Origin of the sequence: Qipengyuania xiamenensis, from assembly GCF_019711495.1 — a bacterium.
GTDB classification, from domain to species: Bacteria; Pseudomonadota; Alphaproteobacteria; order Sphingomonadales; family Sphingomonadaceae; genus Qipengyuania; species Qipengyuania xiamenensis.
The window spans coordinates 281,301-338,971 of record NZ_JAIGNM010000003.1 but is presented as its reverse complement, the minus strand read 5'-3'; the positions used below and the strand labels follow the sequence as shown (position 1 = coordinate 338,971).

The window sequence follows — 57,671 nt, the reverse complement described above, 5'->3', positions numbered from 1 at the left end:
CCTTCACGCCCCAGTCCGCACCTTTGCGCGCAATGAGCTTCGGCGCGAGAATGCTCACGAGGAACAGGCCGAGGCCGATGACCGCGAGCATCATGAGCGTTCGGGTCAGCCCGTGATTGAGCTTATAGTGCCCGAGTTCGTGGCCCATGACGGCAACGATTTCCTCTTCGCTTGTCCGTTCGAGCAAATTGTCGTTGAGCGAGATGCGGATCGTGGGTCCGAAGCCGGAGACATTGGCCGAAATGCGCTTGTGCTGCTTCGACTGGTCGAACACGTAGATGTTGTCGGCAGGCACATCGTGCGCCTGCGCCATCGCCACGATCCGGTCGCGCAGCGGGCCTTCTTCCATCTCGGTATATTCGTTGAACAGCGGGGACAGGAAGACCGGGGCCAGCATTCCGAGCACGAAGAGGAACACGCCGGTTACGCCCGTTCCCCATACCCACCAGCTGCGCGGCGCGCGGGCAATCACGGCATAGATGATCGCCACGATAATCGGTCCAATGACGAGGCTGATCGCAAACCCGATCATTTGTTCGCCCAGCCATGCGCCGAAGCCGAGGTCGAGCAGGTCGTACTGCTTCTCGCGCCAGTAGCCGGTGTAGATCGACCACGGCAGCGCAAGCACGGCGCCGACCACCAGGTAGAGGAGTGCGGTCAGCCAGGTTACGCCGAAACGGCGCTTGAACCAGCGCTCGCCCAGATCGCGGAACGCCTTGGCCATGCGGAAGCGCAGGATCAGCCAGTCGATCAGGACGCCGACAACGGTCCCGAACAGGATCAGCCAGTAGCCGCCTTCGAAATAGGCGTCGGACTTCGCCCTCGCCGGACCCTGCAATGTGTCCAGATAGGCGCGCGTTGCCGCCTCCACATCGAAGCTTGCCGCGCTGGCCGCGAGCAGATCGAACATAACCCTTCCTCCCTTTGAAAAGCTGGCTGCTCTGCCGCGGCCATGCTGTCAATCGGTCTGCACCAGCGTTCCGCCGAATGAACGCAAACACTCGACGGGCGTTGGTCCAGATGACAGAGCAATTGCCAAACAGACATTCGAGGCAGGACAGACATGGATATCGCGCGCACCCCCACGACCCCCGACGGGAACATCGAAATGGCCGACGCCGCCGTCGAGCCGAAGGATCCGCCCGAGATCCGGCGCGAGGATTACACCCCGTTCGCCTGGCTCGTACCCGAAACGCATCTCGAGTTCGAACTCGGCCTGGAATCGACCCGCGTGCGCAGCAAGCTGACCGTGGTGCATAACGATAAGGTCAGCCGTTCGCCCACCATCCGCCTCAATGGCGACGGGCTGGTGCCGACCAGCGTGACGGTCGACGGCACGCCGACGCAGGCCTTCGCGATGGATGGCGACGATCTCATCCTGACGCTGGACGACAATGCGCATGAAATCGGGATCGAGACTGAAATCGATCCGAGCGCGAATTCGCAGCTCATGGGCCTCTATGCGTCGAACGGCATGCTGTGCACGCAATGCGAATCCGAAGGTTTCCGGCGCATCACCTTCTTCCCCGACCGCCCCGATGTCCTCTCGACCTACACCGTGAAGATGAGCGGGCCGAAGGCGCAATTCCCGATCCTGCTGTGCAACGGCAACAAGGTGGCCGAGGGCGAGGATGGCGCCGACCACTGGGCCGAATGGCACGATCCCTGGCCCAAGCCGTCCTATCTCTTCGCACTGGTCGCCGGCGATCTGGTTGCCCGCAATGACAGCTTCACCACGATGAACGGGCGCGAGGTGGAGCTGAACGTCTGGGTGCGCGACGGCGACCTCGACCGGACAGAGCACGCCATGGAGAGCCTCAAGCGCTCGATGAAATGGGACGAGGAGGTGTTCGGCCGCGAATACGATCTCGATCTCTACAACATCGTCGCCGTGTCCGATTTCAACATGGGCGCGATGGAGAACAAGGGCCTCAACGTCTTCAATACGAAATACGTCCTCGCCGATCCGGAAACCGCCACCGACGGCGATTTCGACGGCGTGGAAGGCGTGATCGGCCACGAATATTTCCATAACTGGTCGGGCAACCGCATTACCTGCCGCGACTGGTTCCAGCTCAGCCTCAAGGAAGGGTTCACCGTCCTGCGCGACCAGCTGTTCAGCCAGGACATGGGCAGCGAGCCGGTCAAGCGGATCGAGGATGTGCGCGTGCTGCGCGGGGCGCAATTCCCCGAGGATTCGGGACCGCTCGCGCATCCGATCCGGCCCGACAGTTACCGCGAGATCAGCAACTTCTACACCGCCACGGTCTACAACAAGGGCGCCGAAGTCATCCGCATGATGCGCACGATGGCGGGGGAAGAGGCTTTCCGCAAAGGCACCGATCTCTACTTCGACCGCCACGACGGCGAGGCGGCGACCTGCGAGGATTTCGTTAAGTCGATCGAGGATGGCGCAGGGCTGGACCTGACCCAGTTCCGCCTCTGGTATTCGCAGGCAGGGACACCCAAGGTCAGCGTCGAGCTTGCGCACGAAGGCGACGATGCGGTCCTGACCCTCTCGCAAGTAGTGCCCGACACTCCTGGGCAGACCGGCAAGAAGCCCATGCCGATCCCGCTCAAGATCGCGCTGTTCGACCGTGAGAGTGCCAAGCATTCGGGCGAACAGCTGGTCGTGCTCGACAAGGCGAGCGACACGTTCCGCTTCCCCGGTTTTGCGCAACTGCCGGTCCTGTCGATCAACCGGACCTTCTCGGCGCCGGTCACGATCAGCAGGAATATCGAGCGCAGCGATCTCGTGTTCCTGGCGCGTCATGATGACGATCCGTTCGCTCGCTACGAGGCGATGCAGGACCTCATGGTCGGGCACCTCGTCGCGGCCAGCAAGGGCGAGCTTGGCGATGACGACCGAGCGGCCGGGACGACGGATATCGTCAGTGCGCTTCGCAGCGTCATCGCGGACGAGGCGCTCGACGATCTCATGCGTGGCGAGCTGCTTTCCATGCCCAGCCAGACCTACATCATGGAGCAGATCGAGGCGGCCGATCCGGGCCGGATCTTCGAAGAGCGCGAAGCCCTGAAGGCCACGATCGGCACCGAATTGAAGGACGAGCTGCACCGCCTTTACGAGCGGGTGGAAGCGGTACCCTATTCGCAGAGCGCGGAGGCCAAGGGCGCGCGCAAATTGAAGACCCTCGTTCTCGTCTACGCTTCGGCCAGCGACCCGCAGAAGGCTGCCGAACTCGCTGCTCACCAGTACGATCGCGCCGACAACATGACCGACCGGCAGGGCGCGCTGATGGTGCTGACCGGCATCGACAGCGCCGAGCGCACAGGCCGCCTGCTCCATTTCTACAATCGCTATCGGGACAATGCGCTGGTCGTCGACAAGTGGTTCTCGCTCCAGGCGATGTCGCTGCATCCCAATGTCATCGAGCATGTGAAGGCGCTGGCCCAGCACGAGGACTTCACCATGAAGAACCCGAACCGCGTGCGATCGCTCTACATGGCGTTCGCGGCCAATCCGCATGGCTTCCACGCTGCCTCGGGCGAGGGTTACAAGCTGATTGCCGACCTCATTCTCGAGCTCGATCCGGTCAACGCCCAGACCGCGGCGCGTTTCGTCCCTTCGCTTGGGCGCTGGCGCAAGATGGAGCCGGCCCGTTCAGCCATGATGCGCGAGCAGCTGGAGCGGATTGCCGCTGCACCCAAGCTGTCGCGCGATACGTTCGAACAGGTCACGCGATCCCTTGGCTGAGGTGCTGACCAGCGAGGCGCTCGAAGGCGTGCCGCACGGCTTTTCGACCCGCGAAGGGCTGGAGTGCGGCGACGTGCTGCCGGGTGCGCCGCTGGTCATGCTGGAACAGGTCCATTCCCCCGATGTGCTGGTAATGCGCGAGGCGGGCGGCGAGAAACGCAAGGGTGACGGCATCGTCACCGACCGTCGCGGCCTCCTTATCGGCATCGTCACGGCGGATTGCGCGCCGGTCCTGATGGCGGACCGCGAAGCAGGTGTCGTCGGGGCTGCGCATGCCGGCTGGCGCGGTGCCCGCTCGGGTGTCCTCGAAAATACGCTCGACGCCATGGAGCAGCTCGGAGCGAACCGGGCGAATATCGCGGCGGTCATCGGCCCGACCATCGCGCAGGCGAGCTACGAAGTGGACGAGGGCTTCCGCGAGCAATTCGACAGCGGGGACGAGCGCTTCTTCGCTCCCGGGCGCCCGGGGCATTTCCAGTTCGACCTGCCTGCTTATGTGGCGCACCGGCTCACGCAGGCAGGGGCGGGGCGAATCGCGGATCTCGCGCTCGATACCTATGCCGACGAAACGCGCTTCCATTCGTTTCGCCGGGCCACCCATCGCTCCGAACCCACCCAAGGGCGGCAAACCAGCGTAATCGCACTGCCCTGAACGCGGCCCGCAGATTGCATGCAAGCTTACGTCAGTTGCCAAAATGGCGGTTGGCAAGGTGCCCCTTAGCGGCTAGAGGCGCGACCAAACCGGTATTGCCGGGGGCATCCGCGCAAGATTTTTCGGCGCAGACAGCTTCACTGCAACCGGCCCTTTTGGAACGCAACTTCAAGGCCGCTCCACCCGGTGCGGCAGCTAAAGCAGGCAAGGCAAGGCGCTGATGGCAGACACAACTGCAACCGCTAATCCCGAAGACGGCGTACGGCGCCGCGACTTTCTCGACATTGCTGCGGTAAGCGCGGCCGGTATCGGCGGCCTCGCTGTCGTATATCCGCTTGTCACCCAGATGGCTCCGTCGAAGGACGTCCTGGCTGCCAGCTCGACCGAGGTCGATGTCTCGGGCATCGAGCCGGGCCAGGCGATCAAGGCGGTCTTCCGCAAGCAGCCGCTCTTCGTGAAGCGCCTCACGCCGGAAGAAATCGCCGCCGCCCAGCGCGACGACAACGCCGGCCTGCGCGATCCGCAGACCCTGGCCGAACGCACCAAGGAAGGCCACGGCGACATCCTCGTCACCATGGGCGTCTGCACCCACCTCGGCTGTGTGCCGCTGGGCGCTGCCGAAGGTGAGGTAAAGGGTGAGTATGGTGGCTATTTCTGCCCCTGCCACGGTTCGCATTACGATACTGCCGGTCGCATCCGCAAAGGTCCGGCCCCGACCAACCTCGAAGTTCCGGAGTACGAGTTCACCTCGGAAACGGTCATCCAGGTCGGCTGAGTTAGAAGACGAGAGAGACAGACATGAGCTTTCCCTGGGCACGCCAGTACGAACCGAAGAATGCGGTCACCAAGTTTCTCGACGAGAAACTGCCGCTTCCGCGCCTCGTCTATAATGCCGTCGGCGCCGGTTATCCGGTTCCGCGCAACCTGAGCTACTTCTGGAACTTCGGCGTTCTCGCCGGCTTCTTCCTGGTCGTTCAGATCGTCACCGGCGTGGTGCTCGCCATGCACTATGCAGCGAATGCGCAGGTCGCCTTCGCCACGACCGAGCACATCATGCGCGACGTCAACTGGGGCTGGCTGATGCGCTATGCGCACGCCAACGGCGCCAGCTTCTTCTTCATCGTCGTCTACCTCCACATCTTCCGCGGCCTCTTCTACTCCTCGTACAAGGCTCCGCGCGAAATGATCTGGCTGCTGGGCGTCGTGATCTTCCTGCTCATGATGGCCACCGCCTTCATGGGTTACGTGCTTCCCTGGGGCCAGATGAGCTTCTGGGGTGCCAAGGTCATCACCGGCCTGTTCGGCGCAATCCCGCTGGTCGGCGAGCCGATCCAGATCTGGCTGCTCGGCGGTTTCGCCCCCGACAACGCCGCGCTGAACCGCTTCTTCAGCTTGCACTTCCTGCTGCCCTTCGTGATCGCGGGCGTCGTGATCCTGCACATCTGGGCGCTGCACATCCCGGGTTCGTCGAACCCGACCGGTGTCGAAGTGAAGAGCGAAAGCGATACCGTTCCCTTCCACCCGTATTACACGGCGAAGGACGGCTTCGGCCTCGGCATCGCGCTGCTGGCCTACTTCGCGCTGGTCTTCTTCCTGCCCAACGCGCTCGGACATCCGGACAACTACATCGAGGCAAACCCGCTCTCGACCCCGGCGCACATCGTTCCCGAATGGTACTTCTGGCCGTTCTACGCGATCCTGCGCGCCTTCACCGTGGACTTCATCCTGCCGGCGAAGCTGTGGGGCGTGATCGCGATGTTCGCATCGATCCTGCTGTGGTTCTTCCTGCCCTGGCTCGACAAGTCGCCGGTGCGCAGCGGCCACTACCGTCCGCTGTTCCGCAAGTTCTTCTGGTTCGGCCTGATCCCGGCGATGATCGTCCTGTTCATCTGCGGCGGCGCGCCGGCTGAAGAACCCTATGTGATGCTCAGCCAGATCGCCACGGCATACTACTTCATCCACTTCCTGGTGATCCTGCCGATCATCAGCAGCGTGGAGAAGCCCGAAGAACTGCCTTACTCCATCACCGAAGCCGTCCTCGGCTCGGACAAGAAGATGGTGAAGGGCGAAAACGCCGAGCCGGCTGTCTAAGCGATACGAGAAAGATACAAGGTCATGCTCAAACTTCTCAGCGTCCGCCTCGTTGCGATTCTCGTGGGTCTCGGCTTCGCGCTCGTCGCGCTCTATGCCTTTGTGATCGGCGCCTATAACGCCGCGACCGAAGAGCCGGCCGGTCACCTGCCCTACGAAAAGCCGATGGACCTCTCGTGGTCCTTCGACGGGCCTTTCGGCAAGTGGGACCAGACCCAGCTGCAGCGCGGCCTCAAGGTCTATGACGAGGTCTGCTCGGCTTGCCACAGCCTCAAGTTCGTCGCCTTCCGCGATCTCGAACAGCTCGGTTATTCCGAAGCGCAGGTGAAGGCCTATGCCGCCGCCAAGCAGGTTCCTGGTATCGACCCGAACACCGGCGAAGCCACCATGCGCGCAGGCCTGCCGACCGACTACTTCCCGTCGCCCTATCCGAACAATGTTGCGGCTGCCGCGGCGAACAACAACGCCATCCCGCCCGATCTTTCGCTCATGACGAAGGCACGCGGCGACGGCACGAACTACGTCGCATCGCTGCTGATGGGCTACGGCCCGCCGAGCGAAGAACTGCTCGCGGAGCACCCCGAAGCCGCACCTGGCCCGGGTCTGCACCACAACCCGTATTTCCCGAACCTCAACCTCGCCATGGCGGCACCGCTTACCACGGCTGGCCAGGTGACCTATGACGACGGGACCGAAGCTACGATCGAGCAGATGAGCAAGGACGTCGCCGCCTTCCTGACCTGGACTGCGGAACCGACCCTCGTGAAGCGCAAGCAGACCGGCTGGCCGGTCCTGATCTTCCTGCTCTTCGCAACCGTTCTCGCATACATGTCGAAGCGCCAGATCTGGGCGGCAGTGAAACCCAAGAAGTAATCCGCGCCGACAAGCGACTTGAAACGCCCCTTTCATCCACGCGATGCGAGGGGCGTTTTCGTTTCAGGAGAGAAGCCATCACGCCGCAGGAACTGAAATCGCTGGTCCGCACCATTCCGGACTTCCCCGTGAAGGGTATCCAGTTTCGCGACATCACGACGCTGATCGGTAACGGCCCCGGTTTTGCAGCGACGGTCGACTGGCTCGCGGCCCGCGTGAAGGACAGCGGCGCGGAGGCGATCGCGGGCATGGAAGCGCGCGGTTTCATCTTCGGGGCCGCTGTCGCCGCCCAGTCCGCCCTCCCGTTCCTGCCGGTGCGTAAGTCGGGCAAGCTGCCCTGCGATACCATCGGGGTCGACTATGCCCTCGAATATGGCAGCGACCGGCTGGAGATGGATCCCACTTCGGTAACCGCGGGCCAGAGGGTCGCGATGGTGGACGACCTCCTAGCGACGGGCGGCACGGCCTGTGCGACCGCACAACTCCTGCGCCAGGCCGGGGCAGTGGTCAGCCATGCCTTCTTTGTCATCGACCTGCCCGATCTCGGCGGTGCTGCGAAGCTTCGCGAGTGCGATGTCGAAGTCGCCGCCCTGATGGAATTCGAGGGCGACTGAGAAAATCCCGCCGCGTTTGGAAATATCGGCGCACTAAGGCATTGAAGCACCGAGCGGCCCTTTGGGGGCCGAAACGATCGCGAGGGGCATGGAACAGACACTCGTAATAGCCTTGGTGGGCATACTCGGCATCGGCGCGCAATGGCTTGCGTGGCGGACAGGCTGGCCGGCCATCGTTCTCATGCTTGCAGCAGGCTTCCTTGCCGGCCCTGTCGGGCTTGGCGTCTTCGATCCCGAACATGCTTTCGGCGAACTGCTCGAACCCATCGTGGCGGTGGGCGTTGCGCTCATCCTCTTCGAAGGCGGCTTGAGCCTCGACTTCCGCGAACTCAGGCATACTGGCGGCGCAGTCGCGCGACTTGCTACCGTCGGCGTCGCGCTGGGCTGGCTGTTCGGCGCGCTGGCAGGCATCTATATCGCCGGATTGCAGCCCGAAGTGGCGATCCTGTTCGGCGGTATCCTCGTCGTCACCGGCCCGACCGTCGTTATCCCGCTCTTGCGGCAGAGCTCGATCAAGTCGCGTCCCGCCTCGATCCTCAAGTGGGAAGCCATCGTCAACGATCCCACCGGCGCTCTGTGCGCGGTGATCGCTTATGAGTATTTCCGCAAGGTCGCGGAGAGCCCCGGTGCCTCGCTGTTCGAAGTGGTGCCACCGCTGATCATCGCCGCGATCATTGCTGGCCTCATCGGCTATGCCGCCGCCCTTGCGATTGCGTGGTCGTTTCCCCGCGGCGCGGTCCCCGAATATCTCAAGGTTCCGGTGCTCCTCACCGCGGTCATCGGCGTTTTCGTGGTTTCGAACCTAATCGAGCACGAGGCCGGCCTTGTTGCCGTCACCGTGATGGGCGTGGCGCTCGCGAACATGAATGTCTCCAGTTTGCGATCCATTCACCCGTTCAAGGAGAATGTCGCGATCCTGCTGGTGTCGGGCATCTTCATCCTGCTCTCGGCCTCGCTCGGCAGGGACGAGCTGGCCTACCTGAATCCGCTCACGACGGCAGGGTTCAAGATGATGCTCTTCCTGCTCGCGCTGCTCTTCCTCGTGCGGCCGGCGACGATCCTGATCAGCCTTCTCGGCAGCAGCATCCCCTGGAACGAGCGATTGCTGTTGGCCTGGATCGCACCGCGGGGCATCGTCCTCGTGGCAATCTCGGGCCTGTTCGCGCTGCGCCTTGCCGACCTCAACTTCAACGACGGCGGCCTTCTCATCGGGCTGAGCTTTGCGGTGGTGGTGGTCACGATCGTGGCGCACGGCTTCACCATCGATTTCGTCGCCAAGCTGCTCAAGGTGAAGGGGGTGACCCGGCCCGGCATACTGATCGTCGGCAGCACGCCCTGGACGATCGCGCTGGCCGAACAGATGCGCGACCTCAAGGCGCCCGTGATCGTGGTCGACGCCAGCTGGCAGCGCCTCGGCCTCGCGCGACAGAAGGGCATAGATTTCTACCACGGCGAAATCCTCAACGAAGCGACAGAGCACAATCTCGAACTGGCGCCGTACCAGAACCTCGTCGCGGCAACCGAGAACGAGGCCTACAACGCGCTCGTCTGCAACGAATTCGCCCATGAAATCGGTCGTGACAGCGTGTTCCAGCTGGGTGAAAGCGCCGATGGCGAAGATCGTCACTCGCTCCCGGAAGGCCTGCGCGGAAGGGCCCTGTTCGAAAGCGGCTTCGGCGTGGAGGATGTCAGCGAACGCCAGCGGCAGGGCTGGGTGTTCCGCAAGACCAAGCTGTCCGAAGAATTCGATTTCGAGAAGATGCAGGAAAAGCTGCCCGATGCGGCGAACATGCTGCTGCTGATGCGTGACAACGGTACGATCCGCTTCTTCACCCATGCCGCCAAGCCGGAGCCGAGAGCAGGGGATACGATCCTCAGCTTCTCTCCGCCGCAAACGCGCAGCGCAGAAGAAAAGGCCGCGAAGAAGGCTGCAAAGAACAAGGGGGTGCAACCGACATGATCCGCACAGCGACACAAGGCAGGAACTGGCTCGCGGGCATTGCCGCCTGCGCGATGCTTGGCGCGTGCTCGAGCGGGGATGCACCGGAACCGGAAGCCACGCCCACAGATGGGCCGCGTTCGATCTTCCAGGACGACGAAGGCGAGGGTGCCGGAAACGGTATTGCGCCGGAATCGCTGCGTCCGCTGGAGACCACGATTTCCTTCGCCGATGGTACGCCCGAACTGACCGAAGCAGCGCGCGCCGAGCTGGCGACGATCGTCGATTCGCCGCAAATGGGTGCAGGCGGCGCGATCGTGCTTCGCGGCCATTCGGATTCGGAAGGCAGCGACGAAGCCAATCTGGAGGCCTCGCGCCTCAAGGCCGAGGCGGTGCGCGACTTCCTCGTCGAAAACGGCGTTGCCGAAGAACGGATTGAAGTGATCGCATTCGGGGAGCAAAATCCCGTTGCGCCCAATGCCTTGCCCGACGGTTCGCCCAATGAAGAAGGGCGCGCGACCAATCGCCGTGTCGAGGTGACGGTCGAAACCGGCCGCACGACCGAGCGGCGCCCATCGCTGATCGAGACGATTACCGAAACCGATGCGGCTGATGCCGCTCCGGCCAATGCCGCGCAGAGTGCAAGTCCGGCACAATGATGTGTTGACGAAACCCTGTTAGCGGTGGCATCTGCGCCTCCGCTCAAGCGGCCCTGCACAGGGCCGCCGGGATGCGGGTATAGCATAGTGGTAATGCTCCAGCCTTCCAAGCTGGCTAGAGGGGTTCGATTCCCCTTACCCGCTCCATTCCTTACCGATCAGCGCGATTGAAAACGGCACGCCTGCAACGGGCAGCAAAAAGGCCGGAGGCGCGCTTTTTTGCGTGCTCATCCGGCCTTGCAACCCGAAAGGCTGTACTCGGAGCCCATTCGTTGGCGAAGGGCATATAAGCACTTTCGAATAAAGGCTAGTCCCCCATTGGGAGGACATGCAACCGCCGGTTAACTTTACTTGCGTGCAACCCCTTGTGCGAAAGCGACATTTGACCATCCGGCCCTTTCTATCACATACGTATGCGTAGGCGGGGAGTCCGCCTGCATAAACAGCAATCGAGGGAGTCTCGATCAATGGCATACGAAGCCGATTATGGCGTCTTTATCGGACGCTTCCAGCCGCTCCACCTTGGTCACGAACACATCATCCGCGACGCGCTCGACCGTGTTGCGAAACTGGTCGTTCTGGTGGGTTCGGCAAATGTGGCGCGCGATCCGCGCAATCCCTTCACCTTCGCAGAGCGCGAGCAGATGCTGCGCGGTTCCTTCGCCTATGAAATGGCGCAGGGGCGGCTGGTCGTCGAGCCGCTCGACGATCATCTCTATTCCGACACGGCATGGGTCGCCGAAGCGCAGCGCCGCGTGCGCGACATCATCCTCGCCGATGCCAATCCGGACGGCCTGGGGCTGCATGGCACCAGCGACTATTCGGTCGTGCTCGCCGGATACGGGAAGGACAATACGAGCTATTACCTGAAGCTCTTCCCCGAATGGGGCTCGATCCAGATCGAGGCCGAGAACGCGACCTTCGGGGCGAGCGACGTGCGCCAGCGCTTCTTCCAGCGCATCCCCGAAGTCCCGCAGGCAGCCTTGTCGAAGGGCGTGGCGGAACAGCTGGAGGAGTTCGCCCGTGGTGACGAGTTCAAGCGCCTGCTTGCAGAACGCGAATATCTCGAAGCCTACCCCAAGGAGTGGGGGGAAGGACCTTTCGTGACGGCCGATGCGGTGGTCGTGCAGGCTGGGCATATCCTGCTCGTCGAACGCGGCCAGTTGCCCGGCAAGGGCCTGCTCGCATTGCCCGGCGGCTTCGTCGGCAAGGGCGAACGCATTCGCGATGCGGCGATCCGCGAGCTGCGCGAGGAAACGGCGATCTCGGACGGCAAGGGCCAGATCCCTCCCGCCATGCTCGCCAGCTTCATCGAGGACAGCGAAACGCGCGTGTTCGATGCGCCTGCCCGCAGCCTGCGCGGCCGTATCATCACGCACGCCTTCCTGTTCCGCATGCCCGAACGGCGTGAACTGGCAGAAGTAAAGGGCGGTGACGATGCCGCGCACGCCCGCTGGTACCGCCTCGGCGAACTGCGGCCCGAACAGATGTTCGAGGACCACTGGTCGATCATCGAGCAGATGGCGAATTTGTAAGCGATTTTAACCGGTTCGGAGGAGTTCCGAACCATACGACCCGCCAAACGTGAGGAGTTCACACCATGGCAAACAACATCATCCTTTCGACGGACAGCTACAAGCACAGCCACTTCCTCCAGTACCCGCCAGAAGCGCGCGCGATCAGCGCCTATGGCGAAAGCCGGATCAATGGCTTTGCGGACGAAGTGCTGTTCCTCGGCCTCCAGCCTTTCCTGATCGACTATCTCGGCAAGCCCGTCAGTCGCGAGGATATCGAGGAGGCCGCCGAGCTCTGCGCAGCACACGGCGTGCCCTTCAATCGCGAGGGCTGGGAAGCCATCGTCGAGGACCACGGAGGCTACCTGCCGATCGAGATCAGCGCGCTCGATGAAGGCAGCATGGTGCCGACATCGGTGCCGCTTTTCCAGGTGGTCAATACGGACCCGCGTATGCCGTGGCTGACGACCTTCGTCGAAACGGCGCTGCTTCGCGCGGTCTGGTATCCGACGACGGTCGCCACGCTTAGCCGCAAGTGCAAGAGCGTGATCGCCGCCGGCCTCGAGCGCACGAGCGACGATCTGGCAGGCCAGCTGCCCTTCAAGCTGCATGATTTCGGCGCGCGGGGCGTGTCGAGCGGCGAGAGCGCGGCACTGGGCGGGATGGCGCACCTCGTAAACTTCAGCGGCACCGATACGCTGGAAGGTATTCTTGCCGCGCGGCGCTATTACGGGGCCGACATGCCGGGCTTTTCGATCCCCGCAGCCGAACACAGCACGATGACGAGCTGGGGCCGCGAGCGGGAAGAGGCCGCTTACGAGAACATGCTCGACAGCTTCGAAGGCGAGGGCGCGCTCGTTGCAGTCGTCTCGGACAGCTACGATCTCGATCAAGCGGTCGAGAAAATCTGGGGCGAGAACTTGCGCGCCAAGGTGCTGAGCCGGAAGGGCACGCTGGTGGTTCGCCCTGACAGCGGCGATCCGGTCGAAACGCCGCTGCGTACGCTGGAAAAGCTGTGGGACCTCTTCGGCGGTTCGGTGAACGGCAAGGGCTTCAAGGTGCTCGACCCGCATATCCGCGTGATCCAGGGCGACGGCATGAATGTCGACAGCATAGCGCGCCTTGTGAAAGCGGTCGGCGATGCGGGTTTTGCCATCGACAACATCGCCTTCGGCATGGGCGGCGGGCTCTTGCAGCTGGTCAATCGCGACACGCTTCGCTTCGCCATGAAAGCCAATGCGATGCAGGTCGAGGACGGCAGCTGGCACGATGTGTCGAAGAAGCCCGCCACCGATCCGAGCAAGGCCAGCAAAGCGGGCCGCCAGGCTGTGGTCGAGGAAGGTGGCAAGCTCGTCGCCAAGCGTCTCGACGAAATCGATCCGGCGGACGACCAGCTCAAGCCGGTCTGGCGCAATGGCGAACTGCTCGTGCGCCACAGCTTCGACGCGGTGCGCGAGCGTAGCTGGAAATAGGGCTCAGCGGTTGATCGGCATATTGTCGATCAGCCGCGTCCCGCCGATCCTCGCGGCAACGAAAAGGCGGGCATTCCCATTGTCCGCCTCGAGCCGTTCGAGGCTGTCGGCGTCGCGCACTTCCGCATAATCGACGCTGTCGAAGCCGGAGACCTGCAGCACTTCGCGCAAATTGCCGAGTGGGCGATCTGCCGACCCACCTCCCGCAATGACGGCAATCGCATCGCGCATTGCCTTGGGCAGAGAAGCAGCCTGTGCGCGCTGCTCGGCCGAGAGATACGCATTGCGGCTGCTCATCGCGAGCCCGTCATCCTCGCGCACGATGGGCACGCCGTGCACCGCATCGACATGCGGGCGGGTCAGGTCGAGGTCGCGGGTCATGCGGCGGATGACGGCAAGCTGCTGCCAGTCCTTCTCGCCGAAGAAGGCCATGTCGGGCGTGACCTGGTTGAACAGCTTGCACACCACCGTCGCCACACCGTCGAAGTGGCCGGGCCGGTCCCCGCCGCACAGCCCTTCGGAAACGCCTGCGACCGAGATGTTCGTGGCGTAGCCCTGCGGGTAGACCTCGTCGGGCATCGGCGCCCAGAGCAGCGCCACGCCTTCGGCCTCGAGCAGTTCGCTGTCGCGTTGCAGCTGGCGCGGATAGGCGTCGAGATCCTCGCCCGCGCCGAACTGGCGCGGGTTCACAAAGATAGAGGCGACGACATGCTCGGCCGCCTCCTTTGCGCGCCTCATCAGCGTGAGATGGCCTTCGTGCAGCGCGCCCATTGTGGGAACGAGCGCAATCGACCCCCCGCTTTCACGCAGGGCAGCGATCGAATTCCTCAACACTTCAAGTTCGCGGACTGTTTGCACGCATGCATCCCCTTGGATAAGAACGATAGCACCTGCTGCCCTAGCGCCGCGCGAGGGCGGGCATCAACTTCTCAATTGCTGGAAACCACTTGCCGCACGCTGTCCCCCACTGGATTACCTTCGCCAACGAGAAGGGCGGGACGGGCAAGTCGACCACTGCGGTGCATGTGGCAGTTGCACTCGCATACCGGGGCGCGAAGGTCGTGGCGTTCGATCTCGACCACCGCCAGCGCACCATGAACCGCTATTTCGACAATCGCGCGGACACCGCTGCAAGGCGCGGCATCGACCTGCCTTCCGTCGAGTGCCACACGGTCCCGCTGATCCCGGCAGAGGAATTCGGCGAGATGGTGCAGCGCCACGGGCGCGATGCCGATTTCATCCTGATCGATACGCCGGGGCGCGATGATCCGCTGGCGCGCTTCGCCGCGACGCATGCCGATACGCTGGTCACGCCGATGAACGATAGCTTCGTCGATTTCGATCTCATCGGGCAGGTTGAGGGCGAGAGTTTCAAGGTCAAGAAACTGTCCTTCTACGCCGAGCTGATCTGGGAAGCGCGGATCCAGCGCAGTCGCAAGGCGATCGAGGAAAACCGCCCACCGATGGACTGGGTCGTCGTGCGCAATCGCACCGGCCATACCGAGGCACGCAATGTCGCGCGTATCGAGCAGGCGCTGACCGAGATGTCCAAGCGCGTGGGCTTCCGCGTGGCCAAGGGCCTGTCGGAGCGCGTCATCTATCGCGAGCTCTTCCCCTCGGGCCTTACCCTGCTCGACAAGGGGCACCTCGGCGATCTCGGCACCAGCCATCTTGTCGCGCGGCAGGAATTGCGCGGGCTGCTCGCCTCCCTCCGCCTGCCAGCGGTCGAACGAACCAAGGAAACGGAAACCGCATGATCAAGATCGTCATGTTCCTCGTCGCGGCGAGCTTCTTCTGCCGCTGGGCGCTGGGGAAGTGGCCGTGGGACTATCTCCGCCCCGCGCCCACCCGGTCGCAGGCGATCTTCCGCGCGCGTCAGCTGCTCAACGTTTCGGCCAAGGCCAACCACGCGGAAATCCGCGAGGCGCATCGTCGCATGTCTGCAATGTCCCACCCCGACAAGGGCGGCAGCAAGGCGCAGATGCAGGAACTCAACGCTGCGCGCGACCTTCTCTTGGACGACCTACCCCACGAACCGCTGGAGCCCCCGCAATGAGCCACACCTTCGACGCAACCGTCCTGCGCGAATACGACATTCGCGGCATTATCGGGCAGACCCTGGGTGCGGACGACGCCCGCGCGATCGGGCGGACCTTCGGTTCGATGCTGCGCGATGCAGGCGGCAGCCGCGTTGCGGTCGGCTATGACGGGCGGGTCAGCTCGCCCATGCTCGAACATGCGCTGGTCGAAGGGCTGACGGCGGCGGGCTGTGATGTCGTGCGGATCGGCATGGGCGCGACCCCGATGCTATATTATGCCGAGGCCAGCGACGATGAAATCGACGGCGGCATCCAGATAACCGGCAGCCACAATCCCCCCAATTACAACGGCTTCAAGATGGTGTTCCAGGGCCGTCCGTTCTTCGGCGCGGACATCCAGGAACTGGGCCGGCTCTCGGCGGCAGGCGAGTGGGCTGACGGTGCGGGCGAGGTCGAAGACCGCGATGTCATGGACGAGTACATCGACCGCATGGTCGCGGCGCTGGACGGTGTCGACACCTCCGCGCTCGACGGCATGCGGGTCGGCTGGGATGCGGGCAACGGCGCTGCCGGTCCCGCGCTCGAAAAGCTCGTCGCCAAGCTGCCGGGCGAGCATCATGTTCTCTTCACCGAGGTTGACGGCAATTTTCCCAATCATCATCCCGATCCTACTGTCGAGGAAAACCTTGCAGACCTGCGAAAGCTCGTCTCCGCAAAGTCCCTCGATTTCGGAGTGGCTTTCGATGGCGATGGCGACCGGATCGGCGCGATCGACGGCGAGGGCAGGGTGATCTGGGGCGACCAGCTGCTGATGATCTATGCCGAGGACCTGCTGGCGAGCCGCAAGGGCGCAACGATCATCGCCGACGTGAAGGCAAGCCGCGCGCTGTATGATCATGTCGCCGCATGTGGCGGAGAGCCGCTGATGTGGAAGACCGGCCATTCGCTGATCAAGTCGAAGATGAAGGAAACCGGCTCCCCGCTGGCGGGCGAGATGAGCGGCCACGTCTTCTTCGCCGACGAATATTACGGCTTCGACGATGCGCTTTATGCGGGTGTACGCCTGCTTGCCGCCTCGGCGCGGCTGGGCAAGTCGGTGACACAACTGCGCAGCGACATGCCGCAGATGATCAACACACCCGAAATGCGCTTCCAGGTCGACGAGAGCCGCAAGTTTGCCGCCATCGAAGAGGTGAAGGAGCGTCTCTCGGGCACCGATGCGGATGTGAACGGCACCGACGGCGTGCGCGTGAATACCTCGGACGGCTGGTGGCTGCTGCGCGCCTCGAACACGCAGGACGTGCTCGTCGCTCGCGCTGAAAGCGATAGCGAGGAAGGCCTCGAACGTCTCGTCGGCCAGATCGACGAACAGCTGGCAATGTCGGGCCTCGAGCGCGGAGAAAGCGTGGGGCACTAAGGCTTGTCATCGGGGTCGCAGCTCGAATGGCCATGGTCCGAACTCGGGATTGGCGAAACATCCGATAAGGATGCAATTCGCGCCGCCTATGACGCGCGCAAGGCCGAACTCGACATCTCGATGCGCATTTCGGCCTTCGCCCGCCTGACCGAGGCACGCGAAAAGGCCCTGTTCATTGCCTCGGAGAAGTTGCGCGCTGCAGAGCGGGGCGAACCGGTTGTCGACGACACGATTTCACCGGTCGCGCCGCCGCCGATCCCCGACCTTCCTCCTGCGCCCGAAGCGCCGCGTATCGATGTTCCCGTCTATGAGGATACCGACCCGGAAGATCTCCGGGCGCAGCCGGTTGACGTCTCGGAGCTGGAGGAAGAGCTCCCCGAACCCGAACCCGAACCCGAACCCGAACCCGAACCCGAACCCGAACCCGAACCCGAACCCGAACCCGAACCGGAGCCGGAGCCGGAGCCGGAGCCGGAGCCGGAGCCGGAGCCGGAGCAGATAGTTTCGGTGCCGCGCGTCTACACCGATCCCTCGCATGACGAGGGTTGGACGGAGCCCGAGCCTTACCAACCCTCGCGCTACCAGGCCGAGGTTGAGGACTACGGCCTCCAGAATTCGAGCGTCTTCGAGCGCTATGGCCTCGACAAATACGGTATCTGGTGGCTCTTCGGGCTGTTCTTCCTCGTCGCCATGTGCAGCGATACGGACGATGATGATCGCAGGCCCGATCCCGCCCCTGCGCCGACCAGCGCGCCTGCGCCGGTCAGCACGACTGTCGTGCCGGCTCCGATCTCGACCGAGGCCTTCGACATCGCGAGGCTCGATGCGATCGCCATGGCAATCTTCGGGGACGGCGTGGACATGGCCGCCATCGCCGACCGCGACCGCGAATTCGCGGACATGTTCGCATTCAACGTCGCGGCAGACGGCTACGACGTGGACGAGGCGCGTTCATATGTCAGGCACCAGATCCTGCGGGTGCGACCGGAGGTCACGAGGTTCGAACTGATCGAGGCGAGCCGCCTATACCTCGCGTGGCTCCAGGCCGCCCGCCAGCAGGGTGAAGAGCACTGCCGCGATGTCTATTCGCGAAGCTTCCTGCGCAAGGACCTGCAGCTCGGCCCTGAGGTCATCCTCCAGGAACAGGAGCTCGCCATCAAGTTCCTCGACAACCGCAACTTCATCCTGCCGACCGCGGGCGGATCGAGCATTGCCTTGCCCGACTGGGCGATCCGCGAGGCGCGGGTGCGCGGCGGACTCGAGCGCGCGGAAATCGGACAGGCGCTCGCAGATACAGGCCATCCGGAACGCTGCCGCGTGACGATCACCCTGCTCGAAGTCCTTCTCGAAAGCCCCCGTGGCGATGCCTTGCCGGCACTCGCTGCGTTGTAAAAATCACGCGCTTGTCTGGGCGATCGAAATTACGCTGCGTGAATACTTGAGCCTTACTCAGTGCTGCGGCAGTAAGGGCCCAATATTGGGAGGGACGCGTACATGAAAAAATGGATTCTCGCGCTTGGCGCGCCGCTGGCGTTGTCGGCACAGCCGGTCATCGCTCAGGAAGAAGAGCAGAGCCAGGAAGAAGTCTTCGCCACCATGGCGGAGATGTTCAAGCCTGAGCCGCTGACCGCAGAACAGCAGGCCAATCTGCCGCTCGCGCGCGAGGTGATCACGATGATCATGCCCGAAGGCGCGATGGCGGAAATGATGGGCGGAACTTTCGACGACATGATCAAGCCGATGCTGGAATTGGCTTCAAAGATGGATGCGCCCTCCTTGGCGAGGGAGCTTGGTGTCGACATGGTTGCGCGCGAGATGACCGATGCCGAAATCGAGGAGGCTTCGCTGCTCGTCGACCCGGTTCGCCAGGAACGCAATGACCGCATCACAGAGATGATGCCCGAACTGATGACGGGCATGATGCAGGCGATGGAGCCGATCATGCGCGAAGCGATGATCGAGGTTTACGCCGCCAACTTTTCGACGCGCGAGCTCACTGATGTCGCGACTTTCTTCAAGACCGAGAGTGGCCAGTCCTACGCTCGCAAGTCATTGGCGCTGCAGCAGGATCCGCGCCTTGTCGGCGCCGTGTTCAAGGCTCTCCCGGTCATGATGGGCTCGCTTCGGGAAATGATGCTCGAGATGGAAAAACGCATGGCTGATCTCCCTGCCGAGCGCACCTGGTCCGACCTCGATGCGGCAGAGCGCACGCGCTTGCAGGCACTGACCGGCCTCGACGCGCAAACGCTCGAAGATGGCCTCGCCTATGCTGCCAAACGCCGCGAAGACTCGAAGAAACCGCTCGGGGACATGTAAGCACAGACATGATCATCGGTATCGACCTTGGCACCACCAACAGTGCGGTGGCGATCTGGCGCGACGGGGAGAGCGAGCTCGTCCCCAATGCGCTGGGCGAATTCCTGACGCCTTCGGCCGTCTCGATCGATTCGAGCGGGCAGAGCTGGGTCGGGCGCGCCGCGCTCGACCGGATGGCGACGCATCCGTCCGAAACGGTGACCAGCTTCAAGCGGCGCATGGGGACGGAAAGCGAGGCGACGCTCGGCAAGCGCTCCTATACGCCCGAAGAACTCTCGGCGATGGTGCTGCGCAGCCTCGTCGATGATGTCGAGGCGGCCACGGGCGAACGACCCGAAGGCGCCGTGATCACCGTCCCTGCCTATTTCAACGAACGGCAGCGCCGCGCCACGCGGCGGGCGGGCGAGATTGCTGGCCTCAAGGTCGAACGCCTGATCAACGAGCCGACCGCAGCCGCGCTCGCATTCGGGCTGATCGACAAGGAAGAGCGCGAGCCTTTCCTCGTCTTCGACCTTGGAGGCGGTACGTTCGACGTCTCGATCGTGGAGATGTTCGAAGGCATCGTCGAAGTACGCGCCTCCGCCGGTGACAACCGCCTTGGCGGCGACGATTTCGACGAGGTCATGGTCAAGCTGGCAGAGCCGAAACTGGGTGCCTCCGACGTGCTCGACCGCATCCCCTCCGACCGCCGCGAGGCCTTGTTGCAGCTGGCAGCGGAGAAGACCCGCTGCGACCTTTCGAGCGCGAACCTCGCCACCTTCCGCGTCACCGTTGGCGACGAGGAGTTCACTGCCGACATCGACACGCAGGAATTCGAGGAGGCTGCCGAAGCGCTGGTAAAGCGCCTCCGCGATCCGGTGATCCGCTCGCTGCGCGACAGCGGCATCGATGTCGAAAGCCTGTCCGACGTCGTGCTGGTTGGCGGTGCAACCCGCATGCCGGTGGTGCGCAAGGCGCTCACCCGCATGTTCAAGCGCTTCCCCAATTCCACTGTCCACCCCGATCATGCCGTGGCGCTGGGGGCCGCGATCCAGGCGGGCCTGCTCTCCAACGGTGACGGGCTGGAAGAAATCCGCATCACCGATGTCGCGCCCTTCACGCTGGGTATCGAGATCGGGATGGACGATGCCTATGGCGGCCGCATCGGCGGTATCTTCTCGCCGATTATCGAGCGCAACACGCCGGTGCCGGTCAGCCGGATGCAGAGCTACACCACGTCCGAGGACGGCCAGCGCCAGATCCACTCGGGCATCTACCAGGGTGAAGCGCGGCAGGTGAAGAACAACGTGAAGCTCGGCGAACTGGTCGTGCCCGTGCCTGCAAAGCCGCGCGGCGAGATCGAGGTCGAGGTGCGCTTCACCTACGACACCAACGGATTGCTCGAAATCGACGTGTCGGTCCCGGCCAGCGGCTACCAGAAGAACGTCGTGATCGTCGACGAGGACGACAAGCGCAGCAAGAAGGAAATCGAGAAGAGCCGCGCTGCGCTGGAAAAGCTCAAGGTCCATCCGCGCGACGAGCAGGTGAACATTGCCGCCATGCAGCGTGCCGAGCGGTGCTACGAAGGCTTCACGGGGCCGGTGCGCGAATTCGTCGGCCGCTCGCTCGACAACTTCAAGGCCGCGCTGGAAAAGCAGGACCCGCGCATCATCGCCGATGCACGTGAAAGCCTCATGCAGCTGGTCGACGAGATCGAGGCAAACCCGCCGGTATGAGCGGCTTTCCCTGGAGTGTCCTCGGGATAGAGGAAACGCGCGAGAAATCGGCTATTCGCAAGGCCTATTCGGTCAAGCTGAAGGCGATGAACCTCGACGAGCAAGTTCAGGATTATGCCCAGCTGCGCGAAGCGCGCGACCTCGCGCTCAGGCTTGCCGCACAGCCGCCTTTCCAAAGCACAAGCTTCGAAGACGATGACGACGACTGGTACGATGACGAGTGGGACATCGGTGCACCTGCGGGTATCGAGCAGCCCCGCTTCGATCCGGAGGACGAATTCGGCTGGGAAATCCGGCCCGACGAACTGTCGCGCGAGGCGCTGGTGGGCGACATGGGCGATCCGGGCGTTTCCGGCAGCGAGCTCGGCTTTCCGGCCCCGTCGGCACCGCCCGTGCGGCCCGACGGCTGGGATGAGTTGCGCGCCGTCCTCTATCCCGATGGCGAGTACAGCCCGGAAGGAATGGCTTTAGAGGAATACCAGCAGGCGGAAGCCGCGCTGGACCGTCTCATCGCGGCGGCGGTGGACGGCGACATCGCCTTCCACGACCGGATCGATCACGCCCTTTCCGAATTGCTCGCCTCGGCCTGGCCGCGCAGTGCCCCGCTGGTAGAGCGCGCCAACCGGAGCTTCAGCTGGCTGGGGGCCGCAGGCGATCTCGATGAGCGCTACGCCCTGCAATTCCTGAATGCGCGTATTGAGGGGATGCGCTTCCACGAGGAGGTGATGGACGCGGGCCACCCGCTGCACAAGGCGTGGGTCGAGCTTTCGCAGCCCGGCAAATCGAACATCCTCGACCGCCTGCGCATCAAGCGCGGCGATATCGATCGCCTGCTCTTCACCGTGCGGACCCAATTCCCCGAACTGGAAGCGCTGCTCGATGAAGAGCGTGTGGCGAGCTGGGAAAAGCCAGCAAACGAAACGGTCTCTTGGATCGTCCAGCGCCTCTTCATCGTGTTCGTGATCGCGCAGGCGCTGCGCTTCTGCGTCTTCGACGACGATCGCCGTCCGGACTTTGGCGCCCAGTCCGAAGCGAGCATCGAGGAACTGCGCAAGGAAGGCCTCGACACCGCGTCGGCAACCGCATTCGGCGCGGGCACGAGCTTTGCCGACGTGGAAGCTGGCGATCCCGAATTCGCGGCCAGTTTCGAACGGTTCCTCGGGCCGGTTCAGGGCGCTGCGCTCTATGGCGATCCCCGGCAGTTCGTCCGCCAGAAAATCCTCTTCGCCCGGCAGTCTGCCGAATTCGACATGCTTGTCGCCATCCAGGCCCAGCAGCTCGACTGGCTGCAGGCAGCGCGCAAGGAAGGCGGAGAAAGCTGCGCGGCGGTGCTCGATGCAAGCTTCAGGAGTGGCGGGCCGCGAATGACGCAGGAACAGCTCGATGCGGAACAGGAACTGGCGCGCCGACTGCTCGATGCGAAACTGCTCAACGTCGAGCCGAAGACGGGGGAGTTCTCCTATTCGGTGCCCGGCTGGCTGATCGACCAGGCAAGGGGCAGCGTGGGGCTCTCGCGCGAGGACTTCGTAAAGGTCATGCAGAACCCGTCGCATTCGGATCGCTGCAGGGTCCAGACGGCGCTGATCTCCTACATGCTCACCGCTCCGGCGCGGGTCCCGCTCGAAACCTTGCGCGGCCTGTGACCACGGATCAGGAACGCCCCTGCGCCAGCAGCGCTTTCCTTCCGTGAGCACAGTCTCGATCCCGCCCGAAATCACCGACTGGTTTTCCGGTCGCGGCTGGCGCGTGCGCCGCCACCAGGCTGAAATGCTCGAGCAGTCGGACGCCGGGCGCCACGCGCTGCTGGTGGCCGATACCGGCGCGGGCAAGACGCTGGGCGGGTTCCTGCCCACGCTCGCTGCATTCTGTCCTTCGCGCGCGGGCGAGACCATGCCCGAGGGGCTTCACACGCTCTATGTGTCTCCGCTCAAGGCGCTGGCCCATGACGTGCAGCGCAACCTCCTCGCCCCGATCGAGGAAATGGGGCTTCCGATCACGGTCGAAACGCGCAGCGGCGATACGCCGTCGGATCGCAAGAGGCGCCAGCGCACGCGACCGCCCAATGTCCTGCTGACTACGCCCGAAAGCCTTTCGCTGCTGCTGTCCTATCCCGACAGCTTCGAAATGTTCGCAGGCCTCAAGCGCATCGTCATCGACGAGGTCCATGCCTTCGCCACGGGTAAGCGAGGGGACCTGTTGGCGCTGGCGCTCTCGCGGCTGCAGGCGATCGCGCCCGATCTGCAGCGGACCGCCCTGTCGGCGACCGTCGCTCGTCCCGAGGCGTTTCGCGAATGGCTCGCGCCGTGGGGAGAGATCGACGAGGTTGCTCTGGTGCAGGGCGAAGAGGGCGCACCTGCCGAGGTGGAAATCCTCCTGCCCGACGAAGAGCGGGTACCGTGGGGCGGGCATGCCGCGACTTGGGCGATCCCGCAGCTCTATGAGGAGATCCGGCGCAACAACACGACGCTGGTTTTCACCAACACGCGCTTCCTTGCCGAATACATCTTCCAGCACCTGTGGGATGTGAACGAGGACAACCTGCCCATCGGCATCCACCACGGGTCGCTTTCGAAAGAGGCGCGGCGCAAGGTGGAGGGCGCGATGGCGCGCGGCGAACTGCGCGCGCTGGTGGCGACGGCGAGCCTCGATCTCGGTGTCGACTGGGGCGACATCGACCTCGTCGTGCAGATGGGTGCGCCCAAGGGTTCCTCGCGCCTGCTCCAGAGGATCGGCCGCGCCAATCACCGGCTCGACCAGCCCAGTCGCGCGCTGCTGGTTCCGGGCAACCGGTTTGAATTCCTTGAGGCGACAGCTGCGAAGGAAGCCGTCGACGAGGGCAAGCGCGACGGCGAGGAGTTCCGCCCCGGCGGGCTCGATGTGCTCGCACAGCATGTCATGGCCTGCGCCTGTGCCGCGCCCTTCGAGGAACAGGCGCTGCTGCGCGAGGTCCGCTCGAGCCTTGCCTATGCATGGGTCGACGAAGCGGTGTGGGAGCGCGTCCTCACCTTCGTCGCCACCGGCGGCTATTCGCTCAAGGCCTATGACAAGTTCAAGCGCATCATGCGCGACAAGGATGGCATCTGGCGACTGACCCATCCCGAACAGGCCGCGCGGCACCGGCTCAATGCGGGCATCATCATCGACAGCGAAATGCTGGAGGTCCGGATCAATTCGGGCCGCGGGCGGGGCGGGCGCAGCCTCGGCAAGATCGAGGAGCGGTTTGCAGCCCAGCTAAGCCCGGGCGACACTTTCGCCTTTGCCGGCATGAGCCTCGAGGTCGTGAAGCTGCAGGATATGGAGGTGCTGGTGAAGGCCGCGACTTCCAACGCCATGATCCCCAGCTATGGCGGTGCACGCATGCCGCTCACCACCCATCTTGCCGAACGGGTGCGCACCATGCTGGTCGACCGCGCGGGCTGGGCGCGCTTCCCCGACGATGTGCGCGAATGGCTTGAGGTGCAGGACTGGCGTTCGCAGATGCCCGGTCCGGGCCAGCTGCTGGTCGAGAGCTTCCCGCATGCGAAGCGACATTACTCGGTCTACTATACGTTCGAAGGCTGGAACGCGAACCAGAGCCTCGGCATGCTGATCACGCGCCGGATGGAGGATCGCGGCCTCCTGCCGGGCGGCTTCGTCGCCAACGACTATTCGCTGGCGGTCTGGGGGCTGAAACCCGTGACCGATCCTGCGCCTCTCCTGTCGCCCGACATATTGCAGGACGAGTTTATCGAGTGGGTGCAGAACTCACACCTGCTGCGGCGCGCCTTTCGCGAAGTGGCGGTGATCGGCGGGCTGGTCGAACGCCAGCATCCCGGAAAGCGGAAGACCGGCAAGCAGGTCACCTTCTCGACCGACCTGATCTACGACGTGCTGCGCAAGTACGAGCCGGACCATGTGCTGCTCGAGGCCGCATGGGCTGATGCGCGAGAGCGGATGACCGATGTCGGCAGGCTGGCCGACCTTCTCGACCGATCGGCGGAGCAACTGGTCCATGTCGAACTCGATCGGGTCAGTCCGCTCGCCGTGCCGGTCATGGTGATGATCGGCCGCGAGGCGACCCCGCAGGGTTCGGTCGATGACGAATTGCTGCTCGAGGCGGAAAGCCTCGCGGGTGCAGCCATGCGCGTGGACGAACAGCCGGAATAGGGTCCGGTCAGGATTCAGGCAGAAATCTCTCGCTGCAGCTATACGCAAGCGCGGAACTGATTGGCTCCGGTGGGCGAGGCAATTCGTTTCGCGGGGCACTATCGCCTTTGCCGAACCTATAATCCCGTTCGATCCCGCCGAAACAGAAGTAGGGAAACCTCGTCAACCCCCGTTCTGCCAGCGCCGCGAGTACTTGCAGTGACGGACCATAAGGGGCGTCGGCGGCTGGCTCGAACACGACCTGATCCGTGACGGATTGACCCGCTATCCATTCCAGATGTCTGGCGAACTGGACTGGATCTGCCACCATGCCATTCACTATCGGTTCGCCTGACGACGACACGGATATGCGCTGCACTCCCCCTTCGTAGACTGGCGACATTTCGGGAAAGGGCGCTGGCAAATCGATCATCAGAGCGTGTGTGGGCGTCCGATAGCTCGCCATTGCCAGCACGGCAGGGATCAGGAGTACGCCGGCAATTGGCGCTAGGTTAGGCCGTCTGATGGGCTCACCATGGTCGAATTTTGCGTGCGTCTTCCTGCGCCTCCTCATCTGCCTCACTCTCCCGTGCGACCGAACTGCCGGTATTTGTGATTGCCGACGAAGGCGAAGTTCTTGACGCCCGAATCCTTGATCAGGGCGATCGTGCGGGCGGAAGCCTGGTAACTTGCTAGCGCATCGGGTTCGAACTTGACCACCGGCTGCTTGTCGAGCGCAGCGGTCGAGGCGAGCTGGTTGAGCATTTCCTGCCGGCTGAGCTCGGCGCCATTCCAGAAGAGCCGGTCGGCGCTGTCGATGTGCACGACATTCTCGGGAAGGATTTCCTCCGGTCCTTCCCCGTTCGGCAGGGGGATCAGCAAGGCATGGGTGGCGATGGGGATGACCATGATGAACATGATCAGGAGCACGAGGAGCACATCGATGAAAGGCGTGACGTTCATCTCGCTCATGGGTTGGTTCTGCAGCGGTACGCGGCGAGCAGTAAATGCCATGATCTCTCTCCTCATTATGTCATAACATAACATCACAAAAGGAGGAGGGTGGCAAGTAGGCTGGTGCAGTGCGGCTGCCGCACATGAAAAAAGGGGGCGGATCGCTCCGCCCCCTTTCGCAATTTCAAGTGGTTGCAGTGCTTACTGCATGCCGGCGCTACCGAAGGTGCGATAGCGCTCGTTGCCCACGAAACCGAATTTGGTCACGCCGCTGGCCTTGATGATCTGCAGCACGCGGGCCGACAGTTCATAGCTTGCCAGTGCCTCGGGCTCGAACTGCAGTTCGGGCTCGGGATTGATCGAGAGCGACTGCTGGAGAAGGTTCACGAGGTCACCTTCGCCGATCTCTTCGCCGTTCCAGAGCATGCGGTCGTCCTGCGTCAGGACGAGCTTGTTCTTGTCGGGCTCAACCTCGACCGGCGGCGGGTTGGGGTTGGGTTGCGGAAGATCGATATCGACCGAGTGGGTCGCTACCGGGATGGTGATGATGAACATGATGAGGAGAACGAGCAGGACGTCGATCAACGGCGTCATGTTCATTTCCATCATCGGGGCGCCATCGTCCTTGCCGCCTGCCATTGCCATGGTGGTGTACTCCTAAAATATGTCCGTGCCGAAAGGTCTGTCGACCTTAGGGCTCGACCGGGTTCGAGATGAAGCCGACGGTCGGGTAACCGGCTGCCTGGACGTTGTAGATCGCCCCTGCAACGCACGACCACGGTGCATTCACGTCGCCACGGATGTGGACCTGCGGGATCTTTTCCGGATCCTGCATGATTGCTTCCGGACCACCAGCGCGCTGGACGATATTGTCGAGGCGTTCGAACGCCTGGTCGTACAGCTCTTCCGAAGTGACCGGGGTGATGTTGTTGAAGTAGACGCGGCAATCGCCGGTACGCGAGGCACCCTGGAAGCCGGTGTCACCTGCACTAAGGCCTGCCTCGTCGGTGGTGCTGACGGTCAGAAGGAGGTTCTCGACCTTGTCCTTCGATTCCTGCGACACCAAAACCGGGATCTCCAGCTTCTCGATCGTCTGGATCGCGACCGGGACAGCGATGAGGAAGATGATCAGAAGCACCAGCATCACGTCCACGAGCGGAGTGGTGTTGATGTCCGACATGGGCGTCTCTGCGCCACCTCCTGTCGAAATCGCCATAGCTTAAATCCTATTCTTACCTGTGATCACGCGAAACGAATGAGATGGCGCGGGCAACGCGAAGGCTGCCCGCGCAAATCTCTTAGCGCTTCGGCGCGGTCGTGGTGGTGCCGGCTGCGGGAGTTGCACCCGGGACCGTACGGCCGCCAGCAGCTGCCTTGGCGGCAGTCTTGGTCGAAGCGGCGGTCATCGGCTTGATGGCACCGTTCGAGTTGATGTTGGCAAGCAGGTCCGTCGAGAAACCGCTCATCATGTCGGTGATGCGACGGTTGCGGCTCTGCAGCCAGTTGTAGGCGAACACGGCCGGAACGGCGACGAGCAGACCGATGGCGGTCATGATCAGTGCTTCACCAACCGGGCCTGCGACCTTGTCGATCGAAGCCGAACCGGCGACGCCGATGTTGATCAGTGCGCGGTAGATACCGATAACCGTACCGAGCAGGCCGACGAACGGTGCGGTTGCACCCACGGTTGCGAGGAACGGGAGGCCGCCGTTGAGCTTGGCCTGGATCGAGTGCTCCGAACGAGCCAACGAACCATGCAGCCAGTCATGGGCTTCGAGGCTGTCGTTGAGCTTGGCGTGCTTTTCTTCAGCAGCCACTGCATCGTCGACGAGCTGACGCCATGCGCTGTTCTTTTCCAGCTTGGTAGCGCCTTCCTTCAGGCTGTTTGCACGCCAGAAGTTGGTGCGTACGCCCTTGTACTGGTTCATCACCTTCTGCTGTTCGAAGAACTTGGTGAACAGGATGTAGAACGAGCCGACCGACATGATGACCATGACGGCGAGGATCGACCAGGCGACGGGGCCGCCTTCTTCCATGGCTTCCCAGAAGCCGAACGAGTTCTTGGGCGCTTCGCCAGCAGCCGCAGTGAGCATTTCGATAATCATAGCGAGTAATCCTCTTGAAAAATTTCTCTATCGTCTCTGCCGAGTGTCCCTATTCGGGCAGGACGTAGCGGATCGATTGATTGGTGGTCGAAGAAACCGGGTTGCCGGCATCATTGAGCGCGGGGTTGTAGCGTGCGTAACGCTGCATACCGCGACATGCTGCCTGGTCGAGAGCACTCGAACCCGAGCTTCCCGTGACGGCGCAGGCCTCTACGCGGCCATTTGCACCGATCGTGATCCGCATCGAAACGGTACCCTGTTCTTCGCGGCGAAGCGCGCTGGACGGATAGTCGTTCTGAATGCGCGCACCCCAACGCTGGAAGTTGTCCGGCGATGCAGCACGGGCCAGTGACGGCGGCGGCGGCGGTGCCGGAGGGGCGGGCGGCGGAATCCTGAGGGCCGGCGGCGCAGGCGGAGGAATATTCGTCTGCGTACGGATCGGCGGCGGCGCAGGCGCGATGTTAATCGGCGGCGGCGGCGCGACCGGCGGCGGAGGCGCGGTCTCGGGGATATCTTCCGGCGGCGGCGGCGGTTCGTCTTCCGGCTCCGGCGGCGGGGGTTCTTCCACATCGATCGTAGTTACGCGCTCAACCACGTTCTTGACCGCATCGACGGCCAGACCGGTAATCAGCAGGTAACCGAGGGCAATGTGGATGAGGGCAACGATGATGATCGCGACGACGCGATTGCCACTCATCTCTTGATCAGCATAAGCCATTCGGTTGCATCACTCCATCGTGTCTGCCCGACGCGAATCGGGCTATTCTGACGCCGCAGGGGTTGGAAACCTTGGCAAGTTTCCCCGGCGCCGCATTCCATTCTCACCTTCGCGACCCATACAGGAACGACGGCGATCGACCCGGGTGGTTCCTGAAAAAGTCTTCGAGAGACAAGTTCAGGCAATATTGTATCATTAACCCGGTTCTGGTGCACGCCTTAGCTGCGATGCAGGGCAGGGGCAAACGCTTTATCGGTTAACTGGCGATTCACGGCGCGCTATGCAGGAACCACCGGTAAGCGTCCCGGATTGATCCGCAGCAACGCAAATATTCGATTCTAAAGAGGTTTAATGCCGACCATGTCCCGCCTTTCCATCATTGCCGGCAGTGCCCTCCTCGCCATGACCGTGCCCTTGGCCGCGCAGGACAGCGCTGCGCCCGTACCCTCGCTGACTTACGCAGATACCGTCGGCCTCGCCGAAGATGCCGAGATCGTGGCGCACGTACAGATTCGCGACCAGGTGGCGCTCGAGCCCGAGCGTGCCCCCGGAGTCGCCCCCGGCCATGTCCGTCTTTATGTCGAGGCACGCACGCTCGCGCTGATCTCGGGCAATGTCCCGGTTGGCGAAAACCTGCGCTATCTCGTCGATGTACCGCTCACCTCGAAGGGCAAGGCGCCCAAGCTGAAGAAGCGCGAGATGATTCTCTTCGCGCGTCCCGTCGCTGGCCGCCCGGGCGAAATCCAGCTTGTCGGTGACGGCGCCCAGCGTCCCTATACGCCCGAATTCGAGGCCGCGCTTCGCCCGGTACTCACCTCGCTCCTCGCACCCGATGCGCCGCCGCGCGTCACGAGGGTCGCCGATGCGCTGGCAGTCGAAGGAACGCTGGTGGGCGAATCGGAAACCCAGCTCTTCCTCGATACGGAGAACGACGGCCCGGTCTCGATCACCGTGGTCCGCCGCCCGAACCAGCCGCCGCGCTGGGGCGTTTCCTGGACCGAGATCGTCGACCAGTCGGCCCGCGCCCCGCGCGCAGGTACACTGCAGTGGTATCGTCTTGCCTGCACGCTTCCCGCAGAGCTGCCCACAGAGGCGAACCTTTCGCGCGATTCGCAGGCACGGGCGCTGGCAGCGCGCGACTATCAGTTCGTGATCGAGCAGCTCGGACCCTGCACCCGCACGCTCGAGCGCTAACCCGCGCTTAGCCCGCCCAAAGACAAACTGGTTCACTCCCGCGGGCGCCATGCGCTAGGCGGCAAGGCATGGAGCCTTTCCGACACACTTTCCGCGTGCGCTATGCCGAAGTCGACCCGCAGAGCGTCGTCTTCAATTCGCGCTATCTCGAATATGCCGACGTACTCGTCAGCGAACATTTCCGCGAAGCCCGCAAGAACGGCATGCCCGACGAGGTGGAGTTCCACGTGCGCCGGGCAGAAGTCGATTACCTCGCCCCGATCCGGCTCGACGAACTGATCGAGGGCCGGCTGACGATCGAGTCGATCGGCACTTCGAGCATGAAGACGCTGATCACGCTGCACGGCGCCGAGGACGGATCGCTGAGGGCGGAGATGCGGCTGCTGACCGTCCATGTGGACCTGCCCGAAGGACGGCCTACGCCCGTGCCCGACGCGGTCCGCCTCGCCATGGGTTTTCCTGCGCGGGAGAAGGTCGATGGCTGAGCCGCTCAGGATCGCACTGGCCGGCCTCGGTACCGTGGGCACCGGCGTTATCCGCCTGATAGAGACCAACCAGGCGATGATCGCCGCGCGCGCCGGTCGCCCGATCGAGATCGTCGCGGTGAGCGCCCGCGACCGGGCGAAGGACCGCGGCGTCGACCTGTCCGGCTATGCCTGGGTCGACGACATGCAGGCCATGGCCAAGCGCGCCGACGTCGACATCGTCGTCGAGCTGGTCGGCGGGTCAGATGGCCCGGCACTCACGCTCGCACGCGCCGCGCTCGACGCGGGCAAGGGCTTCGTCACCGCCAACAAGGCGATGGTCGCACATCACGGATTGGAGCTGGCCGAACTCGCTGCGATCAAGAGCGCACCCTTCGCCTTCGAGGCGGCGGTGGCGGGCGGTATCCCGGTGGTGAAGGGCCTTCGCGAGGGCACCGCCGCCAACGCGCTCAACCGGATCTACGGCATCCTCAACGGCACCTGCAATTACGTATTGTCCGAGATGGAGCAGACCGGTGCCGACTTCGACGAGATGCTCGCCGCTGCGCAGGACAAGGGCTATGCCGAGGCCGATCCCGCCTTCGACATCGAGGGTGTGGATGCCGCGCACAAGCTCGCCATTCTCGCCGCCATCGGTTTCGGCACGCGGATCGATTTCGAAGCCGTGCGAACCGAGGGTATCACGCAGGTGCGCGCCAGCGACATCGCGCAGGCGGATGCGCTCGGCTATGTCGTGCGCCTCGTCGGCATCGCGACGCTGGAAGAGGAGGGCGATGCGCCCCGCCTGTTGCAGCGTGTGCGTCCGTGCCTCGTACCCTTCCGCCATCCGCTTGCTGCCGTGACCGGGCCGACCAATGCGGTGGTTGCCGAAGGCGACTTTTCCGGACGCCTCCTCTTTCAGGGGGCAGGGGCAGGAGACAAGCCGACTGCAAGTGCCGTCGTCGCCGACCTGATCGAGATTGCCCGCGGCCAGTCTGGAGCGCCTTTCTCCGTGCCGGTGGCCTCGCTCCAGCAATGCGAGCCGGCCGATCCGGGCGACCGCATCGGGCGCGATTACCTGCGCTTCACTGTGGCCGACCGTCCGGGCGTGCTTGCAGAGATCACCGCAGCGATGCGCGATGCGGGCGTTTCGATCGAGAGCCTCATCCAGCGCGGTCGAGCAGCCGAAGGCGGCGACGTGCAGGTGGCGATGGTCACCCATGAAGGGCCCGAACGTTGCGTGACCGAGGCGCTGGCCCTGCTCGAAGGGTCGGAAAGTCTTACTGCGGCTCCTCTGGTGATGCCGATCCTGAAGGATTGACCTCTTCACCTTCTTCCGCCAGCGGAGGAGGCAGGCCGAGCTCTTCGGCATTCGCCTGCAGTCCCGGTTCCTCGGCGATCACGGTCGCACCACCGACCCTGCGGTCGTATCCGCGAGGCGCAAGACCGCGCGCCATGCGGTCGGCGTCGGAGCCTGCGGGCGTATCGGGAAGCTCTTCGAAGTCGATCATATAGGCCGGGTCTTTCGGACATGGCGGGATGAAGCACATTCCGCCCACGGTCGGCTTCCCGCGGAATATCCCCGGCCCTGCGACATCGACAGGCTTAGCGCCCTGAGTGCGCTCGGCGTGCCGCCGTTCGGCAGCCTCCTTGTCATAGAGCCGGTTCTCGTCGCCGGTGCGCTCGGCGCAGACGACGATCTCCCCGAACAGGATCGCGGTTTCCTGCAGCTTGACGCAGTCGGGATCGAGTTTGGGCTCGTCGGTGACGGGCTGGGCAAGGATGTCGATCGTCTCGGGAGGTTCGCCGCCCTGCCTTTCGGGGGCTTCGTCCTGCGCAAGGCCCGTGGCCGGAAGCCCGAGCGAAACGGCGAGCGTAAAAACCGTCGCCAGATGTCTCGACAATGCAATGCTCCTGCGTCTATCGGCGCCTTGCATACGAATTCACGCATCGCTCGCCCTGCGATTGCCCACTCACGCTCCGAGGACTGAACCACCAATGAACTCGCGCCCCGAAACCGATCCGGCAGACAATCCGCTCGACCGCGTCCTCGTCCTCGAAATGGTCCGCGTGACCGAAGCTGCCGCCGTGGCAGCATCGAAGCTGATCGGGCGCGGTGACGAGAAAGCAGCCGACGCCGCTGCGGTCGAAGCGATGCGCAAGGCCTTCGACACTCTTTATATGGACGGCACCGTGGTCATCGGCGAAGGCGAACGCGACGAAGCGCCCATGCTCTTCATCGGCGAGAAGGTTGGCGGCGCACCCGGTCGTGGCCCCAAGATCGACATCGCGCTCGACCCGCTCGAAGGCACCACCATCACCGCGAAGGCCGGTCCGAATTCGCTCGCCGTACTGGCAGCGGCCGCGGAAGGCTGCCTGCTCAATGCGCCCGACGTCTACATGGACAAGCTGGCGGTAGGGCCCGGCTATCCCGCAGGCATTATCGACCTTGCCAAGACGCCCACCGAAAACGTGACGGCCGTAGCAGAAGCCAAAGGCGTGAAGCCGTCTGACATCATCGTCTGCGTGCTCGACCGTCCGCGTCATGCCGAGCTGATCGCCGAACTGCGCAGCATCGGCTGCGGCGTGGTGCTGATCGGTGACGGCGACGTTGCCGGCGTGATCGCGGTGACGGACGAGGACACGACGATCGATATGTACATGGGGCAGGGCGGCGCACCCGAAGGCGTGCTGGCAGCAGCGGCGCTGCGCTGCGTCGGCGGCCAGTTCAACGGCCGCCTCGTCTTCCGCAACGACGACGAGAAGGCCCGCGCCGCCAAGTGGGGCATCACCGATCTCGACCGCATCTATACGCGTGACGACCTCGTGAAGGGCGACTGCATCTTCGCCGCGACCGGCGTCACCTCCGGCAGCCTGCTCGAAGGCGTGAAATACCGCCGCGGCGGCACCATGACGACCGAAAGCGTCGTGATGCGTGCAAGCTCGGGCACCGTGCGCTGGATCAAGGGCGAGCATAAGGTCGGCTGATCGCCAAGGGCCGTTACTTTCCCGGCAAGGTCCTGCGCTGTAAGGCAGCGACATGACCCGCTTCATTCCTGCAGGGGCAATCGCCTCACTCTTGCTGGCCGGATCGTTCGCGACGGCGGCGCTGGCGACCAGCATCGGCTCGCCGCGACCGCATGATGCTAGCCTCGCCTGCATGGGAATGTCCGGTCTCGTTGCCGATTTCAACGAGGGGCAGCCTTTCGCTGCGCCCCCGGATCCCTACCGGACAATCTACACCGATGAATTGGGCGAGGTAGAGCGTGACGAGCTCGAGGCGTTCAACACCGCGATGCTCACCTCGGAGGGCAAGCGCGACCGCAAGCCCATGTCGATCTCTTCGGTCCACACATTGGGCGGGACCGAGACCGACCGGCAGTATGTGCTGACGATCGAACGGGTGCGCTGGCGGACCAAGCGGCTGGAACTCGATGACATGCTCGATGTGATCGCCATCGACGATCCGCATTGGGAGACCCACCATACGTTCTGGCTCGTCACGTTCGAAAGCAACAGCCTGCGCACCGTCAGGGAGGCTGACGAGCTGTTGCACCTCAAGCCACAGCTTGGGCGGCTGGAGGATTGCCCCTTGCCGCCACTGGACGAATAAGCGCTCCTTGGAACGGAAACCGGCGAAAAACCGCGCTCTGCAATGTTGCAATCCCATGACGTGTCGCTAGGCGGGGGTGACTGCCAGCCGACACGGGATTCGCTTACATGAAAATCATGGCCGCCAACTCGAACCTGCCGCTCGCGCGCGCGATCGCAGGTTATCTCGAAATGCCGCTCGTCGATGCGCAGGTGCGCCGCTTCGCGGACGAGGAAATCTTCGTCGAAATCCACGAGAACGTGCGCGGCGAGGATGTTTTCGTCGTCCAGTCGACCAGCTATCCGGCGAACGACAATCTCATGGAACTGCTGATCTGCATCGATGCACTCAAGCGTGCGTCTGCCAAGCGGATCACCGCCGTGGTGCCCTATTTCGGTTATGCCCGCCAGGACCGGAAGCCCGGCCCGCGCACGCCGATCTCTGCCAAGCTGGTAGCGAACCTGATTACGGAAGCCGGCGCCGATCGCGTGCTCGCCGTCGATCTCCACGCAGGCCAGATCCAGGGCTTCTTCGATATCCCGACCGACAACCTCTTCGGCGCGCCGGTCATGGCGGCCGATATTCAGGCGCGTTACGGCGACAAGGACCTGATGGTCGTCTCGCCCGACGTCGGCGGCGTGGTCCGCGCCCGCGCTCTCGCCAAGCGGCTCGACAACGCGCCGCTCGCCATTGTCGACAAGCGTCGTGACCGCCCGGGCGAGAGCGAGGTGATGAACATCATCGGCGACGTGAAGGGCCGCCACTGCATCATGATCGACGACATCATCGATTCGGGCGGCACGCTGTGCAACGCCGCGCAGTCGCTGCTCGACGAAGGTGCTGCCTCGGTCACCGCCTACATCACGCATGGCGTGCTGTCGGGCGGCGCGGTTGCCCGTGTCGACGGTTCGGCGCTCAAGGAACTGGTCATCACCGATTCCATCAAGCCCACCGACGCGGCCAAGGATTCGGACAAGATCCGCATCCTCACCATCGCGCCGCTGATCGGCGAAGCGGTGCGCCGCATTGCCGACGAAAGCTCGGTCAGCTCGCTGTTCGACTAAGCCCTACCGGCTTCAATCGTCGCGCGACGTCGGCTCCGCATCGGGGTCGCGCCATGGCACGTGTTCGATGCCCAGCTCGCCCATGGCCTCGAGCCGGCGCATCTGGCGCACTTCGAGATCGATGCGCAGCAGGATCGCGTCCTGCCGCGAGAGGACGCCGGGGGCCATGCCGAAGTATTCGTTGATCTCGCGGGTCATGTGCGACTGGTCGAAATAGCGCAGGCGGAATTCGGCCTCTTCCTGCGGCATGGCGACGCCGAAGAGCGCTGCTGCCATATCGAGTGCGCGTGCCCTGCGGATGACTTTCTTCGGACTGATGCCGAAGCTTTCCTTGACCTGCCGCTCCAGCGTGCGGCGGCTGATCCCGAAGTCCCTCGCCATTTGGTCGACCCCCGTAGCGGGATCGGTCAGGATGCGGCGGTAGGTGGCAAGCGCTAGCTCCGGCGGCTCATCGGTCACGCGGTCGAACAGCACCCTGCGCGTGTGGCCTTCGAAATGATCGAGCCACGCCTCGCGATCTTCCGATGGGCCGTAGCCTGCCTGCCGTATATCTTCGGGAAGGCCCTGGTCGAAACACTCGATGCGGTCGAGCATCTGGGTGTGCGTGAGGCTCTGGTCGAGCGGCGGCGCGCCCGGGTGGAACTGGAGGAGGAGGAACTGCATCGGCCCGTCCACCCTGACGGGCATCGCCTTGGTCTGCGGTCCGAAATAGACGGTCCGGCTGCCGCTGGCGGTATCGAATTCGAACGGGCCGTCCGCGGTTTCGACCGTCCATTTGCCTTTCAGGAAAACGCGGATCGCGGGATTTGCCGAAAAGAAGCGGCAATCGTGCCTGTCGGTAGCGGTCTCGATATCGACGGCGGCCAGCGACTGAACCCAGGGCGCGATATCCGGCGCAGGGGCGCGGCTGTAGGAAAGCGGCAGTCCTTCGGGTGTCGAACCGGTCGAGGAGACGAGACCTTCCGCCACCCCCGCATCTGTGTGCGGGCTTCGCTTCAAGCGCTTGTCGTCGATGATCGCTCTTTTCCCTCCAGCGCGACCCGAAGGGCATGAAAACCGTTGCCGTCCTTTTCGGCACAGGAGGGCGGCCTGTCAAACCGGTTACGCGACTATTCGTCCATAAAGGGTTCCGCATCCGGATCGCGCCATGGCTCTATGGCTCCGGGGGGTAACAGCGCCAGTTCCTGCACGCGGCGGGACTGGCGGATTTCCAGGTTGAGGCGCAGCAGCGGATGCTTGCCCTCCTTGAGGCCCTGGGGCGTGGTGCCGAAGAATGCCTTGATCTCGCGGATCAGGTGCGACTGATCGAAATAGCGCAGGCGCAGGGCCGCTTCTTCCGTTTCCATCGCAACGCCGAGCAGGGCCGAGGCCATGTCCAGCGCCCGGGCCCTGCGACAGACCTGCTTGGGCGACATTCCATAGTCGCGCTTGACGATCCGCTCGACCGTGCGCGTGCTGCATTCCTGTTCTTCGGCGAAATCCTTCATCGGGTAAGACGGGTTGACCAGAAGCTGCCGCTCGAATGCGAGGGTGATGGGGTCCGGATCCTGCGTGCCGCGCTTGTCGATGAATTTCTTCAGCTCGATATGGATCGCATCCAGCCATTCCTGGTGCGTCCCTTCCATCTCGAAGCGCGAGCTGAGGCGGCCGTGGCCTACCAGCTTGTCATGGTCGATGATCCGGTCGAGCATTTCGTGCTGGAGCGGGCCGCCAAGCTTCGCCGCAGCTCCGGGTCCGAGGTGGACGGTGAGCACCTTCACGCGCTCTTCGACGGCGATGGGCATGAGCGTGGTTTGCGGCCCGAAATACAGGGTCATGCCCTTTTCGCCGGGATTGTAGACCTGCTTGCCGTCGCGCGTTTCGGCCCACCATCTCCCGCCGAAGATAATGCGGATGACGGCATGGTCGTTGAGGATTCCGTCGGTGATGGTCGCTCCTGCAGGAACGTCCGCATCGCTGACGCTGAACCAGGTAAACCAGGGCAGCAGTTCTTTTGCCGGAAGATGATTGAAAGCGAGCGGGTCCCCGTCGCGAGTGCGACCCGTGTGGGATACCAGGATATCCGTTTCCTCGCCGGGTGGTCGCGCGTCAGCCAATGGCCAATTTGGCCCTTTCCCTGTTGCCCCTGTCGGCTTTGTACACCCTTGGCGTGAAATAGGCACCTGCAATTAAGTATGGTGCGGCGCAGATGCGCCTGATAGCGGCGCTCGCCATGGCTTCACGCAAGGATCTAGAACTCGCCAATCGTCTTGCCGATGCGGCAGGCGATGTCATTCGCCCGCTTTACCGGGGCGAGTGGTCGCAGGAGCAGAAGGCCGACCGCAGCTTCGTGACCGAGGCCGACCAGGCTGCCGAAGCCGCGATGCGGAAAATCCTCGAGACCGAACGCAGCGACGACGGCATCATCGGCGAAGAATACGGCACCCGCAACGAAGGTGCTTCGCGCCAGTGGGTGCTCGATCCGATCGACGGCACCACCAGCTTCATCGCCGGCCGCCCCATCTTCGGCACGCTGATCGCGCTGCTGCAGGACGGCTTCCCAGTACTGGGCATCATCGACCAGCCCATCGGGCGCGAGCGCTGGGCCGGCCGCATGGGCCACGAGACGACCTTCAACGGCAAGCCGGTGCGCAGCGCCGCATGCCGCGAGCTGTCGAATGCCGTCCTGGCGACCACCACGCCGCACCAGTTCTCCGACCACGAGGCCGATCACTTCATGGGGCTCGCCAAGGCGGTGGCCGAACGTAAGATCATCTACGGCGGCGATTGCTACAATTACGGTCTCACCGCGAGCGGCCATGTCGACATCGTGTGCGAGGCGGGTCTCAAGCTCCACGACTTCGCCGCACTGGTGCCCGTGGTCGAGGGCGCGGGCGGGATGATGTGCGACTGGTCGGGCGAACCTCTCCATGCAGGCAGCGACGGCAACGCGCTTGCCATCGGCGATCCGGCCCGGCTCGAGGATGTGCTCGAGGCAATGGCGCTGGCGTAATTGTGCAACAGTGACTTGGCATTTGTAGTATTAAGGTCACTGTAAACTTGAGGGCAAGGTTTCTCTGGCTAGAGCTTCGCACCTGCCGAACACTCGGCATTTGTATGAGGGTCAAGTTTACTATGAAGAAGATTGTTCTCGCGCTGGCAATGGCCGGCGCCTGCATGCCTGTTGCTGCGCAGGCACAGGACGGTGACTACGGTTACGAAGACGAGCGTCCGGCTCCCGACTCGCTCGACAAGACCGGTATCCGCTTCGAAGGACGCGTGTTCTACGAACGCATCGGCGATCCCGAAGACGACGTGATCTACGAACTGGGCGATGCCGTCGGTTTCGGCGGTGAAGTCGGTTACGATTTCGCAGCTGGCGACAATGTCGTTGTCGGTCCGTACTTCACCTATGACGTGTCGGGCGTGGAATCGTGCGACGGCGGCCTCTGCCTTTCGTCGGACGGCTTCTGGGCCGCAGGCATCCACGTCGGCCTGACCACCGGTGACACCGGCCTCGTGTTCGGTAAGCTGGGCTACAGCCAGCAGAGCCTGACGCTCGAAGGCACGTTCTACGATCCGTTCCTCGACCAGACCTTCACCTTCGACGAAACCGAGAAGGCCGGCGGTTACAACTTCGCTTTCGGTTACGAGCATGGCTTCGGCGAAAACGCCTACGGTCGTCTCGAACTCGGCATCAGCGAGAACTACGACCTCTACGGTTTCGACTTCCAGCGCTCGAACATCGGCGCTGCGGTCGGCGTGCGCTTCTAAGCCACGGTTCGAACCGGAAAATCCGGGGCGGGGCGCCAGCACGGCGCTCCGCCCTTTTTTCGTCCGGACCCCTCGACCTGCCTGCCGCGTTCGGCTGGCATGAGCGATAGAAGAACCATTTTGATTACCGGCGGCGCGAACGGCATTGGCCGCGCGACCGTCATGCATTTCCACGGGCTTGGCTGGAAGGTCATCGCGCTCGACACCGATGCCGAGGCGCTGGCCGAATTGCGCGATAGCCTGCCGCGCGAGACCGCGCTCTTCCTGACCTGCGACGTGGGCCGCGAAGGAGAGGTGGCGAAGGCGTTCGAGCGCGTTACCGAGTGGCTGGACGGTGCCGGCATCGACTGCCTCGTCAACAATTCCGGCATCGCCGATCCCTATGCGGGGCCGCTGGGCGAGCTGGAGCTGGAGGACTGGCAGGAATGGATCGATGCGAGCCTGACCGCGGCCTTCCTCGTGACCCGCGCCGCCTTGCCCCTGCTGGAGAAATCGGACGCGGCAAGCGTCGCGAATATCTCCTCCACCCGGGCGGTGATGAGCGAACCCGAAACCTTCGCCTATGCCGCGGCCAAGGGCGGGCTCGATGCGCTGACCCATTCGCTGGCTGTTAGCCTTGGCCCGAAGGTGCGGGTTAATGCGATCCGTCCCGGCTGGATCGAAACCGGCCCCTGGCAGAAGAGCGGCGCAAGGACGCACCCCGATCATCGAGACAAGGACCGAGAGCAGCACCCGGCAGGCCGGATCGGCAAGCCCGAGGATATCGCCGAAGCGGTCGCGTACCTGCACGATGCCGGTTTCGTGACCGGACAGCATCTCAATATCGATGGTGGCATGACGGTGAAGATGATCTACGAGCACTGACATGACTTCGGAGGGATCACTTGCAGGGCGCACGGCGCTGGTGACCGGCGCGGCGCGCGGGCTGGGTTTCGAGATCGCGAAACGGCTGGCGGAAGAAGGCGCGATGGTCTGGCTGAACGGCCGCGACGATGCCGCGCTGCGCGAGGCTGCAGCAAAGATCGGCGATCGCGCCGTGCCGCTCGCTTTTGACATCACCGATGACCGCGCCTGTGAAGAGGCTTTCGAGACAATCGCGTCAGGCGGGCTCGACATCCTCGTCAACAATGTCGGGCAGCGGGACCGCAGGGGCTTCGAGGATATCGGACGCGCGGACATGGCGCGCCTACTCGATGCAAACCTCGTCGCACCGTTCGACCTTGCACGGCGCGCTGCGCACCTCATGCGCAGGGGCAGTTACGGCCGCATCATCAATATCACCTCGATCGCCTCACATATCGCGCGAGGCGACGCCGCCTATACGGCGAGCAAGGCGGCGCTCGACGGCGTCACGCGTTCGCTCGCTGCCGAACTTGGCGCGGACGGTATCACCGTGAATGCGGTGGCCCCGGGTTTCGTGCTGACCGAGGCGAACGAGCAGTGGTTCACTAACGGAAGCGAGATTGCGGACCATCTGGAGCGTCGCACTTCGCTAGGCCGCTGGGCGCAGCCGCATGAAATCGCAGGGCCTGTCGCCTTTCTCGCCTCGGAGGCAGCTTCCTATATCACCGGGCATACCCTGTTCGTCGACGGTGGCTACGTCACCCACTTCTGACTTGCAATTGGTGGGGGAATCGCTATCTGCGCGGCCTTCACCGACACGTGATTCATCTGCCGGTCTGGCCGTAAGGGCTGCCAGGGCTGGTTGTACGTGTCTCTGATTCGATATCCGAGCAGGAGATGAAAATGCCCAAGCTGAAGACCAAGAGCGGTGTGAAGAAGCGCTTCAAGATCACCGCCAACGGCAAGGTCAAGCACGGTGTGGCCGGCAAGCGCCACCGCCTGATCAGCCATAATGCGAAGTACATCCGCCAGAACCGCGGCACCACTGTCCTGTCGGAAGCCGACAGCAAGACGGTGAAAAAGTGGGCGCCTTACGGCCTCGACTGATCGCGAACTAAGGAGATACTGAAATGCCTCGCATTAAACGCGGCGTCACCACGCGCCAGAAGCACAAGCGGCTCCTAGACCAGGCCAAGGGCTATCGCGGTCGCCGCAAGAACACCATCCGCGTCGCTCGCCAGGCCGTCGAAAAGGCCGGCCAGTACGCTTACCGCGACCGCAAGATCAAGAAGCGCAACTTCCGCGCTCTCTGGATCCAGCGCATCAACGCTGCGGTCCGCGCCGAAGGCCTTACCTATTCGCAGTTCATGCACGGCACCAAGCTTGCCGGCATCGAGCTGGACCGTAAGGTCATGGCCGATCTCGCCATGAACGAAGCTGCGGCTTTCAAGGCGATCATCGAGCAGGCGAAGAAGGCTCTTCCCGCCTAAGTCACGGCAATTGCCGAATGAATTGCGGGCGTCTTTCCCACAGCGGAAAGGCGCCCGTTTTCCGTTGGGAGTAGAAAAATACCCCATGCCGCGCTAATAGAGCGGCATGGCGGAGCTGGGAAAATCCGGGCCCAAACCCGAAATCGATGTGCGGTTCTTCGAGCCGCCGACCGACCTCGCCCGCTGCTTCACCAGTTTCTACCTGCTCGAAGTCCGGCTCCCGCCCGGCGAGATCGTTACCGATTATCTCCAGCCCGAGTGGTCGAACCTCAGGTTCTTCGAAAGCAACCCCCCGACCGTCCAGCTGGTCGGAAGCGATGAAGAGATCCATTCGCCCTTCGTCGTCACCGGGCCCAGCTGCGGATCGGTGCGGTTTTCGATCGGCACGACGCGGACGTGGGGTATTGGCCTGATGCCGCTCGGCTGGGCGCGCTTCGTCAATCGCCCGGCGAGCGAATTTTCCGACCACATCTGGGACGGCCAGACGGCGGAAGCCTTCGCAGCTTTCCGGCCCCTGTCGAAGATATTCTCGGCGCGCCATCTCACCGACGACGAGAAGGTCGATGCCGTTGTCGCCTTCTTCCGCAGGCTCGCCGGTTCTCCGCGCGATGAAGAGCGGATCATCACGACGCACGAAGCGATGATCGACCCGCGGATGTGCGAAGTGCGGGCCTTCGCGGAACAGGCCGGCCTGACCGTGCGGACGCTCGAACGGCTCTGCATGCGGCACTTCGGCTATCCGCCCAGCATGCTCTTGCGCCGCCAGCGCATGATGCGCAGCCTTGCCGCCTTCATGCTGGCGCACGACAAGACCTGGACCCAGGCGATCGATGGCACCTATCACGATCAGGCCCATTTCGTGCGAGAGTTCCAGACCTTCATGCACATGAGCCCGACCGACTATTCCTCCATGCCGCACCCTGTCCTGGGCGCGTTCATGGAGCGACGCCAGAAGGTGTGGGGTTCGCCTGTCCAGACGCTCGACTCGCCCGGCAGGCGCAAGAACAGGTCGCCCGAATGAGCGAACCTGCGCTCGGGTCACATCCGGTCGACCTGAATTTCTTCCTGCCGCCCGAGCCGCTGCGGCCCTTCATCACGACCTTCTATCACATGCGAATTTCGGCGCCCCCGCGGCGACCTGTGGTCGACTGGCTGCATCCCGAATGGAGCAACATCCGGCTTTTCATGTCCGGTTCGATGAAGGCCGGGATCGGGGAAGAGCCCGTGCGCGATGTGCCGCGCGCGACGCTTACCGGTCCCACCAGCAGCTCGATCCGCTTCGAATCGAAGGAAGCATCGTGTTGGGGCGTGGGCCTGCTGCCGCTCGGCCTTGCGCGTTTCACCGACCGTCACGCGATCGACCTTGCCGACAAGGTAACCGAGCTTACGCCCGCCTTGACGCGGATCCCGGTTGCCGCGTCCCTTGGCGGACTGGCGAAGACGGGCGACGACCTGTCGGCAGGTGCCGCATATCTCGCCTCGCTGTTTGCCGGGCTGCTTGAAACCGAGGCGCGCAGGGAAGAGGATATCGTGAGGGTGCAGAAGGCCCTGCTCGATCCCGCGTGTCATGCAGTGGCCGACCTCGTGGCTGTGACCGGCATGAATGCGCGAACGCTGGAGCGCTTTTGTGGCGAGTATTTCGGCTTCCCGCCGCAATTGCTCCTGCGCCGCCAGCGTTTCCTGCGCAGCCTTTCGCAATTCATGCTCGACCCTTCGATGAAGTGGATCGAAGCGATCGACCAGCATTATCACGACCAGGCTCATTTCGTGCGCGATTTCAAGTTCTTCATGCATATGACGCCACGCGAATATTCGCTGCTCGATCACCCCGTCCTGTCGGCTGCGGCCAAGGGGAGGATGGAGACAGCAGGCGCGCCCATGCAGGTGCTCCACGAACCTGACAGCCCCGCAAAATAGGCTGCGGTCACACGCGGAACCGCTGCTCTGTCGCCGGGAAGCGGAAACGGGGGTTTAGGATTCGCGCCTATGCCGCTAGAGGCAGCGCGCAAAGGACCTAATCCTCGAGAGATTCATGACCGATCTTGTGACACTGCAATCAGGTGCGCTGGCGCGCATCGAAGAGGCGGACAACGCCGATGCCCTCGAAGCGCTGCGTATCGAGTACCTGGGCAAACAGGGCTCCATCTCCGCGCTGATGAAGACGCTGGGCAAGATGACGCCCGAAGAGCGGCAGGAACAGGCGCCCAAGATCCAGGGCGCACGCACGGCCGTCGCCGACGCGATTACTGCGCGAAAAGAGGCTTTCGAGGCCGCAGAATTGGAACGCAAGCTCGCTGAGGAACGCCTCGACCTGACCCTGCCCGAACCGCAGTCGCCGAACGGCAGCGTGCACCCGGTCAGCCAGGTGATGGACGAACTTGCCGAAATCTTCGCCGACCTCGGCTTCTCGGTCGCCACCGGTCCCGAGATCGAAGACGACTGGCACAATTTCACCGCGCTCAACATGGCCGAGACGCATCCCGCGCGCGCCATGCACGACACCTTCTATTTCCCGGACAAGGATGCCGACGGGAATCGCATGCTCTTGAGGACTCACACGAGCCCGGTGCAGATCCGCAGCATGATGAAGCAGGGCGCGCCCATTCGCATCATCGCGCCGGGCCGCGTGTATCGCTCCGACAGCGACGCGACCCATACGCCCATGTTCCACCAGGTCGAAGGCCTCGTGATCGACCGCGACATCAACCTCGGCCACCTCAAGTGGACGCTCGAGACCTTCCTCAAGGCCTTCTTCGAGCGCGACGACATCGTGTTGCGCCTGCGCCCCTCCTACTTCCCCTTCACCGAACCTTCGGTCGAAGTCGATGTGGGCTGGCAGGACGTGAATGGTCGCCGCGTGCTCGGCGGTGACGGCGATGCGCCGGGCCACGGCTGGATGGAACTGCTCGGCAGCGGCATGGTCAACGCCCGCGTGATCGAATTCGCCGGGCTCGACCCCGACGAATGGCAGGGTTTCGCATTCGGCGTGGGCGTCGACCGCCTCGCCATGCTCAAATACGGGATGGATGATTTGCGCGCCTTCTTCGACGGCGACCAGCGCTGGCTCGACCACTACGGCTTCTCGCCTTTCGACCAGCCGACCCTTTCCGCCGGCGTAGGAGCGAAAGCATGAAGTTCTCGCTCGAATGGCTGAAGTATTTCCTCGAAACCGACGCGAGCGCGGCAGACATTGCGGCTGCGCTCAATCGCATCGGCCACGAGGTCGAGGGGATCGAGGATCCGGCTGACAAGCTCGAAGGCTTCCGCGTGGCCAAGGTGCTGACCGCGGCCAGGCATCCCGATGCCGACAAGCTGCAGGTGCTCACCGTCGATACGGGCGAGGGCGATCCGCTGCAGGTCGTCTGCGGCGCGCCCAATGCGCGTGCCGGCATGAAGGGCGTGCTGGGCCTGCCCGGCGCGGTTGTCCCTGCCAACGGCATGGAACTGCGCAAGAGCGCGATCCGCGGTGTCGAATCGAACGGCATGATGTGTTCGGTGCGCGAGCTCGAACTGGGTGAAGAGCACGACGGCATCATCGAGCTGCCCGAGGATGCGCCGGTCGGCCAGACCTTTGCCGAATATCACGATGCCTCGCCCGTCTTCGACGTCGCGATCACGCCGAACCGCCCCGACTGCATGGGCGTGCTGGGCATCGCGCGCGATCTCGCGGCGGCAGGTCTCGGCACGTTCAAGCCGGTCGAAGCATCGGCCATTCGGGCTTCGGGTGAGTGCCCGGTCGAGATCCGTACCGACGATCCCGAAGGCTGCCCCGCGTTCTTCGGCCGCGTCATTCGCGGTGTCGACAACACCGGTTCCAGCCCCGAGTGGATGCAGCGCCGCCTGATCGCGGCAGGCCAGCGCCCGATTTCGGCACTGGTCGATGCGACCAACTACCTCATGCTCGCCTTCGGGCGTCCGGCGCACGTCTATGACCTTGCCAAGCTTTCGGGTGCGGTCGTCGCCCGCCGTGCACAGAACGGCGAGACAGTCGAGGCGCTCAACGAGAAGACCTACACGCTCGACGACACCATGACCGTGATCGCCGACGACAATGGCGTCCACGACATCGCCGGCATCATGGGCGGCGAGCACTCGGGTGCGACCGAGACGACCACCGACGTTTTGCTCGAGATCGCGTATTTCGATCCCGAGCGCATCGGCGTGACGGGCCGCAAGCTCGGCCTCGCTTCGGATGCACGCACGCGTTTCGAGCGCGGCGTCGATCCCGAATATCTCGACGATGGTCTCGCGATCCTCACCAGCCTGATCACCAAGACCTGCGGCGGTGAGCCGACCGAGGTCGTGCGCGCAGGCCAGCCGCCTGTCACCGCGCAGACGATCAAGTTCGACCCGCGCCTGACCGAGCGTCTCGGAGGTCTCGCCGTGCCGCAGGAAGAACAGCGGGCCATTCTAGAGTCGCTCGATTTCACAGTCGGTGACGACTGGACGGTCACCTGTCCGCCGCGCCGCCACGATATCGAAGGTCCTGCCGATCTCGTCGAAGAGGTCGTGCGCATCCACGGTATCGACGAGGTCGAAAGCAAGCCGCTGCCGCGCCGCCCCGGCGTGGCGCTGCCGACGGCAACGCCGCTCCAGCAGGCCGAGCGCAAGCTGCGCCGCGCCGCTGCCGCACGCGGTCTCAACGAAGCGATCACCTGGTCCTTCCTGCCGACCGCGGAGGCAGAACACTTCGCCGATGGCGCCGAGCTCTGGGTGCTCGACAACCCGATCAGCGAGGACATGAAGGCCATGCGCCCCTCGCTCATCCCCGGCCTGCTTTCGGCTGCCAAGCGCAATGCCGACCGCGGTGCGGATGGCGCGCGCCTGTTCGAAATCGGCCGCCGCTATTTCCGCGGCAAAGACGGCGCGAGCGACGAGAAGCCGACGCTCGGCGTGGTGCTTTCGGGCGAGAAAACCCCGCGCGGCTGGTCCAATGGCAAGGCAGCGAAGTTCGATGCCTATGATGCCAAGGCCGAAGCCGTGGCGCTGCTCGAAGCCGCCGGTGCGCCGGTCGGAAACCTCATGGTGATGGGCGAGGCGGGCGACCAGTTCCACCCCGGCCAGTCGGCCACCCTGCGCCTCGGCCCCAAGAATGTGCTCGCCCGTTTCGGCGCGATCCACCCGAACACGCTGAAGGCCTTCGATATCGACGGGCCGGTGATGGCGGTCGAGATCTTCCTCGATGCAATCCCGGCAAAGAAGGGGGGCGGCTTTGCGCGCGCCGCCTATTCGCCGCCCGCATTGCAGGCGATCACCCGCGACTTCGCCTTCCTCGTCCCCGCAGACCTTGCGGCAGGCGACCTCGTGAAGGCCGTGCGCGGTGCAGACAAGAAGGCCATCGTCGATGCGCGCGTCTTCGACGTCTTTGCCGGACAGGGCGTGCCCGAAGGCAAGAAGTCGGTGGCGGTCGAAGTCGTGCTCCAGCCGGGCGACAAGAGCTTCACCGATGAAGAGATCAAGGCGATCTCGGACAACATCGTGAAGAACGCTGCCAAGCAAGGTGCGGAGCTGCGCGGGTGAAGACCGCCTTCGTCACCGGAGCCACCGCAGGAATTGGCGAGGCTACCGTTCGCACACTGGTCGCGAGCGGCTGGCGCTGCGTCGCGACTGGTCGCCGCAAGGAACGGCTCGATGCGCTGGTAGAGGAGCTGGGTGCGGACAAGGTCCATGCCGCCTGCTTCGATGTGCGCGATACCGAGGCGATGGATGCCGCGATTGCAGCCTTGCCCGAGGACTTCGCGGGCATCGACCTGCTGGTGAACAATGCCGGTCTCGCGCAGGGCCTCTCGCCCGCGCAGGAAGCCGATCTCGACGACTGGCAGACCATGATCGACACCAATGTGACGGCCATGGTGGTGCTGACCCGCAAGCTGCTGCCCGTGCTGATCGAGCGCAAGGGCGCGATCATCGCGATCGGCTCGGTGGCGGGCAGCTACATCTATCCGGGCGGCAACGTCTATGCGGGCTCGAAGGCCTTCGCGAACCACTTCACGCTGGCCCTGCGCGCCGACCTCCACGGAAGCGGCGTGCGCGTGACCAGCATCGAGCCGGGCATGGTGGAGACCGAATTCACCGTGGTGCGAACCGGCAGCCAGCAGGCTTCGGACGACCTCTATCGCGGGGCAGACCCGATGACCGGGCAGGACATCGCCGACACAATCCGCTGGATCGCCGAACTGCCCCCGCATCTCAACATCAACCGCATAGAGCTGATGCCTGTGAGCCAGGACTTCGCCGGCTTCCGCGTCGCGCGCTCCTAAGAGAACCATGACCTCAGATCGCCGTACATTCGCGATTATCTCGCACCCCGACGCCGGTAAGACCACGCTGACCGAAAAGCTGCTGCTAACCGGCGGCGCAATCCATCTCGCCGGCGAGGTCAAGGCGCGCGGGCAGGCCCGGCGTGCACGGTCGGACTGGATGAAGATCGAGCAGCAGCGCGGTATCTCGGTTACCAGCTCGGTCATGACCTTCGAGCGTGACGGCATCACCTTCAACCTGCTCGATACGCCGGGGCACGAGGACTTTTCCGAAGATACCTATCGCACGCTGACCGCCGTCGACAGCGCCATCATGGTGATCGACGCGGCCAAGGGTATCGAGCCGCAGACGCGCAAGCTGTTCGAGGTCTGCCGCCTGCGCAGCGTGCCGATCATCACCTTCGTCAACAAGGTCGACCGCGAAGGCCGTCCGGTCTTCGAACTGCTCGACGAGATCGCGGACATGCTGGCGCTCGACGTCAGCCCGCAGATGTATCCCGTCGGCATGGGCGGCGAATTCCAGGGCATCCTCGATTTCGAGAGCGGTGAAGTGGTCGTGCCCGAAGGTCCGTCGAAGGAATTCAAGGGCAAGCGCGTCGCCGATTTCGACCTGCCCGAAGACATCGCGGAGAATGTCGAACTGGCGCAGATCGGCTATCCCGAGTTCGATCTCGAAGCCTATCGCAATGGCGATCTCACACCGGTCTATTTCGGCTCGGCGCTCAAGAATTTCGGCGTCACCGAACTGATCGAGGCAATCGCGAAATACGCCCCGCCGCCGCGTCCGCAGCCTGCCGGCGAAGAGCAGATCGCGCCCGACCATGACGAAGTCACCGGCTTCATCTTCAAGGTGCAGGCGAACATGGACCCCAACCACCGCGACCGCATCGCCTTCATGCGGCAGGTCTCGGGCACGTTCAAACGCGGCATGAAGCTCACGCCCTCAGGGTTAGGCAAGCCGGTCGCGATCCATTCGCCGATCCTCTTCTTCGCGCAGGACCGCGAGGTCGCCGACACCGCCGAGCCGGGCGACATCATCGGCATTCCCAACCACGGCACGTTGCGCGTCGGCGATACGCTGAGCGAGAAGAACCAGGTCCGCTTCACCGGCCTGCCCAACTTCGCGCCCGAAATCCTGCGCCGCGTGGCGCTGGTCGACCCGACCAAGACCAAGCAGCTGCGCAAGGCGCTGGACGATTTGTCCGAAGAGGGCGTAATCCAGGTCTTCTATCCCGAGATCGGCGGCCAGTGGATCATCGGCGTGGTCGGCCAGCTCCAGCTCGACGTTCTGATCAGCCGTCTTTCGGCCGAATACAAGGTCGAGGCAAAGCTCGAAGCATCGCCCTTCGCCACTGCCCGGTGGATCAAGGGCGACGAAAAGGCGATGGCCGAATTCGAGAAGTTCAACCTCTCCAATCTCGCCAAGGACCGCGACGGCGATCTGGTGTTCATGGCCAAGAGTCCGTGGGACGTGAACTACCAGGAAGAGAAGAATCCCGAGCTTACTTTCTCCGCCACGAAGGAAAGGTGAGGTTGAATCGATTGTGCAGCCGTTGCAAAGCGGCTGCATGACCCTCACCGGCCCCACTTCCCAGACCTTCATCTCGCAGCGCCTGCGCCTCAACTATCTCGATTGGGGAGGTCGCGGGAAGCCGCCACTGGTCCTCGTCCATGGCGGACGCGACCATGCCCGAAGCTGGGACTGGGTAGCTGAAGAATTGCGCGACGACTGGCACGTGGTGGCGATGGACCACCGCGGTCACGGCGACAGCGACTGGGTGTCCGACGGCAATTACCAGGTGGGCGACATGGTCTACGACCTTGCGCAGCTGGTCCACCAGCTGGGTGTAGGACCCGTCACCATCGTTTCCCACTCGATGGGCGGCAATGTCTCGCTACGCTATGCGGGTACTTTCCCCGATATGGTGAAGAAGATCGTTGCGATCGAAGGTCTCGGACCCAGCCCTAAGCGGCAGGCCGAGATGCGCGAGAAAAGCTATCCGGAACGCATGGCCGAATGGATCGGCAAGAAGCGCGCAGCCTCTGGCCGATCCCCGCGCAAGTATGAAAGCATTGAGGCCGCCTTCGCGCGGATGATCGAGGAAAACAGCTACCTCACCGAGGAGCAGGCACGCCACCTGACGATCCACGGCGTGAACCGCAACGAGGATGGCACCTACAGCTGGAAGTTCGACCCGCACCTCAATGTCTGGGCGGTCGAGGACATCGCCGACGAGTTCCTCCACCAGACCTGGGCCGCGATCACCGCGCCGACCCTGTTGCTATACGGAGCCGACAGCTGGGCCTCGAACCCGGAAGGTGATGGAAGGCTCGACCACTTCTCCAACGCGGAGGTGATCGAGTTCGAAAATGCCGGCCACTGGCTCCATCACGACCAGTTCGACCGCTTCATGAAGACGATCAGGGACTTCCTTTAGATGGCAGAATTCTTCGACGCGCTGGATGACAAGCACATCGCGATGATCGGCAAGCAGCCGGTCTTCTTTGTCGCCACCGCCGCCGAAGATGCCCGCATCAATTTGAGCCCGAAGGGCTATGACGCCTTTCGCGTACTGTCCCCAAAGCGTGTCGCCTATCTTGATCTCGGCGGGTCGGGCAACGAGACCCACGCGCACCTTGCCGCCGACGGGCGCATCACGCTGATGTTCTGCAATTTCGACCGGCCCGCGCTGATCCTGCGGATCTACGGCAAGGGCCGCGCGGTGCTTCCGCAGGACTCCGACTGGGCCGAGCTTTCCGCGCATTTCGAGATGATGCCCGGCACGCGGCAGATCTTCGACATCGCGGTCGAAATCGTCCAGACAAGCTGCGGCTGGGGCGTCCCCTTCATGGAATATCGCGATGAACGCGAGACGTTGAAGAAGGCACATCGCCAGACCGATCCGGACGAATGGGTGGCCAAGTACCAGACCCGCACCAGCAGCATCGACGGTCTGCCGACCCGCCCGACAGACCGCTTCATCGCCGGTGACTGAGACGCGCTGCAACTCCCTTGCGCCCGAATAGTTGAGGCCCCGTGCAGCTAACCTTCGCCAGCTATAACATTCACAAGGCCGTCGGCCTCGATCGCAAGCGCGATCCAGAGCGCATCCTGTCGGTCATTCACGAAATCGATGCCGATGTCATCGCCCTGCAGGAGGTCGACCGGCGGATCGGCGCGCGCGAAACCTGCATCCCGCGTGCCGAGATCGACGATACGCACTGGCGGCTGATCGAGGTGGCCAAGCGGCCGCGCAGCATCGGCTGGCACGGCAATGCGCTCCTCGTCCGCCGCGAATTCGATATCCACGAGGGCGAGGCTCTCGACCTGCCGACGCTGGAACCGCGCGGCGCGGCGTGTGGAGAGATCACGATCGAGGGGCACCGGATGCGGATCATCGGGACCCATCTCGACCTCTCCGGCCTGAGGCGGCGAGACCAGATCCGCTCGCTCGTGTCATTCGTGGAAGACTGCTCGCGCAACCTGCCGACGGTCATCATGGGCGACTTCAACCAGTGGGGGCGCCGCACCGGTGCCATGCGCGAATTCGCCGATCGCTGGACCGTGGTGACCCCTGGCAAGAGCTACCCCTCGCGCCAGCCGGTGGCGACGCTCGACCGGATCGTGGCGAGCAAGCATTGGGGCTGCGTCGAATCCGACGTTCACCACACGGGGCTCTCGGCCGTCGCATCGGACCATCTGCCCGTGGTAGCCCGGCTTGAGCTGATTAAAAAATAGGCTCGCGCTCAATATTTAGGCAATAAATGTTGCGGATGCTGCTCTAACCGCGCAATTTTCCCGCATTTCCTGTTTGGCACGCCCTTTGCTGCATGTGCGAACGCCGGTGCTTGGGCCGGTTCGCAATACGAAGGGGTGAGCGCGTGAAATTCATCATCGCCGTCATAAAGCCGTTCAAGCTCGACGAGGTGCGCGAAGCCCTCGGCGCGGTGGGCGTTGCCGGAATGACCGTTTCCGAGGTCAAGGGGTTTGGCCGCCAGAAAGGCCAGACCGAGATTTACCGCGGGGCCGAATATTCGACCAACATGCTTCCCAAGGTGAAGCTGGAAATCGCGGTCGCCGACGATCTCGCGCCGCAGGTGGTCGAGACCATCCAGCAAACCGCCAGCACGGAAAGCATCGGCGACGGGAAGATCTTCGTCTTCGACCTCGCCAGCGCCACCCGCATCCGCACCGCCGAAACCGGCGAAACCGCGCTGTGACGCGGCAAGGAGTGACACAGATGACCATGCGTAACCTCATGCGCGTCGCCGCCACCGGTGCCGCTGCATTCTTCACCGCGACCGGCGCTATGGCGCAGGAAGCAGCGGAAGCGGCTGTGGCCGTTCCCAACCCCGGCAATAACGCCTGGATGATGACCGCGACGGTGCTCGTCCTGCTGATGATCATCCCGGGCCTTACGCTGTTTTATGGCGGCCTGACCCGTTCGAAGAACATGCTCTCCACCATGACCCAGATCGGCGCGACTGCAGCGCTCGCCATGATCATCTGGGTGATGTGGGGCTACAGCCTCGCATTCGGCGACACGACTTATGACGGCCTGCTGGGCAAGTTCATCAGTGGCGGCAGCTACTTCCTCGCCGGAACCGATGCGAGCAGCACGGCGGCGACCTTCACCGATGAAGTCATCAGCAAATATGTGTTCATCAGCTTCCAGATGACTTTCGCCGCGATCACCGCCGCGCTCATCTTGGGTGCGACGGCAGAGCGCATGAAGTTCAGCGCGGTCATGGCCTTCGTGCCGATCTGGCTGACCATCGTCTATTTCCCGATCGCACATATGGTTTGGGGCACGGGCGGACTGCTGCTTGACGACGGCGCACTCGACTTTGCCGGCGGCACCGTGGTGCACATCAACGCCGGTGTCTCGGGCCTCGTCCTTGCATACCTCCTCGGCAAGCGCCGTGGCTGGCCGCAGGAACCCATGATGCCGCACTCGATGACGCTCACCATGGTCGGCACCGGCCTGCTGTGGGTCGGCTGGTTCGGCTTCAACGCCGGTTCGGCTCTCGAGGCCGACGGATCGGCCGGTCTGGCTATGATCAACACCTTCGTCGCTACCGCCGCAGGTGCGCTGGCCTGGATGGTGATCGAGAAGCTTGCCGGACACAAAGGCTCGGCGCTGGGCTTCTGCTCGGGCGTGATTGCAGGCCTCGTTGCCGTCACCCCGGCGGCAGGCAACTCGGGCCCCTTCGGCGCGATCCTGCTCGGCATCCTGTCGGCGGCCATCTGCTACTTCTTCGTCGCCAAGGTGAAAGCCAAGTTCGGCTATGACGACAGCCTCGATGCTTTCGGCATCCACGGCATCGGCGGCATCGTCGGCGCCATCGGCACGGCCGTTGTCTACCAGCCGTGGATCGGCGGTCCCGGAGACGGCTCGACCGCTCTTGGCGCGCAGCTCGGCATCCAGGTCTGGAGCGTCATCGTGACGATCGTCTGGGCCACAATCGGCACTCTCATCGCCGGCTACCTGGTCAAGCTGACCATCGGCCTGCGGGTCGACGAAGAGACCGAAGTCGACGGGCTCGACATCTCTGAACACGGAGAACGCGCCTACAACTAACACCAGCTTGGCGGGGCCGCCCTTCTCTCCTCTCTCTCCTCGGGCGGCCCGCCTACCTTTGTTCCTCCTGCGAACAACGCCTCGAGAAGGGCCGGGACCAAAAGTCCCGGCCCCTTTTTTTGCGCCATGTCGCAACACAGGGAAGACGAAGTGCTTTGCGAAAAAGTCTCTGGGGTGGCCGTGAGATTGCTTTTATTGCGCACTAGGCATATGCCCTGAGCATTCGGCCGAACAAAACAAGAGCCGGTATATCAGAGGAGGGTGACTATGCTTCGTGCCAAGTCGTTGAAATCTCTTGCGCGTCCCGTATTCCTGTCGGGCGTCGCATCCATGGCCATCGCAACCCCGGCATTTGCCCAAGACGCGCAGACCGCAATCGAAACCGATGCAGTGGCAGCACCCGAAGCGGACGAGCCTGCCGAAACGATCATCGTTACCGGTACGCGTCAGAACAATCGTTCGGCTGCGGATACGGTTGCCCCGGTCGATGTTGTCGGTTCGGCAGAGCTGAACAACACGGCGGACAGCGACATCGGCGATGTCCTGCGTGTCTCGGTTCCCTCCTTCAACGTCGGTACGCAGCCGATTTCGGACGCTGCAACGCTCGTCCGCCCGGCCAACCTGCGCGGTCTTTCGCCCGACAACACGCTGGTCCTCGTCAACGGCAAGCGCATGCACCGTGCATCGGTCATCGCCTTCCTCGGCGGCGGCATCTCGGACGGTTCGCAGGGCCCCGATATTTCGGTCATTCCCTCGATCGCGATCAAGCAGCTCGAAGTCCTGCGTGACGGTGCATCCTCGCAATATGGTTCGGACGCCATTGCCGGCGTGCTCAACTTCATCCTCAAGGACGCTCCGGACGGCGGCACCGTCTCCGCGCAGTGGGGTGAAACCTATGAAGGTGACGGCGACAAGTACTCGATCGCAGGCAATGTCGGCATTCCCTTGGGCGAGGCCGGCTTCGTCAACCTTTCGGCCGAATATGGCGAAAGCGACGCGACCTCGCGTTCGGTCCAGCGCGACGATGCTGCGGCGCTGATTGCTGCGGGCAACAGCGCCGTCGCCGACCCGGCGCAGATCTGGGGCCAGCCCAACGTCAACGACGACTTCAAGTTCTACGGCAACATGGGTTTCGACTTCACGCCGGAGATCAGCTTCTACGCCTTCGGTAACTATGCCGAGCGTAACGTCGATGGCGGCTTCTTCTTCCGCAACCCGACCAACCGCGGCGGTGTCTATGCCGGGCCCTTCGTCGATCCGGCGACCGGCCAGCCGCTGGACGAGGCCTCGGGCGGTGTGCCGTCGGTACTGGTCGGCGACCTGTCGATCGATACGGCTGGTGACTGTCCCGCCGGTATCCCGCTGACGCAGGGCGGCCTGATCCCCGATCCGACGATCCTCGCGCAGGTAACGGCTGACGGAAACTGCTTCAGCTTCGTCGAACTGTTCCCGGGCGGCTTCACCCCGCGCTTCGGCGGTGATGTCGAGGACTACTCGATCGCTACCGGTATCCGCGGCCAGGTCCTCGGCGGGCTCGATTTCGATCTCAGCTGGCGCTACGGCAAGCACAGCACCGACTTTGCGATCCGCAACACGGTGAACGCTTCGCTCGGGCCCAACACGCCGACCGAATTCAACCCGGGCGGCTACTCTCAGGCCGAGAACGTCGTGAACCTCAACCTGGGTTACGAACTGGCCGTGGGTGAGGGCAGCGTCTACATCGCGACCGGTGCAGAGTATCGTGACGAGAAATTCACGATCACTGCAGGCGATCCTGAATCCTTCGCCCTCGGACCGCTCGCCCAGCCGAGCGCAGCCTATCCGACCGGACAGGGCTTCTCGACCAGCTCGAACGGCTTCCCCGGGTTCTCGACCAATTCGGCAGGATCCAGCAAGGAAGACAACAAGGCCGCGTATCTCGATATCGAAGCCGACCTGATCGATGCTCTCACCCTGCAGGGCGCCGTTCGCTACGAAGACACGAAGAGCTTCGGCGATACGGTCACCTGGAAGCTGGGCGGCCTGTTCAAATTGTCGGATGCGCTGCGTCTTCGCGGTACCTATTCGACGGGTTTCCATGTCCCGACGGCCGGTCAGGCTAACGTCATCAATGTCACGACGCAGTTCTCCAATGGCGAGCTGCAGGACGAAGGTACGTTCCCGCTCAACAGCCCGGCAGGCCTGATCGCGGCGGACTATATCTCGGACAGCGTCGCCAATGGCGGCCTTGGCCTTGCCCGTCCGACGCTTGGGCCCGAGAAGGCCGACAGCTTCACGCTGGGCATCGCTGGCGACTGGGGCGATTACACGGTCACGCTCGATTACTTCAACATCAAGCTGAAAGATCGCATCTCACGTTCGTCGACGATCGATTTCCCGCTTGCGCTCTGCTACCTCGCAGGCCGCGAAGGGGTGGCGACGGCGTGTTCGCCCACGAACACTCCCAGCCCGGCCGAACTGCTGACGCAGCTCGATGCGGCCGGTGTGATCAACCGCACCGACTTCACCGGCTTTGAAGACCTGGTGGCCTTCACCTACTTCAACAACGACTTCGACACCCGCACGCAGGGTCTCGACTTCGTGGCCAACGCAAGGCTCTATCCGTTCGAGAACGGCACGACCCGCGCGACGCTGGCGATCAACTACACCGAAACCGAAGTGACCGACGTGGGCCAGACGATCTCCGCCACCCGCGTTCGCCAGCTCGAGGAAGGCCTGCCCAAGTGGAAGGGCTTCCTGAACCTGACGCACGAGCAGGGCCGTTTCCGCGGCATGCTTCGCGCCAACTACTTCGGCGAGTACTACGAGGCCCACCTTGAAGACAGCACCCTGCCGATCGATGCGGGCGCTGAAGTGACCTTCGACGTCGAACTCGGCTACGAGGTCATCGACGGGCTGGAAATCGCTGCCGGTGCACAGAACGTGCTCGACAACTATCCCGAGGCGAACCCGTACTCGGGCATCGTCGGGGCACAGTATGGCGAACGTTCGCCCTTCGGCTTCAACGGGGGCAGCTACTACGTCCGCGCGCGTTACCAGTGGTAAGGCCGCAAGGACTGTAGAATCGGATCGGGGCGGCCTGCGGGTCGCCCCTTTTCATTGGGAGGTAGGTTAAATGCTGTCGATCCGTCTCGCGCGCAAGGATGATGAGCCGGCAATCGCCGCGCTGATGAAGCTGGCGATCGAGCAGTTGCAGCAGGGCTATCTTACGCCCGAGCAGATCGAGGCATCGAAGGCGGGCATGGGGCTCGACGCCTTGCTCATCGAGGACGGCACCTATTTCTGCGTCGAGGACGAGGGCGAACTCGCGGGCTGCGGCGGCTGGTCGCGCCGCGCGACGCTCTACGGCGGCAATCACTCGGCCGGCCGCGACCCGCGCCTGCTCGACCCCGCTAGCGAACGGGCGCGCATCAGGGCGATGTACACGCACCCCGATCATGTCCGCAAAGGTGTCGGCAGGCTCGTGCTGGAGACGGCCGAGGGGGCCGCGCGAGCAGAGGGTTTCCGCGAAATCGAGATGGCGGCGACGATGGCGGGCAAGCCATTCTACGAACGCTGCGGCTATGCGGTCGAAAGCGAGTGGCACGACACAAATGGCGCCGTGCCTGTCCCGCTGGCGACGATGGCGAAGGCGCTCTAGGCGCCCAGTTCTGCCTTCACGAAGTCGGCACAGCGTTCACCGATCATGATGCTCGGCGCATTGGTATTGCCCGAGACGAGGCGCGGCATGATGCTGGCATCCGCGATCCACAATCCGTCGATCCCGCGCGCCTTGAGCGTCGGATCGACCACGTCACCCTCGCTTGCACCCATGCGGCAGGTGCCGACAGGGTGATAGACCGTATCGGCTCGGTTGCGGATGAGCTCGTCGAGCTGCGCATCGTCGTCGATGTCGATCGGGTAGCGGTCGCGCGGTTGGAATGCCTGTAGCGCGGGCGAGCCTGCGATCCGGTGCGACAGCCTGACGCCTTCGCGCAGGGTCACGAGATCGCGCTCGTCGCCGAGGAAATTGGGATCGATCACCGGTGCATCTACCGCATCGCGGCTGCCGAGGCGAACCGTGCCACGGCTCTCCGGCCTCAACACGCAGGCATGGAGAGAGAAGCCGTGGCCCTTCACCTTGGTGCGGCCATGGTCTTCGAGCATCGCCGGGACGAAGTGCCACTGGACGTCCGGTGCCGGTGCATCGGACATCACGGTCCAGAATCCGCCAGCCTCGGCATAGGGCGAGGTCCAGGGGCCCGTGCGGTGACGGCGATGTTCGATCAGGCCTTTCGCCATGCGCAGCGTGCCCTGCAGACTGTCGCCCAGCAAATCCTTGCTCGGGCTTTCCCAGCTCGAGACGTAATCGAGATGGTCCTGCAGGTCCGAGCCAACCGCCTGCTTGTCGAGCACGACGTCGATCCCGTGCTCCCTGAGATGCTCTGCCGGACCGATGCCCGATAGCATGAGGATCTGCGGTGAATTGAAAGCCCCGGCGCTCAGCACGACACCGCCGCGCGCCTTGACCG

General features: G+C 63.6%; 54 protein-coding genes and 1 tRNA gene (2 of these 55 cut by a window edge). 44 read left to right on the top strand and 11 right to left on the bottom strand.

What is annotated here, in order from left to right; translation table 11 throughout:
- On the bottom strand, positions 1–910 hold the 5' portion of the coding sequence (locus tag K3165_RS13125; protein WP_221549337.1) for a M48 family metallopeptidase. 335 nt of this gene lie to the left of the window's left edge; the window shows 910 of its 1,245 coding nt (coding positions 1–910); its start codon is at positions 908–910; its stop codon lies off the left edge, out of view.
- A gap of 153 nt (positions 911–1,063) precedes the next feature.
- Here K3165_RS13125 and pepN point away from each other — a divergent pair, with 153 nt between their 5' ends.
- From pepN to K3165_RS13070, 11 genes are all read left to right on the top strand, one after another.
- A complete protein-coding gene (gene pepN / locus K3165_RS13120) occupies positions 1,064–3,715 on the top strand; it encodes an aminopeptidase N (protein WP_221549336.1) in 2,652 nt (883 codons plus the stop codon).
- On the top strand, positions 3,708–4,367 hold the full coding sequence (gene pgeF, locus K3165_RS13115) for a peptidoglycan editing factor PgeF (RefSeq protein ID WP_221549335.1): 660 nt from the start codon (positions 3,708–3,710) through the stop codon (positions 4,365–4,367). Before pepN ends, pgeF begins: the two co-directional genes overlap by 8 nt.
- A gap of 220 nt (positions 4,368–4,587) precedes the next feature.
- Entirely contained in the window at positions 4,588–5,142 is a 555-nt protein-coding gene (gene petA, locus K3165_RS13110; RefSeq protein ID WP_221549334.1) for a ubiquinol-cytochrome c reductase iron-sulfur subunit, read from the top strand.
- Between the two features lie 23 nt (positions 5,143–5,165).
- Positions 5,166–6,458 (top strand): cytochrome b, encoded by a 1,293-nt coding sequence (locus tag K3165_RS13105; protein ID WP_221549333.1) that lies wholly within the window; start codon positions 5,166–5,168, stop codon positions 6,456–6,458.
- Between the two features lie 24 nt (positions 6,459–6,482).
- On the top strand, positions 6,483–7,331 hold the full coding sequence (locus K3165_RS13100) for a cytochrome c1 (protein ID WP_221549332.1): 849 nt from the start codon (positions 6,483–6,485) through the stop codon (positions 7,329–7,331).
- Between the two features lie 77 nt (positions 7,332–7,408).
- Positions 7,409–7,945 carry an adenine phosphoribosyltransferase gene (locus tag K3165_RS13095; protein WP_221549483.1) on the top strand — a complete coding sequence of 179 codons (537 nt, stop codon included), beginning with the start codon at positions 7,409–7,411 and terminating at the stop codon, positions 7,943–7,945.
- Between the two features lie 88 nt (positions 7,946–8,033).
- Positions 8,034–9,905: a cation:proton antiporter gene (locus K3165_RS13090; RefSeq protein ID WP_221549331.1), complete on the top strand. Its 1,872-nt coding sequence runs from the start codon at positions 8,034–8,036 to the stop codon at positions 9,903–9,905.
- Complete coding sequence (locus tag K3165_RS13085; protein WP_221549330.1) at positions 9,902–10,543, top strand: OmpA family protein; 642 nt, start codon at positions 9,902–9,904, stop codon at positions 10,541–10,543. Before K3165_RS13090 ends, K3165_RS13085 begins: the two co-directional genes overlap by 4 nt.
- Positions 10,544–10,616: 73 nt before the next feature.
- Positions 10,617–10,690: transfer RNA gene (locus tag K3165_RS13080), tRNA-Gly, on the top strand.
- A 320-nt stretch (positions 10,691–11,010) separates the two neighbouring features.
- Complete coding sequence (locus tag K3165_RS13075) at positions 11,011–12,078, top strand: bifunctional nicotinamide-nucleotide adenylyltransferase/Nudix hydroxylase (protein ID WP_221549329.1); 1,068 nt, start codon at positions 11,011–11,013, stop codon at positions 12,076–12,078.
- Between the two features lie 65 nt (positions 12,079–12,143).
- Positions 12,144–13,529, top strand: a complete 1,386-nt coding sequence (locus K3165_RS13070) for a nicotinate phosphoribosyltransferase (RefSeq protein WP_221549328.1) — start codon at positions 12,144–12,146, stop codon at positions 13,527–13,529.
- 3 nt (positions 13,530–13,532) lie between these two features.
- Here K3165_RS13070 and panC read toward each other — a convergent pair whose 3' ends face one another.
- Entirely contained in the window at positions 13,533–14,387 is an 855-nt protein-coding gene (panC, locus tag K3165_RS13065; protein ID WP_221549327.1) for a pantoate--beta-alanine ligase, read from the bottom strand.
- An 89-nt stretch (positions 14,388–14,476) separates the two neighbouring features.
- On the opposite strand from panC, the gene K3165_RS13060 reads away from it, so the two are divergent.
- The 8 genes from K3165_RS13060 (at position 14,477) to K3165_RS13025 (ending at position 25,162) form a co-directional block, all read left to right on the top strand.
- Positions 14,477–15,286, top strand: a complete 810-nt coding sequence (locus K3165_RS13060) for a division plane positioning ATPase MipZ (RefSeq protein ID WP_247714133.1) — start codon at positions 14,477–14,479, stop codon at positions 15,284–15,286.
- Positions 15,283–15,585, top strand: coding sequence for a J domain-containing protein (locus tag K3165_RS13055; protein ID WP_221549326.1), 303 nt, complete (start codon positions 15,283–15,285; stop codon positions 15,583–15,585). Before K3165_RS13060 ends, K3165_RS13055 begins: the two co-directional genes overlap by 4 nt.
- On the top strand, positions 15,582–16,985 hold the full coding sequence (gene pgmG, locus K3165_RS13050) for a phosphoglucomutase/phosphomannomutase PgmG (RefSeq protein WP_221549325.1): 1,404 nt from the start codon (positions 15,582–15,584) through the stop codon (positions 16,983–16,985). The genes K3165_RS13055 and pgmG overlap by 4 nt, the downstream gene beginning before the upstream one ends.
- 3 nt (positions 16,986–16,988) lie before the next feature.
- Positions 16,989–18,377: a hypothetical protein gene (locus tag K3165_RS13045; protein WP_221549512.1), complete on the top strand. Its 1,389-nt coding sequence runs from the start codon at positions 16,989–16,991 to the stop codon at positions 18,375–18,377.
- Positions 18,378–18,479: 102 nt separating this feature from the next.
- Entirely contained in the window at positions 18,480–19,301 is an 822-nt protein-coding gene (locus tag K3165_RS13040) for a DUF2059 domain-containing protein (protein WP_221549324.1), read from the top strand.
- An 8-nt stretch (positions 19,302–19,309) separates the two neighbouring features.
- Positions 19,310–21,016 carry an Hsp70 family protein gene (locus K3165_RS13035; protein WP_221549323.1) on the top strand — a complete coding sequence of 569 codons (1,707 nt, stop codon included), beginning with the start codon at positions 19,310–19,312 and terminating at the stop codon, positions 21,014–21,016.
- Positions 21,013–22,659, top strand: a complete 1,647-nt coding sequence (locus tag K3165_RS13030) for a hypothetical protein (RefSeq protein ID WP_221549322.1) — start codon at positions 21,013–21,015, stop codon at positions 22,657–22,659. The genes K3165_RS13035 and K3165_RS13030 overlap by 4 nt, the downstream gene beginning before the upstream one ends.
- Positions 22,660–22,702: 43 nt before the next feature.
- Positions 22,703–25,162 carry a ligase-associated DNA damage response DEXH box helicase gene (locus tag K3165_RS13025; protein ID WP_221549321.1) on the top strand — a complete coding sequence of 820 codons (2,460 nt, stop codon included), beginning with the start codon at positions 22,703–22,705 and terminating at the stop codon, positions 25,160–25,162.
- A gap of 558 nt (positions 25,163–25,720) precedes the next feature.
- On the opposite strand, the gene K3165_RS13020 is transcribed toward K3165_RS13025, so the two are convergent.
- The 5 genes from K3165_RS13020 to K3165_RS13000 form a co-directional block, all read right to left on the bottom strand.
- Positions 25,721–26,155, bottom strand: coding sequence for an ExbD/TolR family protein (locus K3165_RS13020; protein ID WP_221549320.1), 435 nt, complete (start codon positions 26,153–26,155; stop codon positions 25,721–25,723).
- Positions 26,156–26,296: 141 nt separating this feature from the next.
- On the bottom strand, positions 26,297–26,740 hold the full coding sequence (locus K3165_RS13015) for an ExbD/TolR family protein (RefSeq protein ID WP_221430016.1): 444 nt from the start codon (positions 26,738–26,740) through the stop codon (positions 26,297–26,299).
- Positions 26,741–26,786: 46 nt separating this feature from the next.
- Positions 26,787–27,311 (bottom strand): ExbD/TolR family protein, encoded by a 525-nt coding sequence (locus K3165_RS13010; protein WP_221549319.1) that lies wholly within the window; start codon positions 27,309–27,311, stop codon positions 26,787–26,789.
- Positions 27,312–27,393: 82 nt separating this feature from the next.
- Positions 27,394–28,200, bottom strand: a complete 807-nt coding sequence (locus K3165_RS13005; RefSeq protein WP_221549318.1) for a MotA/TolQ/ExbB proton channel family protein — start codon at positions 28,198–28,200, stop codon at positions 27,394–27,396.
- 49 nt (positions 28,201–28,249) lie between these two features.
- Positions 28,250–28,918, bottom strand: a complete 669-nt coding sequence (locus K3165_RS13000; protein WP_221549317.1) for an energy transducer TonB — start codon at positions 28,916–28,918, stop codon at positions 28,250–28,252.
- Between the two features lie 360 nt (positions 28,919–29,278).
- Between K3165_RS13000 and K3165_RS12995 the strand changes: the two genes are divergently transcribed.
- From K3165_RS12995 to K3165_RS12985, 3 genes are all read left to right on the top strand, one after another.
- Complete coding sequence (locus K3165_RS12995) at positions 29,279–30,112, top strand: hypothetical protein (RefSeq protein ID WP_221549316.1); 834 nt, start codon at positions 29,279–29,281, stop codon at positions 30,110–30,112.
- A 68-nt stretch (positions 30,113–30,180) separates the two neighbouring features.
- Positions 30,181–30,597: an acyl-CoA thioesterase gene (locus tag K3165_RS12990; RefSeq protein WP_221549315.1), complete on the top strand. Its 417-nt coding sequence runs from the start codon at positions 30,181–30,183 to the stop codon at positions 30,595–30,597.
- Positions 30,590–31,897: a homoserine dehydrogenase gene (locus tag K3165_RS12985; protein ID WP_221549314.1), complete on the top strand. Its 1,308-nt coding sequence runs from the start codon at positions 30,590–30,592 to the stop codon at positions 31,895–31,897. Before K3165_RS12990 ends, K3165_RS12985 begins: the two co-directional genes overlap by 8 nt.
- On the opposite strand, the gene K3165_RS12980 is transcribed toward K3165_RS12985, so the two are convergent.
- Complete coding sequence (locus K3165_RS12980) at positions 31,857–32,480, bottom strand: hypothetical protein (protein WP_221549313.1); 624 nt, start codon at positions 32,478–32,480, stop codon at positions 31,857–31,859. The genes K3165_RS12985 and K3165_RS12980 overlap by 41 nt on opposite strands.
- 94 nt (positions 32,481–32,574) lie before the next feature.
- Between K3165_RS12980 and glpX the strand changes: the two genes are divergently transcribed.
- From glpX to K3165_RS12965, 3 genes are all read left to right on the top strand, one after another.
- The gene (gene glpX / locus K3165_RS12975) at positions 32,575–33,564 is read left to right on the top strand and encodes a class II fructose-bisphosphatase (RefSeq protein WP_221549312.1); all 990 of its coding nucleotides are present in this window, start codon (positions 32,575–32,577) and stop codon (positions 33,562–33,564) included.
- A 52-nt stretch (positions 33,565–33,616) separates the two neighbouring features.
- Positions 33,617–34,189 carry a hypothetical protein gene (locus K3165_RS12970; protein WP_221549311.1) on the top strand — a complete coding sequence of 191 codons (573 nt, stop codon included), beginning with the start codon at positions 33,617–33,619 and terminating at the stop codon, positions 34,187–34,189.
- Positions 34,190–34,296: 107 nt separating this feature from the next.
- Positions 34,297–35,232, top strand: coding sequence for a ribose-phosphate pyrophosphokinase (locus K3165_RS12965; RefSeq protein WP_221549310.1), 936 nt, complete (start codon positions 34,297–34,299; stop codon positions 35,230–35,232).
- 12 nt (positions 35,233–35,244) lie between these two features.
- Here K3165_RS12965 and K3165_RS12960 read toward each other — a convergent pair whose 3' ends face one another.
- Both K3165_RS12960 and K3165_RS12955 read right to left on the bottom strand, forming a co-directional pair.
- Positions 35,245–36,231, bottom strand: coding sequence for a helix-turn-helix transcriptional regulator (locus K3165_RS12960; RefSeq protein ID WP_221549309.1), 987 nt, complete (start codon positions 36,229–36,231; stop codon positions 35,245–35,247).
- Positions 36,232–36,341: 110 nt separating this feature from the next.
- Positions 36,342–37,328: a helix-turn-helix domain-containing protein gene (locus K3165_RS12955; protein WP_221549308.1), complete on the bottom strand. Its 987-nt coding sequence runs from the start codon at positions 37,326–37,328 to the stop codon at positions 36,342–36,344.
- A gap of 116 nt (positions 37,329–37,444) precedes the next feature.
- Here K3165_RS12955 and K3165_RS12950 point away from each other — a divergent pair, with 116 nt between their 5' ends.
- From K3165_RS12950 to K3165_RS12860, 19 genes are all read left to right on the top strand, one after another.
- Positions 37,445–38,224 (top strand): inositol monophosphatase family protein, encoded by a 780-nt coding sequence (locus tag K3165_RS12950; RefSeq protein ID WP_221549307.1) that lies wholly within the window; start codon positions 37,445–37,447, stop codon positions 38,222–38,224.
- 122 nt (positions 38,225–38,346) lie between these two features.
- Positions 38,347–38,985 carry a hypothetical protein gene (locus tag K3165_RS12945; protein WP_221549306.1) on the top strand — a complete coding sequence of 213 codons (639 nt, stop codon included), beginning with the start codon at positions 38,347–38,349 and terminating at the stop codon, positions 38,983–38,985.
- A 99-nt stretch (positions 38,986–39,084) separates the two neighbouring features.
- Entirely contained in the window at positions 39,085–39,849 is a 765-nt protein-coding gene (locus K3165_RS12940; RefSeq protein WP_221549305.1) for an SDR family NAD(P)-dependent oxidoreductase, read from the top strand.
- 1 nt (position 39,850) lies between these two features.
- Positions 39,851–40,600, top strand: a complete 750-nt coding sequence (locus K3165_RS12935) for an SDR family oxidoreductase (RefSeq protein WP_221549304.1) — start codon at positions 39,851–39,853, stop codon at positions 40,598–40,600.
- A gap of 131 nt (positions 40,601–40,731) precedes the next feature.
- Positions 40,732–40,935 carry a 50S ribosomal protein L35 gene (gene rpmI / locus K3165_RS12930; protein WP_067466022.1) on the top strand — a complete coding sequence of 68 codons (204 nt, stop codon included), beginning with the start codon at positions 40,732–40,734 and terminating at the stop codon, positions 40,933–40,935.
- A gap of 23 nt (positions 40,936–40,958) precedes the next feature.
- Positions 40,959–41,318, top strand: a complete 360-nt coding sequence (gene rplT, locus K3165_RS12925; protein ID WP_090477261.1) for a 50S ribosomal protein L20 — start codon at positions 40,959–40,961, stop codon at positions 41,316–41,318.
- Positions 41,319–41,424: 106 nt separating this feature from the next.
- Complete coding sequence (locus tag K3165_RS12920) at positions 41,425–42,339, top strand: AraC family transcriptional regulator (protein WP_221549303.1); 915 nt, start codon at positions 41,425–41,427, stop codon at positions 42,337–42,339.
- Positions 42,336–43,235 (top strand): helix-turn-helix domain-containing protein, encoded by a 900-nt coding sequence (locus tag K3165_RS12915; RefSeq protein ID WP_221549302.1) that lies wholly within the window; start codon positions 42,336–42,338, stop codon positions 43,233–43,235. Before K3165_RS12920 ends, K3165_RS12915 begins: the two co-directional genes overlap by 4 nt.
- Before the next feature lie 115 nt (positions 43,236–43,350).
- On the top strand, positions 43,351–44,451 hold the full coding sequence (pheS, locus tag K3165_RS12910; RefSeq protein ID WP_221549301.1) for a phenylalanine--tRNA ligase subunit alpha: 1,101 nt from the start codon (positions 43,351–43,353) through the stop codon (positions 44,449–44,451).
- Entirely contained in the window at positions 44,448–46,838 is a 2,391-nt protein-coding gene (gene pheT / locus K3165_RS12905; protein WP_221549300.1) for a phenylalanine--tRNA ligase subunit beta, read from the top strand. The genes pheS and pheT overlap by 4 nt, the downstream gene beginning before the upstream one ends.
- A complete protein-coding gene (locus tag K3165_RS12900; RefSeq protein WP_221549299.1) occupies positions 46,835–47,578 on the top strand; it encodes an SDR family NAD(P)-dependent oxidoreductase in 744 nt (247 codons plus the stop codon). Before pheT ends, K3165_RS12900 begins: the two co-directional genes overlap by 4 nt.
- Before the next feature lie 7 nt (positions 47,579–47,585).
- Positions 47,586–49,109 (top strand): peptide chain release factor 3, encoded by a 1,524-nt coding sequence (locus K3165_RS12895; RefSeq protein ID WP_221549298.1) that lies wholly within the window; start codon positions 47,586–47,588, stop codon positions 49,107–49,109.
- Between the two features lie 37 nt (positions 49,110–49,146).
- On the top strand, positions 49,147–50,016 hold the full coding sequence (locus K3165_RS12890) for an alpha/beta fold hydrolase (RefSeq protein ID WP_221549297.1): 870 nt from the start codon (positions 49,147–49,149) through the stop codon (positions 50,014–50,016).
- Positions 50,017–50,574, top strand: coding sequence for a pyridoxamine 5'-phosphate oxidase family protein (locus K3165_RS12885; protein ID WP_221549296.1), 558 nt, complete (start codon positions 50,017–50,019; stop codon positions 50,572–50,574).
- Positions 50,575–50,615: 41 nt separating this feature from the next.
- Complete coding sequence (locus K3165_RS12880; RefSeq protein WP_221549295.1) at positions 50,616–51,317, top strand: endonuclease/exonuclease/phosphatase family protein; 702 nt, start codon at positions 50,616–50,618, stop codon at positions 51,315–51,317.
- A gap of 143 nt (positions 51,318–51,460) precedes the next feature.
- Positions 51,461–51,799, top strand: a complete 339-nt coding sequence (locus tag K3165_RS12875) for a P-II family nitrogen regulator (protein WP_221549294.1) — start codon at positions 51,461–51,463, stop codon at positions 51,797–51,799.
- A 20-nt stretch (positions 51,800–51,819) separates the two neighbouring features.
- Entirely contained in the window at positions 51,820–53,160 is a 1,341-nt protein-coding gene (locus tag K3165_RS12870; RefSeq protein WP_221549293.1) for an ammonium transporter, read from the top strand.
- A gap of 330 nt (positions 53,161–53,490) precedes the next feature.
- Positions 53,491–56,205: a TonB-dependent receptor plug domain-containing protein gene (locus tag K3165_RS12865; protein ID WP_221549292.1), complete on the top strand. Its 2,715-nt coding sequence runs from the start codon at positions 53,491–53,493 to the stop codon at positions 56,203–56,205.
- 70 nt (positions 56,206–56,275) lie between these two features.
- On the top strand, positions 56,276–56,800 hold the full coding sequence (locus tag K3165_RS12860; RefSeq protein ID WP_221549291.1) for a GNAT family N-acetyltransferase: 525 nt from the start codon (positions 56,276–56,278) through the stop codon (positions 56,798–56,800).
- Here K3165_RS12860 and K3165_RS12855 read toward each other — a convergent pair.
- Positions 56,797–57,671: the 3' portion of a GMC family oxidoreductase gene (locus tag K3165_RS12855; RefSeq protein WP_221549290.1), read on the bottom strand. The gene runs 712 nt beyond the window's last position; the window shows 875 of its 1,587 coding nt (coding positions 713–1,587); the start codon falls outside the window, past its right edge; its stop codon occupies positions 56,797–56,799. The two genes, K3165_RS12860 and K3165_RS12855, sit on opposite strands and share 4 nt — an antisense overlap.

What these genes read in the sequence shown, in the direction of transcription:
- pepN (WP_221549336.1), top strand. Translation starts at nt 1,064, where the DNA reads ATGGATATCGCGCGCACCCCCACGACCCCCGACGGGAACATCGAAATG.
- petA (WP_221549334.1), top strand. Translation starts at nt 4,588, where the DNA reads ATGGCAGACACAACTGCAACCGCTAATCCCGAAGACGGCGTACGGCGC.
- K3165_RS13105 (WP_221549333.1), top strand. Translation starts at nt 5,166, where the DNA reads ATGAGCTTTCCCTGGGCACGCCAGTACGAACCGAAGAATGCGGTCACC.
- K3165_RS13100 (WP_221549332.1), top strand. Translation starts at nt 6,483, where the DNA reads ATGCTCAAACTTCTCAGCGTCCGCCTCGTTGCGATTCTCGTGGGTCTC.
- K3165_RS13090 (WP_221549331.1), top strand. Translation starts at nt 8,034, where the DNA reads ATGGAACAGACACTCGTAATAGCCTTGGTGGGCATACTCGGCATCGGC.
- K3165_RS13085 (WP_221549330.1), top strand. Translation starts at nt 9,902, where the DNA reads ATGATCCGCACAGCGACACAAGGCAGGAACTGGCTCGCGGGCATTGCC.
- K3165_RS13075 (WP_221549329.1), top strand. Translation starts at nt 11,011, where the DNA reads ATGGCATACGAAGCCGATTATGGCGTCTTTATCGGACGCTTCCAGCCG.
- K3165_RS13070 (WP_221549328.1), top strand. Translation starts at nt 12,144, where the DNA reads ATGGCAAACAACATCATCCTTTCGACGGACAGCTACAAGCACAGCCAC.
- K3165_RS13055 (WP_221549326.1), top strand. Translation starts at nt 15,283, where the DNA reads ATGATCAAGATCGTCATGTTCCTCGTCGCGGCGAGCTTCTTCTGCCGC.
- pgmG (WP_221549325.1), top strand. Translation starts at nt 15,582, where the DNA reads ATGAGCCACACCTTCGACGCAACCGTCCTGCGCGAATACGACATTCGC.
- K3165_RS13040 (WP_221549324.1), top strand. Translation starts at nt 18,480, where the DNA reads ATGAAAAAATGGATTCTCGCGCTTGGCGCGCCGCTGGCGTTGTCGGCA.
- K3165_RS13035 (WP_221549323.1), top strand. Translation starts at nt 19,310, where the DNA reads ATGATCATCGGTATCGACCTTGGCACCACCAACAGTGCGGTGGCGATC.
- K3165_RS13030 (WP_221549322.1), top strand. Translation starts at nt 21,013, where the DNA reads ATGAGCGGCTTTCCCTGGAGTGTCCTCGGGATAGAGGAAACGCGCGAG.
- K3165_RS13020 (WP_221549320.1), bottom strand. Translation starts at nt 26,155, where the DNA reads ATGGCATTTACTGCTCGCCGCGTACCGCTGCAGAACCAACCCATGAGC.
- K3165_RS13015 (WP_221430016.1), bottom strand. Translation starts at nt 26,740, where the DNA reads ATGGCAATGGCAGGCGGCAAGGACGATGGCGCCCCGATGATGGAAATG.
- K3165_RS13010 (WP_221549319.1), bottom strand. Translation starts at nt 27,311, where the DNA reads ATGGCGATTTCGACAGGAGGTGGCGCAGAGACGCCCATGTCGGACATC.
- K3165_RS13005 (WP_221549318.1), bottom strand. Translation starts at nt 28,200, where the DNA reads ATGATTATCGAAATGCTCACTGCGGCTGCTGGCGAAGCGCCCAAGAAC.
- K3165_RS13000 (WP_221549317.1), bottom strand. Translation starts at nt 28,918, where the DNA reads ATGGCTTATGCTGATCAAGAGATGAGTGGCAATCGCGTCGTCGCGATC.
- K3165_RS12995 (WP_221549316.1), top strand. Translation starts at nt 29,279, where the DNA reads ATGTCCCGCCTTTCCATCATTGCCGGCAGTGCCCTCCTCGCCATGACC.
- K3165_RS12990 (WP_221549315.1), top strand. Translation starts at nt 30,181, where the DNA reads ATGGAGCCTTTCCGACACACTTTCCGCGTGCGCTATGCCGAAGTCGAC.
- K3165_RS12985 (WP_221549314.1), top strand. Translation starts at nt 30,590, where the DNA reads ATGGCTGAGCCGCTCAGGATCGCACTGGCCGGCCTCGGTACCGTGGGC.
- glpX (WP_221549312.1), top strand. Translation starts at nt 32,575, where the DNA reads ATGAACTCGCGCCCCGAAACCGATCCGGCAGACAATCCGCTCGACCGC.
- K3165_RS12970 (WP_221549311.1), top strand. Translation starts at nt 33,617, where the DNA reads ATGACCCGCTTCATTCCTGCAGGGGCAATCGCCTCACTCTTGCTGGCC.
- K3165_RS12965 (WP_221549310.1), top strand. Translation starts at nt 34,297, where the DNA reads ATGAAAATCATGGCCGCCAACTCGAACCTGCCGCTCGCGCGCGCGATC.
- K3165_RS12950 (WP_221549307.1), top strand. Translation starts at nt 37,445, where the DNA reads ATGGCTTCACGCAAGGATCTAGAACTCGCCAATCGTCTTGCCGATGCG.
- K3165_RS12945 (WP_221549306.1), top strand. Translation starts at nt 38,347, where the DNA reads ATGAAGAAGATTGTTCTCGCGCTGGCAATGGCCGGCGCCTGCATGCCT.
- K3165_RS12940 (WP_221549305.1), top strand. Translation starts at nt 39,085, where the DNA reads ATGAGCGATAGAAGAACCATTTTGATTACCGGCGGCGCGAACGGCATT.
- K3165_RS12935 (WP_221549304.1), top strand. Translation starts at nt 39,851, where the DNA reads ATGACTTCGGAGGGATCACTTGCAGGGCGCACGGCGCTGGTGACCGGC.
- rpmI (WP_067466022.1), top strand. Translation starts at nt 40,732, where the DNA reads ATGCCCAAGCTGAAGACCAAGAGCGGTGTGAAGAAGCGCTTCAAGATC.
- rplT (WP_090477261.1), top strand. Translation starts at nt 40,959, where the DNA reads ATGCCTCGCATTAAACGCGGCGTCACCACGCGCCAGAAGCACAAGCGG.
- K3165_RS12920 (WP_221549303.1), top strand. Translation starts at nt 41,425, where the DNA reads ATGGCGGAGCTGGGAAAATCCGGGCCCAAACCCGAAATCGATGTGCGG.
- K3165_RS12915 (WP_221549302.1), top strand. Translation starts at nt 42,336, where the DNA reads ATGAGCGAACCTGCGCTCGGGTCACATCCGGTCGACCTGAATTTCTTC.
- pheS (WP_221549301.1), top strand. Translation starts at nt 43,351, where the DNA reads ATGACCGATCTTGTGACACTGCAATCAGGTGCGCTGGCGCGCATCGAA.
- pheT (WP_221549300.1), top strand. Translation starts at nt 44,448, where the DNA reads ATGAAGTTCTCGCTCGAATGGCTGAAGTATTTCCTCGAAACCGACGCG.
- K3165_RS12895 (WP_221549298.1), top strand. Translation starts at nt 47,586, where the DNA reads ATGACCTCAGATCGCCGTACATTCGCGATTATCTCGCACCCCGACGCC.
- K3165_RS12890 (WP_221549297.1), top strand. Translation starts at nt 49,147, where the DNA reads ATGACCCTCACCGGCCCCACTTCCCAGACCTTCATCTCGCAGCGCCTG.
- K3165_RS12885 (WP_221549296.1), top strand. Translation starts at nt 50,017, where the DNA reads ATGGCAGAATTCTTCGACGCGCTGGATGACAAGCACATCGCGATGATC.
- K3165_RS12870 (WP_221549293.1), top strand. Translation starts at nt 51,820, where the DNA reads ATGACCATGCGTAACCTCATGCGCGTCGCCGCCACCGGTGCCGCTGCA.
- K3165_RS12865 (WP_221549292.1), top strand. Translation starts at nt 53,491, where the DNA reads ATGGCCATCGCAACCCCGGCATTTGCCCAAGACGCGCAGACCGCAATC.
- K3165_RS12860 (WP_221549291.1), top strand. Translation starts at nt 56,276, where the DNA reads ATGCTGTCGATCCGTCTCGCGCGCAAGGATGATGAGCCGGCAATCGCC.